We start from the raw sequence: 57,671 nt of genomic DNA on the forward strand, positions 1-57,671 counted from the left end.
ACACCAGATCCACCCGCAGATCTCACTCGACATCAACCCGACCTCCCGCGAGGTCCTCGCCGACCTCATCTCAGGCGGCTGGCTGACATCGCTGGTGAGCTCGGGGGCACGGATCCACCAGTCCGGCTGCATGGGCTGCATCGGCATGGGCCAGGCACCGGCCGTGGGACGCAACAGCCTGCGCACCATGCCGAGGAACTTCCCCGGCCGCTCCGGCACCGATGAGGACTCCGTCTGGCTGTGCTCTCCGGAGACCGCAGCCGCGGCGGCACTGACCGGTCGGATCACCGATCCCCGCGACCTCGACATGGACTACCCGAAAGTGCGGCTGCCGGAGAAGTTCTCGGCCAACCGCAAGATGCTCATGCCACCGCTCGAGCCCGAGGAGGCGCGGAAGGTCGAACTGGTCAAGGGTGAGAACATCTCGACCCTGCCGGAGTTCGAACCGCTGCCGGACGACATCGACCTCGAGGTCCTGCTCAAGGTCGGCGACAACGTCTCCACCGACGAGATCATGCCCGCCGGTTCGCGCGTCCTGCCGTACCGGTCGAACATTCCGAAGATCTCCGAGTTCGTCTACATCCAGGTCGACGACACCTACGCCACCCGCGCGGCAGAGCACGAGGGCGGTCATGCCATCGTCGGCGGCGAGAACTACGGTCAGGGTTCGTCGCGTGAGCACGCGGTCATCGCTCCCCGCTACCTCGGGCTGCGGGTGGTCGTGGCGAAGTCCCTGGCGAGAATCCATTGGCAGAACCTCGCGAACTTCGGTGTCCTCGCCCTCGAGTTCACCGATGAGTCAGGCTATGAGGACCTGTCCCAAGGGGATGTGCTGGTCTTCCTCGGACTGCGCGATGAGCTGGCCGAGGGCAAGACCGTCACCGCCGAGGTGGACGGCCGGACCTTCGAATTCCGCCACGGTCTCTCACCCCGCCAGGTCGAGATGGTCCTGGCCGGAGGACGCATCGCGCAGCGCGCCGAGCACGAGGCCCAGACTTCCTGAGTCTCAGACCGGCTGAGTCTCACAGCGACTGAGCCCCTGACCGACTGATGGCGGCCCTGCAACCATGTGGTTGCAGGGCCGCCATCACTGATGTGTGAGCTCAGCGCACCCCTGCCATGAGCTTGACGATGGGCTTGCGGAAGGCGAAGAGCAGGATTCCGACGACGATGGACACAGCCCCGATCGTGAGGAAGTAGGGAACCTCGTTGTCGGTGGAGTAGAAACCTGCCAAGGAACCGGAGGCTGCGGTGCCCAATGCCACCGAGAGGAAGAACAGGGCCACCATCTGCGAGTGGAAGGCCTGCGGCGCCAGCTTGGTCGCCAACGACTGGCCCACCGGTGAGAGGCAGAGCTCAGCCATCGTGAACAGGAAGTACACGAGGACCATCACGATGAATGGCACGGAGTTGGCACCCCCGCCGGCGAGCGGAATGAAGATGAAGAAGGCGATGCCCATGACGACAGTGCCCATCGCGAACTTCACCGGAGTCACCGGCTGCCGATCGCCGAGCTTGGTCCACATCGCAGCGAACACCGCTGCGAAGATGATGATGAAGGCCGGATTGATCGACTGGACGACGCTCGGAGGGAGTTCGAGTCCGAAGATCGTGCGGTCCAGACGCTGGTCCGCGTAGATCGCGAGCACGGTGAACTGCTGCTGGAACAGTGACCAGAACACGGCGGAGCCGATGAACAGCGGAATGAAGGAGATGACCCGGCTGCGTTCGGTGGCGCTGATCCGCTTCGAGATCCCGATCACGATGAACAGGACGACCGCCGCGATGAGCGTGACGATGACGACGACGTCCGAGAGGTTCTCGGCAGTGAGGATTCCCAACATGGTCGCCGCGATGATGATGAGGACGCCCAGGGCGCCGATGAGGGACCAGCGGGTCGCTTCACGCCGCGACAGCGGATTCGTCGGCTTGCTGCTCTCTTCGGTGACGGTGTGGCGGCGCATGAGCATGTACTGCACGAGCCCGATGGCCATGAGCACGGCAGCCAGTCCGAAGCCCCAGTGGAATCCCTTCCATCCCCAGACCGCTGAGGTCAGCAGGGGGCCGATGAGACCGCCGATGTTGACGCCCATGTAGTAGATGGAGAACGCGGCGTCCCGCCGGTTGTCCTTGAGATCGTAGAGGTCACCGAGGGTCGCCGACGTGGTGACCTTGAGCGAACCGGAGCCCACAGCGATGCAGACCAGCCCGATGCCGAGGCCGAGGCCTCCCGGCAGCAGCGACAGGGCCAGGTGGCCGATCATGACCACCGCGGCCGAGGTGATGACCGTCTTCTCCGAACCGAGGATGCGGTCGGCGACCCAGCCGCCGAGAACCGAGGAGAGATAGACCAGTCCGCCGTAGGCACCGACGATGGACGTTGCCACCGCTTCGGACATTCCCAGGCCGCCGTCCGTGGCGGAGTAGTAGATGTAGTAGGCGAGCAGGCCCTGCATCCCGTAGAAGCTGAACCGCTCCCACATCTCGACACCGGCGAGATTCGCCAGGCCCCACGGATGGCCGAAGAAACTGCGTGTCTTCGTGATGGACGTCTGTTCGCTCTTCAGTTCTGATTGTGGCACTCGCTCATCTTAGGACTGTCGAAGCGATCATGCATCTTCGCTCGTGAGCCCGGCAGAGAGGCGAAGTCCGAGTGTCCGAGCGCAGGGATCGACCTGCGCCGCTGAGACAACGCAGACTGCGGCCCGGGCACCTCGCAGGAGGTGTCCGGGCCGCAGTCTGGATATCGGCGCTTCAGGCGCCGGGCTCAGGACCGGGAGCGGTCGATCAGCCCTTCACCCTGGCCTCGATGGCCTGACCCACCTCTTCGTCGATGTTCTTCCAGTACTGGATCGCGTTGGACAGCACCGGTTCCTCGACACCATCGGACAGACCGCCTGCGACAGTGTCGATGAGACCCTGTCGCTCTTCCTCGGAGTAGACTTCGCGGACCAGCGTGTGCGCCTGACCGAAGTCGTCGTCCTCAGCATGCAGGCTGTAGGCGCTGCGGACGAGCTCGCCGTCGGACTCCCAGCTGTTGTCGATCGTGCCCTGCGTGTCCTGGTAGGCACGTCCATACGAGTTCGGGGCGTAGACCGGAGCATTGCCCGAGTGGTTGTACTGCATCTGGCCTTCCTTGTCATACGAATTCGTCTTCGTGACAGGGGCGTTGACCGGCAGCTGGTTGAAGTTCGTGCCGATCCGGTTGCGCTGGGCATCCGGGTAGGAGAACACACGTCCGAGCAGCATCTTGTCCGGCGAGATTCCGGTGCCGGGCACCATATTCGACGGGCTGAAGGCCGCCTGCTCGATCTGGGCGAAGTGGTTCGAGGGGTTCTCATTGAGCGTGAACTTGCCGACCTTGATCAGCGGGTAGTCCTTCTTCGACCAGGTCTTCGTCAGATCGAAGGGGTTGAACCGGTAGGTCTTGGCCTCTTCGTAGGGCATGATCTGAACGTAGAAGGTCCAGGACGGGTATTCACCACGCTCGATGGCCTCGAAAAGGTCACGACGGTGGATGTCCGCGTCCTCACCGGCGAGCTGACCGGCTTCCTCGTTCGTCATGTTCTCCACACCCTGATCGGTGTGGAAGTGGTACTGGACCCAGAACTTCTCGCCCTCGGAGTTGATCCACATGTAGGTGTCCGAGGAGTAGCCGTTCATGTTCCGCCAGGTCTTGGGCAGACCGCGCGGTCCCATGAGGTAGGCGACCTGGTGGGCGGATTCGGGTGAGAGCGACCAGAAGTCCCACTGCATGTTGTTGCTGCGCAGACCCGAATCAGGAAGGCGCTTCTGCGAGTGGATGAAGTCCGGGAACTTCATCGGGTCGCGGACGAAGAAGATGGGCGTGTTGTTGCCCACCATGTCGAAGTTGCCCTCTTCGGTGTAGAACTTCAGCGCGAATCCGCGCACATCGCGCCACGAGTCGGGCGAACCGAGTTCACCGGCGACGGTGGAGAAGCGCGCGAGCATCGGGGTCTTCTTGCCCGGCTGCAGGAAGTCGGCCTTCGTGTAGGCGGAGACGTCCTCGGTGACCTCGAGCTGACCGAAAGCACCCGATCCCTTGGCATGCGGGCTGCGCTCGGGCACACGCTCGCGGTCGAACCGGGCGAGCTTCTCGACCAGGGCCACATCGTGGAGCATCAGCGGGCCGTCGGCGCCCACGCTCAGCGAGTGGGCATCGGACTCCCTGGGCGCACCGGACTCGGTCGTCGATGGCTTGGTGCTGTCGTGCCCGGGGTACTCATGATCTGTATGTTGCGTCATCACATCTCCTAACCACTTGGCATCGGGCGCTGTGCCACCGCAGCCGCGCTTCCACGTAGGATGCGGCACCACTTGCCCGATTGATTCGCTTCACCGACTTCGGCAGAGCGCTGTCGGCATTGGTTTCAAACTAACCCTATTCTTGAATCATTACAACCAAGGCCACACTGCATTGATTCCCGAGCAGCGTGTTGATCGGCTCACCCCTGCGCCGAGGAGGCTCCCGAACCGCTGCTGCCGCCGACGCTCGAATCGCCTCCCGAGCCGGACCCGCCCCCGGCGCCTCCGTCGGAACTCGAACCGCTGCCTGATGCGTCGGACCCGCCCTGGCCCTGACTTCCGGAGCCGTTCGAGGTGCTCGACGCGTCGGAGGTGTCCGTTCCGTCCGAAGAAGTCGATGAGCTCGCATCGCTGCCCGTGCTCGACGAGGCGTCTGAGCCCTGATCGGTCTGCGCTCCGGTCGTGCCTTCGGTCTCACCCTCACCCGCCGAGGTGGCCCCGCCCTCGTTCGACCCATCGTTCACGGTTCCCGTGTTCGAGTCGGTGCCTGACTGGGAACCGGCCCCGGAGCCGGAGGAACCTGAATCCGAGGATCCCTCGCTGCCGCCGTCCGTTCCCGTCTCTTCAGCGGATCCGGTGTTCCCGGAGACCGCGCGTGAGATCTGGGACGTGCCCGGGGAGATGTCGGCCCCAGTGACGGACTCGGCCATGACCACGGCGCCGAGTCCGATCCCGAAGGCGGCCACACCGATCGTGACGGGGTAGAGCACGCGCTTGCGCCGCAGCTTCTGCCACCACGTCTGCGAGGTCTCTGCCGCGGTGCCGGTGGACCCATCGGCTGCGGCCGGGGCCGTCGCGGCCTCCGCCGCTGCGGTGTCATCGGTCGCCGGTGCGGAGGCGAAGACGGATTCGCTGCGCACGCCTTGAGCGGTGCCGGCCCTGGCGGCCGGGCCGCCTTTGGTCATCTGAGCCTTCACTGCGGGAGCCAGTTTCGAACCGACTTCCTTGATCTTCTCCTTGCCCTTGTCCAGGCTGCGTCCGTAGATCGTCACGGCCAGGCCGGTGATGATGCTGGCGACACCGGCACCGACGACGGTTCCGGCGACTCCGAGCTGACCGCCGATGACCGACGAGGTCGCTGCGGCTCCGGCGCCGGCGAGCAGTTGGGTCGCCGAGATCCGCCCCTCTGACTTCTTCTCGTCCTCGGGAGCCGGGCCGTGCGCGGCTGCGGGAGCGACGCGTGTGTCGGTCTGGTGTGCGGCCGCGGCGGTGGTCGATGCTCCCTGCACGCCCGGTGTCCCCTGCACAGCGGTGTCCTGCTGGCGCACAGCGGTGTCTTGCAAAGGCGTGTCACGGCGAATCGGATTCGGCGGCATCACCGGTGTGGTCGCATGCTGGCTCGGTGCCTGGCACCGTTCTGTCTCCGTCGCACAGCGAGAGGCGGCGAGTTCCTCGGTGATCAGCGGAAGGGTCTGCGAATGCTGCTGTGGGGTCGTTCTGTCCTCGTGGTCAGCTGCGTTCTGCTGCTTGTCCAACTCTCCGTGTTTCGACGTCAATGTTCCTCCCAAAACCAGTGCTTCGAATCAGTATCGTCCGCCAAGGTTCGGGCAGCCTGACCCGCCCGGCCCCAGCCTGGGAGAACGCTGATGGACACCGTCATCGGCAATGCCCTGACCAGGTGTTTCATCGCCCAATGTGACCTCGGGGACAATCGGCTCTCACCATTCCCACAGGAGCGGAGAGAACGGCCGCTCGTGAGACTCCTCCGGCTGGGACGATCGGCGCATCGGCATCGACCAGGACGGGCGCTGGGCTTGCCATGAGAGCTGAGAGGACTAACCTGAGTTCGTGCTGTCCGACGGTCCTTCCGCCGAGGAGCACCGAACTTTCGCATAACAGAGAGGGACGTGCACAGATCTTCTGCGTGTGATTCCAGAGCACGGCGGTCTCGCGTCTCTCATGCCCGCTAACGGAAGGTGAAGACGTGTTCGGACCGGACAATGTCCGTCGGCGGTGGCGCCCGGACGAGATCACAGTGACCAAACCCGATGTCACGAAGCGAGCGATCGGGGCCGCAGCCATCGGCAACATCACAGAATGGTACGACTTCGGCGTCTACGGCTATCTCGCGGTCGTCATCGAGGGGATTTTCCTGCCGAAGGATTCGGGCCCGATCGGCCATGTCATCGTCGCGGGACTCTTCGCCGTGGCATTCCTCGTCAGGCCGCTCGGGGGCCTGTTCTTCGGCCCCCTGGCCGATAAGATCGGGCGCAACAAGGTGCTCGCGATGACGATGATCCTCATGGCCTCGGGCACCTTCCTCATCGGCGTTCTGCCCGATTACGCGACCGTGGGACTGTGGGCGCCGTTCCTGTTGCTGGGCTGTCGCCTGCTGCAGGGCTTCTCCACCGGCGGCGAGTACAGCAATGCGATGACCTTCATCGCCGAATACGCCCCGGATCGTCGGCGCGGCTTCCTCGGCAGCCTGCTCGAGGTCGGAACCTTCTCCGGCTATGTGCTCGGCGCCCTGTTCGCGACGATCGTCCAGACCGCCTCGACACCGGAGTTCCTCGCCGCCTGGGGGTGGAGAATCCCCTTCTTCATCGCCCTGCCGCTGGGCTTCGTCGGCGTCTATCTGCGCACGAAGCTCGCCGACACCCCCGCCTACAAGGAGATGGAGAAGCTCGCCGAACAGGATGAGGCGGACCACCGCACGAAGGGTGAGTTCAAGAACATCTTCCGGCTGTGGCCGAACCTGCTGGCCTGCTGCGGACTCGTGCTGGCGTGGAACGTCACGAACTACATGCTCACCTCGTTCATCCCGCTCTACTTCCCGATGGTCGAGGACATCCAGGGCAGCGGCGGGGTCTCGGAGCTGACCTCTCAGATCCTGCAGATCCTCGTCATGGCCTGCTGCCTGGCGCTCATCCCGCTCATCGGCAGGCTCTCGGACAAGGTCGGGCGGAAGGCCGTCGTGCGGGCCGGGTCGATCTCTCTCATCGTGCTGTCGTTCCCGTCCCTGTGGCTCATCCGCGGTCACAACGACGTCGTGGTGTTCCTGGGCCTGCTGATCATGGGTCTCAGCCTCATCTGCTTCAGCGCGACGATGCCCTCGACCCTGCCGTCCCTGTTTCCGACGATGGTGCGCGCCGGTGCTCTGGCGATCGCATTCAACGTCTCGATCTCACTGTTCGGCGGCACCACCTCGGTGGCGATGACATCGCTGATCAACGCCACCGGATTCCTCATGTGGCCGGCGATCTACCTCATCGCCGCCGGAATCATCGGACTCGTCGCGATCCACTTCGTGCCGGAGAGCAACCGGCGACCGCTGTGGGGATCGACTCCGTCAGCGGCCTCGAAGGAAGAGGCGAAGGACCACGCCGAGGAGCTCAACAGTCAGGTCGAACCCGCCTGAGCGACAGGCTCGGGCGGGTTCCGCCGATTTCGGGCTCGGCCCCGGGCTCAGGCTCGGCAGAGGCAGAACGGGTGGCCGGCCGGGTCGAGGAAGACCCGGAACGTCTCTCCGGGCTGTTCGGCGGCCTTGCCCGCACCGATCTCGATCACGGCCGCCTCGGCGGCATCGAGGTCCTCGACGATCACGTCGAGGTGCATCTGCTGCGGGTGATCCTGGCTCGGCCAACTGGGCGCGTGGTAGTCCTCGACCTGTTGGATGCAGATCGGGGGCCAGGAATCGGAGGTGACCTCGGCCCATGTGCCGTCTTCGTCGACGGCGACCTTCCAGTCGAGGAGCTTTCCGTAGAACTGCCCGAGTTCGGCCGCGTCGGGAGCGTCGAGCACGACAACGGGCTGCTTTGCGATAGCCATGCACCCGAGTCTACGCCGTGAGACGCACAGAGCGAAGGAGACTGCGGAAGCGGCGTAGAATTGTTGAGCAGATCCACCGATGCCGTCGAGCGCAGCCGCACCGGTACCCCACCAGCGAAGGTTCGCAATGAGTTCTCACGTCCTGCCCACCGTCGACGATCCGGCGGTTTACATCATTCATGACAATCCCGACTGGATCTCCCCATTCACGGACGCCCTCGACCGCCTCGGCGTGCGTCATGTCGAATGGCTGCTGCCCGAGACGAGGATCGACCTCACCGACGCACCGCCTGCCGGGCTCTTCTGGTCGCGCCTGTCGGCCTCGGCGCACACGCGCACGGACCCGCATGTGAAGGACTTCGGCCGGGCGGTCCTCGACTGGCTGGCCGCGGCCGGACGTCGCGTCATCAACGGTCGTGGGGTCTTCGAACTCGAGGTGAGCAAGATCCGTCAGCACGGTGCGCTGACCGGGCACGGCTTCGACGCACCGCGGACCGCGGCGGCGTTCGGCAGCCGGGCTCTGGTCGAGGCGGCTCGGGGCTTCACTCCGCCATTCATCACCAAGCACAATCAGGGCGGCAAGGGCCTCGGTGTGCGTCGCTTCGACTCCCATACCGAGCTCGAGGCTGCGGCCGAGGACTTCGCACCCGGCGGCGCGAACGAATCGATCGACGGCATCAGCCTCGTCCAGGAGTACGTGCAGCCGGCCCAGCCATTCATCACCCGCGCCGAGTTCATCGGCGGCCGCTTCCACTATGCGGTCCGCGTCGACGTCTCCGACGGCTCCTTCGAGCTGTGCCCGGCCGATGCCTGCGAGATCCCACGCGGCGAGGCCGGATCCGGTGCCGCAGCCCCGTTCAGCCGGCGGGAGGAGATCACCGCCTCGACCCCGCTCATCGGCCACCTCGAGGAGCTGTTGGACGATCTGGGGATCGCCATCGCCGGTGTCGAGTTCATCGACACCGGCGACGGCCGCCGGGTCGTCTACGACATCAACACGAACACGAACTACAATCCCGCCGTCGAATCCGCCGAACAGCTGGCCGGACGGTCACCGGCCGTCGACCGGATCGCTGCGTATGTGGCCGGACAGCTCGCCGAGGTGGCCCCACAGACCTCTCCCCTGGCCGGATCCGCTTCCCGGTGAGCACCGGCGGCGGGGCGCACTCCCCTAGACTGACCACATGAGCACTGAGGTTGATGCAGTCGTCGTCGGAACTGGTCCCAACGGCTTGGCTGCCGCGGTGACCCTGGCCCGCGCCGGGCTCTCGGTGCAGGTCTTCGAGGCTCAGTCCACCATCGGCGGGGGTGCTCGCACCCTCGACCTGGGTGTGGCGTCGGGCATCACCCACGACGTCTGCTCAGCCGTCCACCCACTGGCCATCGCCAGCCCCTTCTTCGTCGACTTCGATCTGCGTGCTCGCGGAATGGAACTGACCACCCCCGAGATCTCCTACGCCCAGCCCCTCGACGGGAAGCCGGCCGCGCTGGCATTCCGCGATCTCGACACCACGGTCGACCGCCTCGGTGAGGCCGGACCGGAGTGGCGGCGGTTCTTCGCCCCTCTGCTCGACCGGATCGACGATTCCGTGTGGTTGTCCCTGGGCGACAAGCGCTCCGTGCCCGAGACTCTGCGCGACGCACCCGGAATCGCGAACGTCGTGAAGTTCGGTCTGCGTCTGCTGAGCCAAGCCGGCCCCGCGTGGAACGTCCCCCTGTCCCACGAATCGACCCAGGCCCTGTTCACCGGCGTCGCCGCACACGCGATCGGCGGACTGCCGGCCATGGGAACCTCGGCCACGGCGACGATGCTGTCCACGCTCGCCCATGCCGTGGGCTGGCCGTCCCCTGTCGGCGGTTCCCAGGCCATCATCGACGAACTCGTCGCCGACCTCGAGGCCCACGGCGGATCCGTGACCGCGAATGCGCGCATCGATCATGTCTCGGACCTTCCCGCCGCCGGAGCCTATCTGCTCGACACCTCGGCACTGAACGCCGCGCAGATCTTCTCCGGGCTCCTGCCGTCCCAGGTCGACCGCTCGCTGCGGCGGTTCAAACACGGCAATGCCGCGGCCAAGGTCGACTTCGTCCTCGACGGTCCCGTGCCCTGGGCCGATCCCGACGTCCGGCGCGCCGGCACGATCCACGTCGGCGGAACACGCGCCCAGATGGCCGCGGCAGAGTCTCAGGTGATGGCCGGACGCATGCCCGCCGACCCCGTGTGCCTCGTCTCCGACCCGACCGTCTTCGACCCCTCACGTGAGGTGGGCGGGCTGCGGCCGCTGTGGGCGTATGCGCATGTGCCCTTCGACTGCCCGCTCGACCCGACCGAGTACATCACCGGGCAGATCGAACGCTTCGCCCCCGGATTCCGCGACACCATCGTGGCCTCGAGCTCCATTCCGGCCTCGGAGATGGCCGCGCACAATCAGAACTACATCGGCGGGGACATCGCCACCGGCGTCGTCTCCTTCTACCGCATGCTGGCCCGACCGCGTCTGAGCTGGGACAACTACAGCCTCGGCGTGCCCGGCGCGTTCCTGTGCTCGGCGGCGACCCCGCCGGCGCCCGGCGTCCACGGGATGAACGGCTGGTTCGCCGCCCGCCGCGCGCTCAAGACCCGATTCGGCATCGACCGGGCGCCGAGCCTGGCCCCGGGCGACTGAGTCCGCTGGGGCTCCAGTGCCCGAACCCGCTCCTGCGACCCCGCCCGCCGTGTGACTGCACATGATCGAATCGGGCACAGATTGTCGGGCGGTGGGCGCGTCGGGGACGGAAACATGGTTGAGCGAAGGGAGACACCGTGATCGCCGAACTCAACGCGCTCATCGACATCATCGAATCGCGCCTGTCCGGGCAGGCGAACCCCGCCCACCCGATGGCTGGCTGGTGCCTCGATGTCGGTGAACTGGCACGAGAGCTCGGCACCACCGAATACCACCTGCGTCGGATGTTCTCGTCGCTGGCGGGGATGCCGCTGTCCGATTACGTCCGCCGACGCCGCATGAGCGTCGCCGCCGGCGATGTCATCGGCGGTGAGGATCTGCTGAGCGTGGCCGTGCGGTACGGCTACGGTTCGACCGAGGCCTTCGGCCGAGCCTTCCGCTCGGTCCACGGGGTAGGCCCGTCCCAGGTGCGGCGAAACGGCGGTCCCCTTCGCAGTCAACCGAAGCTCAGGCTGCGCCTGACGATCGAAGGGAGTTCGTCCATGGACACTCGCATCACCGACCGACCGGCCTTCTCACTCATCGGTCACGCCATACGCGTGCCTCTCATCTACGAGGGAGAGAACCCGCATATCCGCGAACTCGTGGACTCTCTGCCGGCGGGCGAGCACACCCGTCTCAAGTCGCTGTCGGCCACCGATCCTGCCGGGCTCCTGCAGGTCACCGCCGATGTCGACCCGGACTATCGGGAAGGGACCGAACTGACGTACCTGCACGGCGTCGCGGTCTCGACCACCGCCCAGGTGCCGGACGACCTCGACGTCATCGCGGTCGACGCGGGCCCTTGGGCGGTCTTCACGGCCTCGGGCCCGTACCCGGAAGCGCTGCAGGAGACATGGGCCGCCACCGCGGCCGAATGGTTCCCAGCGAACCCCTGGAGGCTGCGACCCGGCCCGTCGATCGTGTCGATCATCGACCGGGCCGAGGACTTCAGCACTGCGACGACGGAGCTGTGGCTGCCCGTCGAGCGCGAGTGACAGTCGCTGCGGCCGGCGTCCCCGCGGGGACGTCGGCCGGCCCGTCCGCGGGGCGGTCGGCGGCCAGCAGCCTGGCCCCCTTCGCCGCCGTCAATCCCGCGCCCAGGACCCCGATGATGACGAGGGCGGCTCCGCACAGCTCGCCCGGAGAGACAGTCTCGCCGAGGAAGACGAACGCCGCGCTCATCCCGACGACGGGCACGAGCATGGAGAACGGCGCCACGACCCCGGCCGGGTTGCGCGACATCAGCCAGGACCAGATGCCCGAGCCGAGGATCGTCGCGATCACCACCGTGTAGAGCAGCCCGGCCACTGCCAGCAGACCCGAGGGGCTCGTCAGTCCGAGGAACGACGTTCCCACCCGGTCGGGGCCTTCGACGAGGAGTGAGAGCACGAGCATCGGCACCGGGGGCACGACCGACATCCACATCGTCAGCTTGATCGGCTCCACGCTGTGGGACTGTCGGTTGCAGATATTGCCGATCGCCCAGCCGAGGGCACCGGCCAGGGTCAGGAGGAACGGCAGGATCGCATTCGAATCGAAGCGCTGCCACCCGACGACCGCCAGACCGGCCATCGCCACGAGCAGGAAGACCATCTGCGAACCACGGACCCGTTCGCGCAGGAACGCCATTCCCAACAGCACCGTGAATGGCCCCGAGGCCTGGAGAACCAGGGAGGCGAGACCAGCGGGCATCCCGATGGCCATCGCCCAGTAGAGGAACAGGAACTGCAGCAGGCCGAAGCCGAGCCCGTAGCCGATGATCCACCTGATGCGCACCCGCGGCAGCGGCACGAAGAGCACGGCCGGGATCGCCAGCATCGCGAACCGCAGCGCGACGAGGAGGAACGGTGGGAACTGTTCGAGGGAGAGGTCGATGGCGAGGAAGTTCAATCCCCACATCGCAGCCACCGAGGCGGCCAGCAGACAGTGTTTGAAAGACATGCTCCCATTGTCGATTCCGGAATCGTTGAACACCATCGATAGCTTCTTACACAACCATGAAGCCTCACTTCACAGTGGATGTGCACCCCTCGTATCCTGGGCGGATGGATCCCCGTCATCTCGAGCTGCTCCGCCAGCTCGACGAACGCGGCAGCGTCACGGCCGTCGCGCAGGCCACGTTCCGCACTCCGTCCGCGGTGTCCCAGCAGCTCAAGGCCGCGACCCGGGAGTTCGGCCGGGCCCTCGTCGAACCTGCGGGCCGAGGTGTGCGGCTGACCGCCGCGGGACGGCTGACCGCCGCGGGACGGCTGCTCGCCGCCGGCGGTCGGCAGGTGGCCTCGGCGATCGCCGAGGTGCAGGCGGATTGGGAGGACTACCTCGGCGAGGCCACCGGCGAGGTCCGCATCGCGGGTCTGCCCAGCGCCCTGACCTACCTCATCCCGACGGCGCTGACGACGCTGCGGGCCACGAGTCCGCAGATCATCGTGCACACCCTCGACATGGACCTGGCCGAACACGAGTTCGCCGGTCTGCTCGCCGATGTCGATCTCGTCATCGCCCACAGCCTGATCTCGGCCCGGCCGGTCGGCACAGACGGACTCATGGTCGAACCGCTGGCCACGGAACCGATCGACGTGGCCGTCGCGAAAGACCATCCGCTGGCCGGGCGGACTCGGCTGCGACCGAACGATCTCGTCGATGCGCAGTGGATCGGTGTGCCTCACGGCTACCCCTTCGACACGATCCTCGGTTCGATCGAACACGTCACCGAGACACCGCTGACGATCACTCAGCGCATCCGCGACAACCGCCTCGTCGAGGCCATCGTCGCCGCCGGCGACCACATCGCACTGCTGCCCCGGTTCACCACCGCGACCGAGGGTCTGGAGCTGATCCCGCTGACCGGAGTCGCCACCACCCGCTGGGTCGTGGCGGTGATGCGGCCGGACACCGCCGGGCGCATGGCCGTCACCCGCGTGCTCGAGGCGCTGCGAAGCGCTTCGGCACAAGCTTCTCCAGAGGCAGGAACGCCGCCCAGCAGATGACCGTCGGCAGGAAGTGGATGCCCAGCGCCAGGTAGGTCATGAGGTGGAAGAGGCAGAAGAAGGCCACGACCCCGTAGAGCCACTTGCCCTTGAGGAACAGCGCGATCGGCGAGAGGAATTCGAAGACCAGCGTCGCCCATTGGGCGGCGATGAGCAGTCCCGGCATCTCGAGGAAGGGTTTCGACCATTCGGCACCGCGGCGCATGAGCGCCCAGATGATCACGGCGCCGTTGCCCCAGTGGGCGATGTTGCCCGAGGCGATCCACTTCATCAGCACCAAGTAGAAGTAGGTGAGCACGACCGAGATCTGGACGACCCTGAGCGCCCAACCCGCCCGCGCCGAGGTGGTCGCGACATCTCGGAAGCGTGCGGGCCCGATCGTCGGCAGAACGAAGGCGGCAATGACCAGCGCCATGTGATCGTGGGCGACGTAGCCGTAGCCCTGGGTGTAGAACATCCACGCGCCGAAGCTGATTGCCACCGCCCAACCGCTGATTCTCTGGACGATCCCGGCCGCGGCCAGCAGGGAGAAGACGATGATAGCGGCCAGCAGGAGCTGCGCACCGAGGACGCCGACGGCGGGAATGTGGAGGACGCGTGCCAGCCACAGTGGTTGGTAGAACTCGGGCGTCCACCCGTGGGCGATGACGTCACCGGAGATGGTGAGCACATCGATGATGATGAAGACGTAGACGAACACGCGGAACACGGCCGCTCGGGCGAGGGGGACCTCGGGCATGAACCAGCGCAGGAACGGGTTGCGCGGTCCCGCCTCGGCGGGGGTGGTCGCCAATGTCGGGGTGCGACTCATCGGACCTCCCAGGTCGCCAGCGTCGTCTCTTCGGGTTCGCCGACGCTCAGGCCGTTCTTCAGCTGCGTGGTGGTCCGGCAGAGGATCATCGTCTCCGGCTTCGGCTCAAGCGGGTGCAGCCGCACGTACGAATCGGCCATCGACTGCATGAGTTCGGGGTGGGCGATGACCCGGTCGAGCTGGGATTCGACGTCACCGCGTTCGATGCCGACGGTCGCCGCGTTGAAGCCGAGGCGGCGCGGTTCGTCCTCGCCGGGGAACTGGGCTTCGATGCACGTGGAGTTCACGGTGCCGTTAAGGTCTTTGGCGGTGGCGTACTGGGTGAGCGATCCGAGTGGGAAGAAGTCATTCGTGTTGAGGATCTGTCCGCACGTGAGGACGACGAGGGCCGCAGCCGGGACGATGACGCGCCAGCCGATGCCGAGCTTCGACAGCGGTTTCACCCGGGTGGGCGGCTTGGGGCTGCCCGCGCCCGAGCTCTCGGAGAGCGTCCGACCGCCCACGGACCGGCCCGCCGTCGACCTCTCGGCGGCAGGGTCCTGTCTCGTCAGGAGGCGACGCTTCTTCTCGTCCATACGCTGCGGGCTCGTCCTCTCGGGTGCGGATCGTTCGCAGACAATCCTATCCGCCCAGAACTACTGTGAGTATTGATAGTGGCTGGTCTGGGACTGGCTGGCAGAGTAGGAACTGACCGTCCCATCGATCATCATGACCCGCAGAACTACTGACTCGAACGATGTCCTCGTCGGGATCTGTCTGATGATCGGTGGGCGGTCGGCACCGGCTCGGCCCACATCGATAACTTGATCAGAAGGTTGTCCGTTCCTGACCGAACGTGACTCATCACAGTAGTGTTTCGACGTGACTATCTCCCGGACCGGAGCCGACCGTTCGACGGTCGGACCTCATCCGTTCTGACACAGGAGAATCACGAACCGTCATGACTATCATCTCGCATTTATACGCGTTTGTCGTTGGCGTCGACACCCACGCGAAGAACCACGTCTACAGTGTCCTCACCAACACTGGTGAGCACGTCGACACTGCTGCATTCCCGACCACGAAAGCTGGCCTGAAACGGGCGCTGCTGTGGGCCGGTCGCCGTACCGGCGGGGACCTCGACACCCTGTGGGTGATCGAGGGTATCGGCACTTACGGGGCGATCCTTGCCGACCATGTTGCCGACAACGGGTACACAGTCGCCGAGGCCGCCAGCATGAATGCTCGTGACCGGCATGCCACGGGCAAGGATGACCGGATCGATGCCCGACGGATCGCTGGCACGGTCCTGTCGATGGATGAGTCGCGGCTGCGGTTCCCCCGGCAGGCTGATGGGCCGCGTCAGGGACTGCAGATCCTGGTCAAGGCGCGGGAGTCCATGACCCGGGAGAAGACCCGGACTGTCAATGCGCTCACCGCGCTGTTGCATACTCATGACCTCGGTATGGATGCGCGTCGGAAACTGTCGGTCGTCAAGATCCACGCGGTTGCGAAGTGGCGGATCAGGAACGAGTCTGTGGCACTTACCGAGGCTCGTCGGGAAGCGATTCGGTTAGCCAAACGCGTCGTCGAAGTCGATGCCGATATCAAGGACTACGCCACCCGGATCGAAGCTTTGGTCAAGGACAGCCCGGCTGCGGTGTTGCTGGCTGAGCCGGGGATTGGTCCGATCACCGCGGCTGTGTTCTACCTGGCGTGGTCGCATCCTGGGCGGGTGCGTTCAGAGGCTGCGTTTGCGAAGCTGGCGGGGGTCAGCCCGATACCGGCGTCGTCGGGGAATGTGGTGAGGTTCCGGCTTAATCGCAGTGGTGATCGTCGGTTGAATTCTGCGTTGTACATGGTGGCCATCACGCGGCTTTCTCACCAGAAGAGGTCCCAGGCATACATGGCTAAACGGCTTGGCGAGGGGAAGACGAAGAAGGAGACCATCCGGTGCATGAAGCGTCACTTGGCCCGTTCTGTGTATCGCATTCTCGAGGCCACGAACTCGATCGGCCAAGCCGCTTGACAGACATAGAAGGATCCCGACGGCGGCCCAGCAACTTGGCGCGACGTTGCTGGGCCGCCGTCAGGTAGTAAGGGAGGTCAGGAGCTGCGGGCGTAGAGGTTGAGCTGCTCCCAGCTGGCCGCGTACTTCTGGAAGGCGGTGACAGCGGACTCGTGATCGTCGTTGCTCAGCGCGGTGACCCAGGAGTCGACGAGTTCGGGGGCCTCGGTCGGCCACAGCACATCGGACATTCCGCCGAGATCGAGCTCGAGGATCGAGTTCATGTCGAAGGTGTCGACCCACTCGGCCAGGGCCGAGGTCTGTTCGACCATGTCGACGACCTTCGAATTGTCCGCAATCGTCTCCGCGGCCCATTCCATGCGCGCCGAGGCGGCCAGGATGTCCGTGCGGATGTACACACGCAGTCCTGCTTCGGTTTCATCGGCGATGATCTGGTCTTCGCTCAGGGAGAAGAACAGCCACCAGGCCGGGGGCACATCCCACGCCGAGACGCGGGTGAAGATGCGGGTGTCCTTCGCGTCCTGCAGCCATTCGGCACGGCGACTGGCCGCCCGCCGCCGCACCGACTTCGGGGCGATGATATCCAGGGTCGCCTTCGAGGTGTGTTCGGCCAGCGATTCGAGGGCCTCCCACCCGCGGATGTCCTCCTGCGCGGGGCAGAAGCGATCGACTCCGTCCGATGACTGAGACGCCGGGAGGAAGACGGGAGTGCGGCGGAAAGAATCGGCCACGGGGCTCGGCGGCAGGGAGATCAGGCGCTTGTCGGCGTCTCGGGAGATCTGTTCTTCGACCCGCTGCCGATTGCTTTCTACCTGCCTGTCTTGCAATTCGGAATGCACGACAAGAGGTTCGAAGATCCGCAGGGTGACGACATAATCGCGACGGTAGGCCATGGACTCAGCCTATCCAAGGTCGGTTCGCAAAATGGAACTTCCCAGTACGAACAGGTAGGATTTAAGCGCATAGCAGAGATCTAGTCCGGGGCCAGAGCCCCAATGACGACGGAGGGGGTCACGCCAGTGGGTCGCGGCCGCGCAAAGGCAAAGCAGATCAAGGTAGCTCGGAAGCTGAAGTACTACAGCCCGGATACCGACCTTAATAGACTCCAGCAGGAGCTGGGCGCCGACTCGCGCAAGTCTGGGTCGTCCGATCCGTACGACGACGAACCCGACTACTCCGCTTACGCCGATAAGTACAACGTCGACGATGATGACGAGTACGAAGACGATGACGACTGAGTGCGGATGACTCCAGTCGCGAGCGGCTGAAACGACTTCGTTGAGGGCGGGGACTTCGGTTCCCGCCCTCTGTCGTACGCGCACGCACTTCCGCGCTGGGGCAGTCCCTCGCCGAGGAGGCGGCCCGCCCCGTCATCGCCCGCCGAATCCGGCAGACGCCCGTCGAGGCATCCTTCACCGTTGCCCTCATCGCCTACAGTTCCGGCCACCACCCACCGTTGGCCTCACACCGGCGTGGAGGAACACGCGGGTGTGAGGCCACCGGTGAGGGATGCTCCGTACAGGCGGCCGGCGGCGCCGCACCAGTCGGCCGCGACAGTCGGCGGACCACCGACGGCTGCGTCGACCTACTGCAGGATCGCGGCGCCGCCGTCGACGCCCTTCGCACCCTGGACGTAGTCGGGCTCGGAGGCCAGTGCGCCGTCATCGGCGGTGACATCACCGAGCACCCAGGCACCGGGACTTGCGGCCAGCACACCATCGACCGCGGACGGGTCGACGACGAGGACCATGCCGACGCCGAGGTTCCACGTGCGTTCGCGATCGGCCTGCGGCACTCCGCCCAGGTCCCCGAGCACGGAGAACACGGCTGGGAACTCCCACGAGGCACGCGACATCTTCGCCACCAGTCCCTGCGGGAGCACACGGGCGACATTGGCAGACAGTCCCCCGCCGGTGACGTGGGAGACCGAGTGCACGGCACCGGGCAGAGCGTCGAAGAGGGCGGCGAGTTCACCAGTGTAGACATGGGTGGGAACGAGCAGTTCCTCACCGAGGCTGCGGCCGAATTCCTCGACCTGTCGGTCCAGTCCCCAGCCCGCCTCGGCGATGATGTGGCGCACGAGGGAGTAGCCGTTGGAGTGGATGCCCGAGGACGGCAGTCCGATGAGGACATCCCCGTCACGGACCTTCTCGGGCCCCAGCAGGTCGGCGGCTTCGACGACGCCGGTGGCGGCACCGGCGACATCGTATTCGTCGACGCCGAGCAGACCCGGGTGTTCGGCGGTCTCGCCGCCGACGAGGGCGACTCCGGCCGAAGCGCAGGCATCGGCGATTCCGCGGACGATGTCGGCGATGCGTTCGGCCACGACCTTGCCGCAGGCGATGTAGTCGGTCATGAACAGCGGCCGTGCCCCGCAGACGATGATGTCGTCGACAACCATGCCCACGAGGTCATAGCCGATGGTGTCGTGCTTATCGAGGGCCTGTGCGATGGCGACCTTCGTTCCGACTCCGTCGGTCGACGAGGCCATGAGCGGACGGTCGAAGTCTTTGAGCACGGAGACGTCGAAGAGGCCGGCGAATCCGCCCATTCCGCCCACGACATTGGCATTGTGGGTCGCCGAGACGGCGGCTTTCATGAGTTCGACGGCGCGGTCTCCGGCCTCGACGTCGACGCCGGCGGCGGCATAGGTGGTGGACTTCGGCGCGGTGGCCTGCGGGTTCGCGTCGGAACTCAACTCAGCATCCTTTGTCGGCAGTGGTGTTGTTGACGGGAATCGGGTATTCGCCCGAGAAGCACGCGGTGCACAGCTGGCTGCGCTCCTGCTGGGTGGCGGCGATCATGCCGTCCAAGGAGATGTAGCCCAGTGAGTCCGCGCCGAGGTTCTCGCAGATCTCATTCGTCGTCAGCCCGTTGGCGATGAGCTCGGCCCGGGTGGCGAAGTCGATGCCGTAGAAGCACGGCCACTTCACCGGCGGGGAGGAGATGCGGACGTGGATCTCCTTCGCACCGGCCTCCCGCAGCATCCGCACCAGCGCCCGCTGGGTGTTGCCGCGCACGATCGAATCGTCGACGACGACGAGGCGTCTGCCTTCGATGTTCTCCCGCAGCGGGTTGAGCTTGAGCCGGATGCCCAGCTGCCGCAGGGTCTGCGAGGGCTGGATGAAGGTGCGTCCGACATAGGCGTTCTTCATCAGCCCCTGACCGAACGGAATGCCCGAGGCTTCGGCATAGCCGACGGCCGCGGGCGTGCCCGATTCGGGGGTGGCGATGACGAGGTCGGCATCGACCGGGTACTCCTCGGCCAGCTGCCGGCCCATCTGGGTCCGAGCGGCGTGGACGTTCTTGCCGGCCAGGAGGCTGTCCGGACGGGCGAGGTAGACGTATTCGAAGACGCAGCGTGCCTGATCGGGTTCGGCGAAGCGGTGGGAGCGCAGCCCGTCCTCGTCGATGGCGATGAGTTCACCGGGTTCGACGTCGCGGACGAACTTCGCCCCGACGATGTCGAGTGCCGCGGTCTCCGAGGCCACGACCCACCCGTTCTCCAGCCGGCCCAACGACAGGGGCCTGACCCCGTGCCGGTCGCGGGCGGCGTAGAGGGTGTGCTCGTCCATGTAGACCAGCGAGAACGCTCCTTCGACGTGCGGCAGCAGACTCAGCGCCGCCTCGGTGAGGTTCTCTCCCTGCTCGGTCGCAAAGAGTTCGGTGACCAGGGAGGTGTCGTTCGAGGAGTCGCGGAAGGGACGAGTGCGCGAGGTCTTCTTCGTCGCCTCTTCGACGACCTTCGTCGCGTGGTCGCGACGGGAATCGGCCATGGCTTCGAGGGTGTCGAAGTTCGTCAGATTGCCGTTGTGGGCCAGCGCCACGGTGCCGAACGGGGTCGGTCCCAGCGTGGGCTGAGCATTCTCGAATGAGGGCGCTCCGGTCGTCGAGTACCGGGTGTGCCCGACGGCGATGTGTCCCTGCAGGAGTTCGAGATCGCGTTCGTGGAACACCTGCGAGACCAGACCCATATCGCGGTAGATGAGGATCTGCTTGCCGTTGCTGGCAGCGATGCCGGCGGACTCCTGTCCGCGGTGCTGCAGGGCGTAGAGCCCGAAGTAGGTGAGTTTGGCGGTTTCCTCGCCGGGGGCCCAGACTCCGAACACACCGCATTCGTCCTGCGGTCCGCGGTCCTGGGGGTCGATTTCGTGTGTCAGCTGCCCGTCTCGTCTTGCCACGAGTGAAATTGTCTCACACCCGCGACCGAGCTCCGCCTCCGACTCAGACTGTGGAATCGGGGGCGGGTCCGCGCCCGGCTCCCCCGTTGTCGGTCGTGTCCTCGACCTCGAGTGCGCCATCCGCATTCGCCGAGGCGGCTCCGCCCTCGACCGCGACCGTGCCGTCCGCATCCGCTGCGGCTTCGACCGCCGGTGCGGCTGCGGCATCCGGATCCTCACCGCGGGCTTCGGCGATGCGACGGCGAGCGATCTCCTTCGGGTCATCGACCATGTCGATCTGCGCGTCGACCCGGAACTCCTTCGCCCGCTTCCTGCCGGCCCAGTCGAGGATGAGAGCGATGAGCCCGCCGATGAACAGCCCGCCCACGCCGAGGACGAGCAGCAGGAGTCCCACCCCCTTGGCCACGGTGTAGCCCATCGGCATGTCCGCCGGGTCGACGAACATCGCGAGGACTCCCGCGACGATGACGCCGAGCACCGCACCGATGCCCATGAACACCGAATACTTGGGGCTGCGGCGGACGGCGACGTCGATCTGGTCCTTCATGATCTCCTTGGGCGAGGGGGCCGCTCACGGCCGATGGTTCACCGGAGAGGGCCCCGGCACAACAGGTCGCGAACATTCTAGTCGAGTCACCCTGAGCCTCCTCCCAGGCAGTCTCATGCCGGTTCCCATAAACTGAACACATCCAGTTGGACGGTCACAGCAGACAGGGGTTCAGACATGGCACACACGATCATCGTCGGCATCGACGGTTCCGATAACGCGGACTGCGCACTGCAGTGGGCAATCGCTCACGCGCAGAAGACCTCCGCCGAGATCCGACTCGTCTCCGCCTACGCCGTCCCCGGCGTCAACATGAGCCAGGCCGATATCGTCTATCCCGCCGACTTCGATGCGGCCGTGAAGAAGACCGTTGAGACCATCGCCGAGGCGGCCGCCTCCACGGTCACCGAATCCGGAGTCCCCGTGTCGACGACGATCGTTCCCGGCGACGCCTCAGGGGTCATGGTCGAGCATTCGAAGAACGCCGACCTCGCCGTCGTCGGCGCCCGCGGTCGCGGCGGGTTCGCCGGGCGCCTGCTCGGGTCCGTGGCACTGGCGATGCCCGCGCATTCGCACTGCCCCACCGTCGTCGTCCCGAGCACTTGGCCGACTCGGGTCATGCCGTCGACTCCCCTGCCGGTCGACGATCCCGTCCGGGTGAAGAATCATCGAACCGCCGCGGAGGACATCCGTGCGCGGCCGGACTTCTCCGGTGAGATCGTCGCCGCCGTCGACCCCTTCGAAACCGACACTCCGGTGCTGCGGGCGGCCGCTTCGCAGGCGGCGGTCTACCAGCTTCCGCTGCGGCTCGTCGGCGTCACCGCCACGCACATCCTCTCGCCCGAATGGATGCCGAGCGAGAAGCACCTGATCAGGATGTACGACGAGGCGGCGAAGGCCTACGAAGCCGCCGCCGAGTCCCTGCGGGGAGACTTCCCCGACCTCGAGGTCCGCTATTCGATCTTCGACGCCCCCGCCACCGAGGTGCTCGTGTCCGCCACGTACACCGCCGAACTCGTGGTCATCGGTTCCCGTGGTCGCGGCGGATTCGTCTCGACCGTCCTCGGCTCGACCTCGCAGGGAGTGCTCTCGCACGCCGTGTGCCCGGTTCGGGTTGTGCGGGTGACGAGACGACAGCCCGCCCGCCGCCGCTGAACGGCACTGTGCCGGACGCTCCGGCGCTCCGCCGTCCGCCCACCTGCCGGGCAGGTGGGTGCCGGGTCGTCAGCCGAGGGCGATGAGCCCGATGCCGGAGACGACGATGAGCGCTCCGAGGAGCTTGAGGACGACGTTCTTCTCGCCGAAGAACCACCAGGCCAGCAGCGTGCCGACGATGATCGAGGTCTCTCGCACGGGAGCCACGAGCGCCACAGGGGCCTGCTGCATCGCGTAGAGGACGAGCACATACGCCAGCGGTGAGAGGATCGCGACGGTCACCAGGGCACGCTTGTGCTCACGGAGGATGCTGCGGAAGTCGGCACGTCGGCTCGCACCTCCCGGCAGGCCGACGATGCCGGCGGTCATGAGGAGCCCGACGCAGGCTTCGGAGACGGCGAAGTAGAGCAGCGGGGAGTCGCTGATGTGATTGACCGCGAAGTCATCCCACAGCGTGTAGGACGCGATGAACACCCCGATCAGCCCGCCCCAGGCGAGCCCGCGGCGCCGCCCGGATCCGCTCGTGGGGGCCTTGCCTCCGCCGCGGGGACGGATGGTCACCACAGCGATGCCGGCGATGACGGTGAAGGCTCCGAGCGCCTCGGCGAGGGTGGGACGTTCGCCGAGGAAGGCCACGGCGATGATGATCGTCACCACCGGCCCGGTGCCCCTGGCCGTCGGGTAGACGACGCCCAAGGGCGCGTGATCGTAGCCGGACTGCAGGGCCACCGAATAGGCAATGTGGAACACCGCGCTCAGCCCGGCAGCGCCCACCAGCGTCCAGTTCAGCGGCTGACTCCCGGAGGCGATGATGATGATCGCGATCGGGACGAGGAGGATCGCCGAGAGCCCATGGTAGGCGAGCACGAAAGCGTAGCCCTTGCCGGTGACGGACTTCGCCGCGAGGTTCCACAGGGCGTGGGCGACCGAGGCGAGGAGGACGAGGCCGAGCACGGGGAAGGTCATCGACGCACCCCGTTCCCGCCCCGGTCGGCCGGCGGTCTCCGGTCAGCGGGCACCCACACCGTCACAGCTTGATGGCGACGGTCTTCGTCTGCGTGTATTCGTCAAGGGCTTCGATGGACTTCTCGCGCCCGTACCCGGACTTCTTGAACCCGCCGAAGGGAAGCTCCACTCCCCCGCCGGCTCCGTAGGTGTTGACGAAGATCTGTCCGGCGTCGACCTCGGCGGCCACACGGTGGGCGCGGGAGATGTTCTGCGTCCACAGTGCGGTGACGAGGCCGTAGTCGGTGCCGTTGGCCAACTGCACGGCTTCGTCCTCGTCGGAGAACGGCATCGTCACGACGACGGGGCCGAAGACCTCTTCTTGAGCGATCCGCGACTGCGGGTCGACGGAATCGATGAGGGTCGGGGTGATGAACGCCCCCTCGGCGAGGTCATCGGCCAGGCCCTCGGGACGAACACCGCCGGTGACGATCTCACCCGACCCCGCAGACCCGGCACCTGCCGTCCCGGATCCGGTACCCACCTCGGCGAGGAATCCGAGGACCCGCTCGTGCTGGTCGGCCGAGATCAGGGGCCCGAGCATCGGGTCGTCGAGGCCGTAGCCGATGGTCACCGACGACATGGCCGCAGTCATCTTCTCCACCACCTCGGCGTGGACGTCGCGGTGGACGAGCAGTCGGGAGCCGGCCGAGCAGGTCTGCCCGGCGTTCTGGATGATCGAGCGCAGCAGGGACGGGACGGCCGCGTCGATGTCGGCGTCGGGGAAGACGATGTTCGCGGATTTCCCGCCGAGTTCGAGCACAGTCGGCACGACCCGATCTGCCGCGGCGTGGGCGATCGCCGATCCGGTCTGCGTCGACCCGACGAATCCGAGGTGCGCCACGTCCGGGTGCGAGCTCAGGGCCGCCCCGGCCTCGGCGCCGAGGCCGGTGACGACGTTGAAGGCTCCGGCCGGGAAGCCGACGGAGTGGATGAGTTCGGCCAGCCGGACCGTCGACCGCGGTGTCTCATCGGCGGGTTTGGCCACGGCGGCATTGCCTGTGGCCAACGAGGTTGCGGCTGCTCGGCCGATGAGCTGCAGCGGGTAGTTCCAGGCGACGATGTGCCCGGTGACGCCGAAGGGTTCGCGCCTGGTGTAGACGTGCATGTCATCGGCCATGGGGATCTGGCGCCCGTAGTAGGACTCGATCGTGTGGCCGTAGAACTCGAAGTAGCGGGCGCAGACGTCGACGTCGGCGTAGGCCTGGGTGAGCGGTTTGCCGGTGTCTTCGGACTCGAGGCGCGCGAGTTCGTCGCGGTGGTCCCCGATCACGGCCGCGGTCGCCACGAGCAGCCGGGACCGCTGCCCCGGACTCGACTTCTTCCATTCCTTCTGCGCCTTCGCCGCCGCTCGGACGGCCCGGTCGACTTCGTCGGCACCGGCGCGGGAGACATCGCCCAGGTGCCCGCCGGTGGCCGGATCGCTGTTCGGATACGTGATCAGCGAGGGCACGTGCCGTCCGCCGATGAAGGAGGTCGTCTGGGTGATCTGCGCGCTCATCGTCGATCCTCGAGATCTGCCGGAGTGAAGAGGGGAAGGTGATCGCCGAGATCCGCTCGTGTGCCGGAGGCGTCGATGCCGCCGGCGGCGAGCGCGGACGCGAAGTCCGTGCGACCGGTCACAAGGTCCAGCCACACCTCGGCGGAGGTTTCGACGACGTTCGGCGGGGTCCCGCGAGTGTGACGGGGCCCGGCGATGCATTGGGTGACCCCGAACGGCGGAACCCGGACTTCGACGCTGTTGCCTTCGGCGCGGGCGGCGAGCTCCTCGAGCGCGAATCGCACGGCGGTCGCCAGGGTCGTCCTGTCCACCGTGCCGGCGTCGAGCGTCGTCTGCTTCGACCACATCTCCAGTGCGCTGCGTCCCTGATCCGGGTCGATCCTTCTGCGAATCGCCATCAGTCCCTCTTCCTCTCACCGATCTCGGCAACATCTTCCCCGAGCTCCAGCCGTCCGACAACGCTCGTCCGCCCCTCGGAATCCGTTCCGCCCGTGACCGGGTCCGTGATCGCGGCGACCGTCGCGGCGAACTCCTCTTCGCTGACCGAGGCGGCGCCGTCGTCCCCGTCGAATGCGCCGGCCCGCTGCAGCAGGGTGAGAGCGACGAGGCCGGTGGCGCGGGAGGACCCGTCGAGGCACTTCACCGCCACCGAGTGCCCGGACTTCGCGGCCATGACGATCACGCCTTCGGCTCCGCCCTTGGCGAAGACTCCAAGACGCTCGATGACCGTGGTATTCGGTCGTCCGTGGCCTTCGATGGCCCACGGGTCGGCGAAGACCGCGCCCATGAGGGTGCGCGCTTCGCGTTCGTAGGCGGTCCAGCCCTCCGCCCTCGCCGAGGCGACGCCTTCGTCGGCACCTGCATGGCCGGTGCGCACCGCTCGGCCGATGGCCCGAGCCAGGCCGGTGAGGCTGAGCGCGAATACGGGTGCCCCGCAGCCGTCGACGCCGACGGCGGCCGGCGTCTCCGAAGCGAAGGCTTCGACGACCTCGGCAACTCTCTGCTGCACCGGATGGTCGGGGTGCAGGTAGGTGGCCGTATCGGCACCGATGGCGCGGGCCGCGGCGAGGAACGCCGTGTGCTTGCCCGAGCAGTTGAAGTACAGCGGCGAGCGGGGATCGGTGTCCGCAGCCCCGGCAGCCCGAGCGTCGTCCTGGAGCTGACGCCGAAAGGCACCGTCTGCGGGATGGGCGAAAGGGCACTGCAGGTCGGCGACGCTCAGCCCGGCAGTCGTGAGCATGTTCGACACCACCTCGACATGCCCGGCTTCGGACTTGTGCGAGGCCGTGGCCAGGGCCGCCGCGGGCCCGGGCAGTTCGGCCCCGAGGCTCATCGCCGCGATCGCCTGCAGCGGTTTGAGGCTCGAGCGGGTGAACACGGGGATCTCGGGGGCGCCGACCCCGAGCACCGGCGATCCGTGCGGGTCGAGGACCACGGCGGAGCCGATGTGCCGGGATTCGATGAAATCGGAACGGATGACGACGGCGAGCTCGGCCGCCTCGGTGGGGGTGAAAGTCGAACTGGTCACGCACTCCAGCCTACGACCCTTTAGGCTGGTGGCGTGAAGGTTCTTGTCATCGGTTCGGGCGCCCGTGAACACGCCCTCGTCCTCGCTCTCTCGCGCGACCCCCAGGTCGACGCCGTCATCGCTGCGCCCGGCAATCCCGGGATCGCGCAGATCGCCCACACCGAGGCGGTCGATGCCTCGGATTCCGCGGCCGTGACCGCCCTGGCCGAGTCCCTCGACGTCGATCTCGTCGTCATCGGCCCCGAGGCTCCGCTGGTCGCCGGTGTCGCCGATGCTCTGCGCGAAGCCTCGTTCCCGGTCTTCGGCCCCAGTGCCGAAGCCGCCGTGCTCGAAGGCTCGAAGGCGTTCGCGAAGGAGATCATGGAGTCCGCGAACGTGCCGACGGCGCGCACCGTGGTCGCGTATTCGACCGCTGAGGCCTCTGCGGCGCTGCGCGAGTTCGGCGCCCCGCACGTGGTCAAGGCCGATGGGCTGGCCGCCGGCAAGGGCGTCGTCGTCACCGACGACTTCGATGCGGCGATCGCTCACGCCTCGTCGTGTCTCGAGGTCTCCGACCGGGTCGTCATCGAGGACTTCCTCGACGGTCCCGAGGTCTCCCTCTTCGTCCTCTGCGACGGTCAGCGCACCGTTCCGCTGGCACCGGCGCAGGACTTCAAACGCATCGGCAACGGCGACACCGGCCCGAACACCGGCGGTATGGGCGCCTATTCGCCGCTGCCGTGGCTGCCGGCCGGCACCGTCGAGGAGATCATCGACACCGTCGCCCAGCCCGTCGTCGACGAGATGGCCCGCCGCGGCACCCCGTTCACCGGCCTCCTCTACTGCGGACTGGCGATGACGTCGAAGGGTCTGCGCGTCGTCGAGTTCAACGTCCGCTTCGGCGACCCGGAGACCCAGTCCGTACTCGCCCGCCTGCGCAGCCCCTTGGGCCAGACCCTGCTCGCCGCCGCAGAGGGCCGCCTCGACGAGGTCGGTGATCTCGAATGGGATCCGCGCGCCTCGGTGACCGTGGTCATGGCCGCGGAGAACTACCCGGGCGCCCCGAGCACCGGTGACATCATCCGCGGGCTCGGCACCGCGGAAACGCTCGAGGACATCAGCGTGCAGCACGCGGGCACGAAGATTGCGACCGGCTCCAGCGGCGGTTTCGCTCCCGAAGACGCTGTGATCACGAAGGACATCGCCGAGGCCGGTGACATCGTCACCGCCGGCGGACGCGTGCTCTCCGTCGTCTCGCTCGGGTCCGATCTCGACGATGCGCGGGCGCGGGCGTACTCAGCGATCGAGGAGATCAAATGGCCCGGTGAGCAGCACCGCACCGATATCGCCGAGGCGGCCGCCGCCGGCCGCATCTCCCTCGCCGACATCTACCCCGCTCCCGAGCAGTCCGCCCCCTCCTCGGCCCCGCAGCTGCCGGGTTGGACGCACGTGTATTCGGGCAAGGTCCGTGACCTCTACATTCCTGCAGACGCCGCCGATGCGGCCACCGCCGAATCGCTGCTCATGGTCGCCTCGGACCGGATCTCCGCCTATGACTGGGTGCTCGATTCGGAGATCCCGGACAAGGGCAAGGTGCTCACGGGCCTGAGCCTGTGGTGGTTCGATCAGCTGGCCGAGATCATCGGCAACCATGTCATCAGCTCCGATGTGCCTGAGCCCGTGCGAGGTCGCGGCCTCATCGTGAAGAACCTGTCGATGTTCCCCGTCGAATGCGTCGCCCGCGGCTATCTCACCGGTTCGGGCATGGCCGACTATCGGGCCACCGGATCCGTGTGCGGCATCCGCCTGCCGGCCGGGCTCGTCGAGGCCGATCGCCTCGAACCCCCGATCTTCACTCCGGCGACGAAGGCCGAGCTGGGCGATCATGATGAGAACGTCAGCTTCGATGCCGTCGCGAAGACCGTCGGTGAGGACACCGCCGAGCGGCTGCGGGAGCTGGCCGTGGAGATCTATCAGCGCGCCGAGGCGATCGCTCGCGAACGCGGGATCATCCTCGCCGACACGAAGTTCGAGTTCGGCACACTGCCCGATGGCACGCTCGTCCTCGGCGATGAGGTGCTCACTCCGGACTCCTCGCGCTTCTGGGACGCCGAGGGCTACGAGGCCGGGCAGACGCAGTCGAGCTTCGACAAGCAGTTCGTCCGCGACTGGCTGACCCACGAGTCCGGATGGGACAAGTCCTCGGACACTCCACCCCCGGCGCTGCCCGCCGAAGTGGTCGAGAAGACCCGCGCCCGCTACATCGAAGCCTTCGAGAAGCTCACCGGGCAGACCTTCCCCGGCTGATCTCGCAGCGCACACCGCCTGTGGTCACAGTGCCGAAGGGGACCGGACGAATTCGTTCGGTCCTCTTCGGGACTGTGACCACTCGTGCATTCATCCCCGCGCCCGCCCGGCGACAAGCGCGCTCAGCGACCGTCCCGCGCGGCACCACGCGCTTTTCGAAAAACGCACGCGTTCACACTGATTCAGCGGTCATCAGCATATCGAAGAAAGAAACAATCAGCTTGAACTGTCTCACGCAACGGAATCAGTGGATTCCGGCATGAACTTCCGCTATCGTTTCTCATCAGTGACTCAGACCACACGCTGGGCTCGGTCACCGACAGTGAAACGAACAGGTAACGGCTGGACGCGGGCTCTTGCGGCCCTCGTGCCGCCGGACCGAAAATGACACTCGGCGGGCGCGGACTCCGCGGCCCCGCCGAAGCTTCGACAATGCAGTCGGGAGGCAGCAGTGGACCTCGACATCCTCGATGTCACGATCTTCGACGGGCGCACGATCCGGCCCGAGAATCGCGTGAGCATCCGCGACGGCATCATCACCGAGATCGCCACGGGACCGGCACAGGTGCCGGCGGACCGGACCATCACCGCCACCGGCGGGCTCCTCACCCCCGGTTTCGTCGACGCTCACGTACACACGACCTTCGGCGGGCAGGAGTCGCTGTCCTGCGATCTCAGCAGCGCCGACGGCCTCGCCGAAACCCTCGACCTCATCCGCGGCTACATCGCCGCGACACACGCCGACTCCGACTCTGCACACGACTGGGTCATCGGCGGCGGATGGTCGATGGCCGACTTCCCCGGAGGAGCTCCGACCGCGGACATCCTCGACGCAGTCTGCCCGGATCGGCCCGCCCTCCTGCTCAGTGCCGACCACCACTCGGCGTGGGTGAACACAGCGGCGTTGACCGTGGCCGGGATCGACGCCGCGACCGAGTCACCGGCCGGCGGCATCATCGTCGCCGATGACTACGGCACTCCGACCGGGTGTCTTCACGAATCGGCGATCGACCTCGTCTCCGCCCACGTTCCCGAGGCCACCGATGCCGAGGTCCACGCAGGCCTGCTCGCCGGGCAGAACTACCTCAATTCCCTCGGCGTCACCGCGTGGATGGATGCCATCGTCGGTGACTACGGCGGGCACCGCGACCCCTATGACACCTATGTCCGCGCCGCCTCCTCCGAGGAACTGCACTCCGAGGTCGTCGGCAGCCTGTGGTGGCCGCGCGAGGTCACGGACATCGACGCCGAGGTGGCCGAACTCACCGCCCGAGCCCGCAGCGAGGGCCGCTTCCGCGCCACCTCGGTGAAGTTCATGCTCGACGGCATCGTCGAATCCCGCACCGCGGCGATGAACACGGAATACACGTGCACCTGCGGCGGGTTCGGCACGAGCTACTTCACCCGCGAGCACCTCGAAGCCTCATTCGCCGCCCTCGACGCGGCCGGTTTCGACATCCACTGCCACGCGATCGGCGATGCCGCGGTCAGAGCGGCCCTCGACGCCTTCGCGGCGATCGCCTCGCCCCGCGCCGAGGCCCGCCACCACATCGCCCATGTCCAGGTCGTCGATCCCGTCGACGTCCCGCGCTTCGCGCAGCTGGGGATCACCGCGAACCTGCAGGCGCTGTGGGCCTGCTATGACGAGCAGATGATCGACCTCAACATCCCGATCCTCGGCGAGGAACGTACCGGATGGCTCTACCCCTTCGGCTCCTTCGCCTCGGCCGGCACCCACTTGGCGATGGGCTCGGACTGGCCGGTGTCGACCGCGAATCCGTGGGAGGCCATCCACGTCGCCGTCAACCGGTCCCACCCCACCGCCGCGGACACCTCGCCCCTGCTGCCCGAGGAGGCCCTCGACGTGGAGACGGCGCTGCGGGCCTACACCTCCGGGTCGGCCCACCTGCTGCGCTCACGGACCAATGGCGTCATCCGCCTCGGCGAGCGGGCGAACCTCGCCCTGGCGAGCGCGAACCCCTTCGATCTCCCGGCCGACGAAATCGCGCACATCACGAACGATCTGACCATCAGCAACGGCCGCCTCATCCACGACGCCCTGTCATCGCAGACCGCGCCGCAGACATCGCAGCCGCCCGCAACGACCAGCTCCGCTTCCGCCTGAGACGAAAGGCCATCATGACCAGCACAGCCACCGCCGAAACAACGCCCGACACCGGACTCGACCACCTCGAGATCCAGGGCGTGAAGAAGGTCTTCGGCGAGAACACCGCCATCGCCCGCCTCGACCTGAGCGTCCGCCGGGGAGAGTTCCTCTCACTGCTCGGCCCCTCCGGCTGCGGCAAGACCACCCTGCTGCGGATGATCGCCGGCTTCGAGCATCCCACCAACGGCCACATCTACCTCGACGGCAAGGACATCGTCGGGCTGCCGCCGCACCGGCGCCCCGTCAACACGGTGTTCCAGTCGTATCTGCTGTTCCCGCACATGAACATCGCCGACAACATCGCCTACGGGCTCAAGCAGGCGAAGGTGCCCAAGCCCGAGATCGCTCAGCGTGTCCGCGACGTCCTCGCCCTCGTGCAGATGGAGGACTTCGCCGGGCGCAAACCCGAGCAGCTCTCCGGCGGACAGCAGCAGCGCATCGCCTTGGCCCGTGCCCTGGTCAACCGGCCCCAGGTCCTCCTCCTCGACGAACCGATGTCCGCCTTGGACCGGAAGCTGCGCGAGGAGATGCAGCTCGAACTCAAACGTCTGCACACGAAGCTCGACACGACCTTCGTCTTCGTCACCCACGACCAGGACGAGGCGCTGGCGATGAGCGACCGCATCGTCGTCATGTACGACGGTGTGATCCAGCAGATCGGTTCCGGTGAGGACATCTACGCGAATCCCCACAACGGCTTCGTCGCCGGCTTCATCGGCAAACAGAACTTCATCCCCGCCGAGGTGACCTCCACCGACGGAGGCACCGCGCAGATGGTCTCGGCCAACAGCACGGTCATGGAGACCCCGTCGCTGGACCTGCGCCCCGCTTCGGCGGCGGGGGAAGCCGGCACGCTCAGCGTCGGAGACAGGGTGCGGGCGGCCATCCGCCCCGAGCGGATGCGCGTGGCCCCGGCCGGAGAGGAGACCGGCCGACCGAACACCGCTCGCGGGAAGGTGATTTCGACGTCCTTCCTCGGCGATGTCATCCAGTACATGATCGTCGTCGGCGACAACGATGAGCTCCTCGCCCGTGTCCCCGCCGCCGGCAACGAACTCCTCGCCGCCGACGCCGAAGTCGACCTGAGCTGGGACGCCGATGCGGTCGCCGTCTACGGTTTCGAAGGCGGTGCCTGAGATGACGCGAACGATTCCCGATGTGACCTTCCTGGCTCCCCGGGCCGCCTCGGCGAGGCTGACTCGGCGAGCGCTGCTGGCCGGATTCGGAGTCGTCGGCCTGGGTGCGCTCAGTGCCTGCGGGAAGACGACGAAGATGGCGGCGTCACCGCCGACCGACGGCAAGCTCGAACCGAAGCTCAACCTCTACTCGTGGGGTGACTACGACAATCCGGAACTCCTCGAAGCCTTCAAATCGCAGAACGACATCCTCGTCCAGGTCGATTCCTACGGGTCGAACGAGGAGCTCGTGGCGAAGCTGTCGACCTCACGCGGCACCTCCGGCTATGACGTGGTCGTGCCGACAGGGGCGAACATCCCGCAGATGCTCAATCACAATCTCCTCCAGGAACTCGACCTCAGTCTGATCCCGAACTTCGAGCACATGGACCCGAACTTCACGCATCAGTACTTCGACCCCGACAACAAGTACTCGATCTGCAAGGCCTGGGGCACCACGGGGTTCGTCTACAACACGAAGAAGATCGACCGGGAGCTCACGAGCTGGCAGGACTTCCTCGACACTGCACAGAAGGAAGCCGCCGGCACGACCGCGCTGCTCGAGGATCCCTGGGAGGTCGCGGCGATCGCCTTGGCAGCTTCGGGCCACAGCCTCAACACCGAAGACGAGGGCGAACTCGACAAGGCTCGCGATATCATCGTCGACCAGCTGGCCCCGAACGTGAAGGCCTATGTCGGCAGCGCCGCCACCAGCATGATCCAAGGCAGCTTCACCCTCCTGCACTCCTACAACGGCGATGCCCGGCAGGGACTGACCGAGATCAAGGATCCGGAGAACTGGAAGTTCGTATTCCCGACCCCCTCGGCGAATCTGTGGATGGACTGCTGGGCGATCGCCACCGGCGCCCCGCACCCGGATTCGGCACACGCCTTCATCAACCACATGCTGTCCCCGGACACCGCGGTCGAGCAGCTCGACTACATCGGCTACCCGATCGGCACGAAGGGGCTTGAGGAACAGGCGAAGAAGGCCGACCTCGACGAACCGGACCTCATCTTCCCCCCGCAGAAGGTCCTCGACCGTCTCGAACCCAGCAAGCAGACCCCGGCCGATCAGATCCGGACGAAGATTCTCACCGATGCCCAGGCCAGGAGTGGAGCATGAGCACGACCGCGCGACCGAAACAGCAGCCGCCCGCAGAGACACGGGAGACCGCGCCCACGAAGCAACCGCTCGCCTCACGGCTCTTCGGAGCCTCGGCGCTGTCGTTTCCCACCTGGGCCTATGTCGTCTTCTTCTTCATCATTCCCCTGGCCCTGGTGATCTTCTACAGCTTCGGATACAAACCCGATGAGTTCACCGCCATCGCCACCGACAAATTGTCCTTCGACCGCTACCCGGAGGCGATGTCGGCCAGCTTCGTATCGACGTTCTTCGCGACTCTGCGGATCTCGATCCTCGGCACGATCCTGTGTCTGCTCATCGCCCTGCCCTTCTCCTATTGGCTGGCGGTGAAGGTCTCGCCGGCCCGCAGGTCCCTGGCACTGGCTCTGGTGATGGTGCCATTCTGGACGAACTTCCTGGTCCGGACCCTCGGGTGGCAGATCATGCTCTCTCCCGACGGCTTCCTCTCGAACTGGATGCAGAGCATCGGGATGCTCGACGGGCCCCTCGACATCCTCTACACGCGCACAGCGGTGCAGATCGGTGTCGTCTACAACTATCTGCCGCTGATGATCCTGCCCCTCTTCGTGGCCATCGATGCCTCGGGCAAGAGGCTGCGGGAGGCCAGCTACGACCTCGGCGCGGGAAAGGTGAAGACCTTCATGCGCGTGACCCTGCCGATGGCGATGCCCGGCGTCGTCTCCGGCTGCCTGCTCGTGTTCATCCCCCTCAACGGTGACTATGTGACGGCCACCGTGCTCGGCGGAGCGAGCGGGTCGATGGTCGGCCAGCTCATCGCCAACCAGTTCAACACCGCCCAGAACTGGGCGGTCGGCGCGGCCATGGCGATGATCCTCATCATCTCCACCCTGGTCGTCGTCGGTGTCGGATTCGCGCTGCTCAAGCTCGGACAGACGATCACGGCCAGACTCAACAGTGTGCCGCTGCAGGATGGGAGGGCCTGAGATGCCGAAGAAGAACACATTCGCCCGCCGGACCCCGACCGATATCGGTCTGCACATCTGGGGCATCCTCGTCTTCGTCTACCTGTTCGTGCCGATCGCGGTGATCATCGCCTACTCGTTCAACAACGGCAAGGTGCTCGCGAACTTCCGCGGCTTCGGGCTGCACGCCTACATCAGCGGAATCAACAACGACATCATCATCTCCTCGATCGTCACGAGTCTTCAGGCGGCTGTGGGCACGGCGATCGTCTCGACGATCTTCGGCACCCTGGGCGGGGTGGCACTGGCACGGGCGCCGAGGGGCGCCTGGTGGGCGCTCGGCCTGACCGCCGTGCTCGGGCTGACACTGGTCACACCCGAGATCGTCGACGGCATCTCATTCCTGCCGTGGTTCGTCACCGTCGGCGTCGACTGGGGAATCACCCCGCTCAACAACGGCCTGGTCAGACTCATCATCTCCCATGCGATGTTCTCCATGGCGATCGTGACCTTCATCGTCCGGGCCCGGCTGGCCGGAATCGACACCCAGCTCGAGGATGCCGCCGCGGATCTCGGCGCCACCCCGTGGAACCGGTTCAAGGACATCACCCTGCCGATCGCGGCTCCCGGCATTCTCGCCGGGGCACTGATGTCGTTCACCGTCAGCCTCGACAACACGATCCTCTCCAGCTTCGTCCAGCAGCCCGGTTACACGCCCTGGCCGGTCTACATCTTCTCGGCCGTCCGCGTGGCCCTGCGCCCCGAGGTCGCGGCGATGTCGACGGTGATGTTCGTCCTCACCCTGGCCGCCCTGGGCTTCGTCGGCTTCGTGCTGCGCAAGGCCGGAGGCAATGCCACCGAGATCATCAAGACCATGGCCGCCTGAGACATGAGAGACCCGGACCCCGCCGAGGCGGCACCTCCGCTCGCCGAGGCGGGGTCCAGGCGCACGGCACCGCCGAACGCCTCAAGAATGCCGCAAGGCAGAAAGTGAAGTGACATGGACGTCAACGCCGCATTGGCCGACGCCTCAACCGTTCCGTTCTGGCTCGATACCGACCAGCGACCCGAGCCTCTGCCTCCTCTGGGCGAGGACATCGAAGCGGACCTCGTCATCGTCGGAGGCGGGTTCACCGGACTTTGGACCGCACTTCAGGCGAAGGAACGCGATCCCGAGCGGCACGTGGTCCTTCTCGAAGCGAACTCCATCGGGTGGGCCGCCTCCGGTCGCAACGGCGGATTCTGCGCTGCGAGCCTGACCCACGGCTATGACAACGGCGCGAATCATCTGCCCGATGAGAACGATCGCCTCGCTCAGCTGGGGCGAGAGAACCTCGACGAGATCGAGGCCGCCGTGGCCAGGTATTCGATGGACTGCGAATTCGAACGCACCGGAGAGCTCGACGTCGCGACCGAGGACTACCAGGTCGCCGACCTCCGGGAAGCCCATGATCCGGACGCGGGATTCATCTTCTACGACCAGCAGGAGCTTGCCCAGATGGTCAAGTCCCCGACCTACAAGGGTGCGCTGTGGGATTCCCGTGAAGTCGCGATGCTCAACCCGGCCAAGCTGTGCTGGGAGCTGCTGCGGGTCATCCGCGAACTCGGCGTCGAGGTCTATGAGGGCACGAAGGTCACCGCGGTCAGCGATGAGAAGTCCACCGTGCGGCTGACCACTCCGGAGGCGACCATCGCCGCCCGAAACGTGGCCTTGGCGACGAACGTCTTCCCGTCCCTGCTCAAACGGGTCAGCCTGCACACAGTTCCCGTCTACGACTACGCGCTCATGACCGAACCGCTGTCGGACGAGCAGCTGGCGGCGATCGGCTGGGACGGGCGGCAGGGAATCGGCGACTGCGCCAACCGCTTCCACTACTACCGGCTCAGCGCCGACAATCGGATCCTCTTCGGCGGCTGGGACGCCGTCTACCACTATGGGCGGCAGATCTCGTGGAAGTACGATCAGCGGCCCGAGACCTTCGAGACTCTGGCCGAGCACTTCTTCGAGACCTTCCCGCAGCTGGAGGGGCTGAAGTTCACGCACAAATGGGGCGGGGCGATCGACACCTGCTCACGCTTCTTCTCCTTCTTCACCACCGCCTACGGCAATAAGGTGGCGATGGCGGCCGGTTTCACCGGCCTCGGCGTCGGTGCCTCGCGGTTCGCCGGCACGGTCATGCTCGACCTGCTCAGCGGTGAGAGGACCGAACTGACCGAGCTCGAGATGGTCCGCAAGCTGCCGCTGCCGTTCCCTCCCGAGCCGATCGCCTGGCTGGGGATCACGATGACGACGAACGCGATGATCAAGGCCGACGAGAACGAAGGCCGACGCGGTCCGCTGCTCAAGGTCCTGGACGCCGTGGGCATGGGCTTCGACTCCTGAGCTCACCGGCGGTCTCGCTGCCGGACGGCCCGGCGGTCCTTCGACCGGACCGCGGGGCGGAGCACCGGCCATGCTTGATAGACTTTGGGCGAGCGCGGGAGGAACTCCCGAACACTTTCACAAAGGAGCAGAACACGCATGGCACGTGTCGTCGTTGAGGTGATGCCCAAACCCGAGATCCTTGACCCCCAGGGCAAGGCGATCTCCGGCGGACTGAATCGCCTCGGCTTCACCGGGTTCGGTGAGGTTCGTCAGGGCAAGAGGTTCGAACTCGAAGTCGAAGGCGAGGCCACCGAGGAAGTGCTCGCCCAGGCCCGTGAAGCCGCGGAGAAGCTCCTGTCGAACCCCGTCATCGAAAACGTCGTCGCAGTGCGCGTGGCCGAGGATGCCTCGTGACCGCTGTGGCCGATGATCCCACCCTCGCCGAGGCGGCGGCCGAGTCCGGAGCCTCCATCGGTGTCGTCACGTTCCCCGGAACGCTCGATGACCGCGACGCGGCCCGTGCCGTGCGTCTTGCGGGTGCGAACCCGGTGAACCTGTGGCATGCGGATTCGTCGCTGTCCGGTGTCGACGCCGTCATCCTGCCCGGCGGGTTCTCCTATGGTGACTACCTGCGCTGTGGCGCAATCGCCGGCTTCGCCCCGATCATGGAGTCCGTCGTGGCTGCTGCGAACGCGGGCATGCCCGTGCTCGGCATCTGCAACGGCTTCCAGATCCTCTGCGAATCCCACCTGCTGCCCGGTGCGCTCATCCGCAACGACCACCAGCATTTCATCTGCCGCGATCAGAACCTCGTGGTGGAGAACGCGAACACTGCATGGACGAGCGACTATGACCAGGGTCAGACGATCCGCATTCCGCTGAAGAACGGTGAGGGCGGATTCGTCGCCACCGACGAGGTGCTCGACGAGCTCGAGGCCACCGGCCGTGTGGTCTTCCGCTACCAGGGCTTCAACCCGAACGGTTCTCTGCGTGACATCGCGGGGATCACGAATGAAGCGGGCAATGTCGTCGGCCTCATGCCGCACCCCGAGCACGCCGTCGAAGCCGGGTTCGGTCCCGAAGACGGCAGTGGAACCGACGGTCAGGGATTCTTCTCCTCGGCCGTGCGGACGCTCATCAGCAAGGGCTGAATCTCTCACGAGGCTGGGCGCCTCACCGGGCTCTCTCGGGTATCCTCCCGGGCTCAGATCGGCCCCGGTTCCTCGACTCTGTGTCGAGGGACCGGGGCCGATCGCCTGTCTGCCGGGACCGGGGCGCGCCGTCGGACCGGGTATCGTCACCGACCCGACGGGTCACCGGTCACTGTCAGTTCAGGCTTCTGCGCCGGGCCAAGGCGATCGCCGCTCCCCCGCCGAGGATGAGCAGGCTGCCTGCCACCAGTCCGGTGAGTTCTGCACCGGTGCGCGGCATCGATGCTCCGCCGCCGGCATTGTCGGAATCTCCGCTCCCGCCCCCACCGGTCTCCGAACCGGTGACGACGAATTGCCCGTCCCGGGACGTATCGACACAGGTGGCGCGCACATTGTAGGTTCCGACGTAGTGCGCAGGATCGTCGCCGAGACCGTAGACCTGAATTCCGGCGGTGCCCTCTTCATCGGCCGCCGCCGTCTGCTCATAGAGCTTGTCCTCCATGCCTGCCGAATACACCTCGAACTGCACATCAGTGTCGGGAGCACACTCGGTGACCGTCAGTTCTACGCCTTTGTCCCGATCGATGAAGTCGGTTCCGGAGATCCGTTCAGGAGTGATCGAGAGCTTCGGGTCGATGGCGCTGCCGTCATCGGTGACGGTGAACGTCGTCTCGGCGCTCTTATCACCGCAGGTGGCCATGACGAGGAATTCGGTCGCCCATCCGCCACCTCCTTCTTCGGGAGTGAACCGGACGGATCCGGCGGCGTCCTCACCTGCCTTCTGCGTCTCCGACCAGATCTCGGTGTCGGGATCGTGCTTGGTGCTCACGCGGAAGGTGACATCGGAGTCGACGTGGCAGTTGACCAACGTGATGGTGACACCGCTGTCGAGGAAGTCGCGCAGCGACTGAGTCTTCGGAGTCACGGTGAGGTCCGCGTCGGCAGCATCGTCTGCTGTGACGGAGAACGTCGTCTCCTCGGTCGTGTCACCGCAGCTCGCGCTCACCGCGTAGTCGCCGACCAGCTCGTCTCCTCCGGCGTCCGGAATGAAGGTGGTGAAGCCGGCGGCGTCTTCCCCCGCCGCGAACTGAGTGTCTTCCCAGATGGGAGTGTCCTCTCCCTCGCGGGTGACCGTGAAGGTCACTTCTTCGTCCATGACACAGTTGCTCAGGGTGATGCCGACACCGTTCTTCTGGAAGGTGTCGAGGCCCTGAGTCTTCGGATCGACGCTGAGATCGCCATCGGAATCGTCATCGGCTGCGGTGATGGTCACGCTGCCGGTGAAGGTCTTCGACTCCTGCCCGTCCCTGTCGACCGTCACGGTGACGCTGAGGACATCGCCGACCTTCACTTCGGAGTTGCCGCGCAGCGATCCGTTGAACGTTCCATCGCTGTCGACGGTGATCGGACCGTCTTCGCCGGGCGAGGCGGTGACTCTGTCTCCGGCGGTGAGTCCGGTGATCGTATAGGGGATGGCCTCAGCCGCTTCGTCGACGGGCATCGTCTTCTGGTCGAGGGAGAAGGACGCGTCGATCGGAGTCGAATCCTCGCCTCCGCCGTCGGCACCGTCGTCGGGGTCGGCGGAGTCCTCGCCGTCGTTCGGGTCAGCTGAGTCCTCGCCCTCACCTGCATCGCTTCCGTGATCTCCCTCATCGGGATCGGTGGATTCACCGCCGCCACCGGGGTCCGTGGCGTCCTCACCATCGCCGGGATCCTCCGGTGCCGGATTCTCAGTCTCGGGAGCATCCGCAGCACCGTCTCCGGCATCACCTGCGGCATGGAGATCTGCCGATTGCGGGACCGTGTCGCTGTCTGCCTGTGCGGCCGCCGGGCTCCATCCGCCGAGGGAGAGAGCCAGGGCGAATGTCGCCGCCATTGCCAACCGTTTCATGATGGTCCTTCCAGAATGCTGACCGGCTGCCGTCGTCAGCTGTGGTACGGACCATACGCAGGTGGAGGAGAGCAGAGAACTTTAGGTCATTGTGGTCATGACAGAAGTGATAGAGCGGTATTGCCGAATATTTACCACTTCGCAACCCTGGCCCGAGCCGACCGTTTCGGTGCCCGGCGTGCGTCCGACAGACCTCGCTCTCTGACCTGCACGATCATCGCGAAACCGACCTCGTACTCGCCTGCATCGGACTTCGGAAGATTGTCTCGAATACATCGCTTTCGCCATTCCGGGCCCGAAAAACGTTATCCGGGTCAACCCATCACGTGTTCGTCGGCGACTCCGTATCCGCGATGTCAACGGCATCAGCATCGGTTTCGGCGAGCACCTCGGTGGTGAAATGCTCTTCAGCGTCCTCACCGCGGAACTGCGACATATAGAGGCGGTGGTAGGCGCCGCCGGCCGCGAGCAGCTCGTCGTGACTGCCGTGCTCGACGATCGCACCGTCTTCCATCACGAGGATGGTGTGGGCGTCGCGAATCGTCGAGAGCCTGTGCGCGATGACGAAGGAAGTCCGATCGGTTCGCAGGGCCGCCATCGCCTGCTGCACAAGCACCTCGGTACGGGTGTCGACAGAAGAGGTCGCCTCGTCGAGGATGAGCAGCGAAGGGTCGGCCAGGAAGGCTCGGGCGATGGTGATGAGCTGTCGCTCACCGGCGGAGACGCTGCCTCCGTCGGCGTCGATGACCGTGTCGTAGCCGTCGGGAAGCTGCCGGACGAATCGGTCGACCATCGTCGCCTGCGCCGCAGCGATGACTTCCTCATCGGTGGCGTCGAGACGACCGTAACGGATGTTCTCCGCGATCGTTCCTTCGAACAGCCACGCATCCTGGAGCACCATGCCCACATGCGACCGCAGATCGGCACGACTGAGCTCCCGGACATCGATGCCGTCGAGGATGATCCTGCCGCCGGTGATCTCGTAGAAGCGCATCACGAGGTTGACCAGGGTGGTCTTGCCGGCACCGGTCGGTCCCACGATCGCGACCGTGTGGCCGGGGTCCGCGGTGAAGGACACTTTCTCGATGAGCGGAGTCTGCGGGTCGTAGCGGAAGCTGACCTCGGAGAACGTGACCTTGCCTGGGGTCCGCGGAGGAAGCGTCTGTTCCACCTCATCGGGGTCCTCTTCATCGGCGTCGAGCAGTTCGAAGGTCCGCTCGGCCGACGCCACACCGGACTGGAGCATGTTCGCGACACCGGCCATCTCGGAGATGGGCTGCGAGAACTCACGAGAGTACTGGATGAAAGCGGTCGCATCACCGAGCGTCATCTGGCCTGTGGCGACCTTGAGGCCGCCGGCGACGGCGATGAGCACATAGCTGAGGTAGGACACGAACTGCATCGACGGCATGATCATGCCGGAGACGAACTGGGCTCCGGCCGACGCCGCATACAGCGATTCGTTGCGACGGTCGAACTCTTCGAGCATGACCTCGTCACGACCGAAGGCCCGAACGATGTCGAGTCCGGAGAAGGACTCTTCGACGTGCCCGTTGACCTCGCCGGTGTGCTTCCACTGCGCTTTGAACAGCTTCTGCGACCGGGTGCCGATGATCCCGGCGATGATCGCCGACAGAGGCAGGGCGATGAGCGCCAGCAGCGCGAGCTGCCAGGACACGATGAACATCATCACGCCGATGCCGATGATCGTCAGAGCCGATTGCACCAGTTGGGAGAACGCCTGCTGCAGCGCCTGTTGGATGTTGTCGACGTCGTTCGTCACTCGCGACATCACGTCTCCGCGCTGCCGAGTGTCGAAGTACCGCAGCGGCAGACGGTTGATCTTGCGTTCGATGTCCTCACGCAGTCGGTAGACCACGCGCATGACCAAAGCGTTGAGGATGTAGCCCTGCGCCCACATGAGCATCGAGGCCACGAGATACATGAGCAGGACGATGATGATGATCTGCCCGAGCGCTGTGAAGTCGATGCCTTCTCCGGGCACCACATCTGCGGTGGCGAGCATATCGGCGAAGTCGTCGCGGCCTTCGGCGCGGGCTCCGGAGATGATGTCATCGATGTTCGCGCCCGCCGGCAGCTGCGCGCCGATGATGCCGGAGTAGACGACGTCCATCGCTTTGCCGAGCACCTTGGGGGCGATGACGGTGAGGACGACGGAGCCGACGACGAGCGCGACGACGTTGATCAGCCCCATCTTCTCGCTGGCCATGAGCCCGAAGAGGCGTTTGACCGAGGGCCAGAAGTGCTTGGCCTTGCGCGGTGGGGTGCCTCCGCTCATTTCGAGTTCTTCGCCGCTGGGCATGTATTCATCGTCCGTGGACACGGCGTTTTCGGTCGAGGTGTCGTTCGTCATGTCAGTTCACCTCTTCCGCTGTCAGCTGGGATTCGACGATGGCGCGGTAGGTCGGGTTGGACTCTGCGAGTTCTTCGTGAGTGCCGCGTCCGACGATCTTGCCGGCTTCGAGGACGATGATCTGGTCGGCTTCGCGGATGGTGGACACGCGCTGGGCCACCACGATGACAGTGGCCTCTTCCGTCGATTCGGACAGTGCCGCCCGCAGTCGGGAGTCAGTGGCGACGTCGAGGGCGGAGAACGAGTCGTCGAAGACGTAGATCTGCGGTTTCACGGTCAGCGCCCGCGCGATGCACAGTCGCTGCCTTTGTCCGCCCGAGTAGTTCGTGCCGCCCTGTGCGACTCCCTGTTCGAGCTGGTCTTCCTTCTCGGACACGAAGTCGTCGGCTTGGGCGACGCGCAGGGCTTCCCACAGCTCCTCGTCGGTGGCGTCTTCGTTGCCGAAGCGCAGATTCGTCGCGATCGTGCCGGAGAACAGGTAGGGCTTCTGCGGGACGAGGCCGATCAGCCGCGCCAGCTGATGACGGTTGAAAGCGGACACGGGGATCCCGTCGATGAGGATCTCTCCGATCTGCGGGTCGATGAGCCGGGGGATGAGGTTGACGATCGTCGACTTTCCGGCTCCGGTGGAACCGATGATCGCCGTCGTGGTGCCGGGCTCCGCCGTGAAGTTCAGACCTTCGAGAACGGGCACCTCGGCGCCGGGGTAGCCGAAGGTGACATTGCGGAACTCGAGCTCGCCTCGGCGCGGGAGTTCGTCGACTCCTTCCGGAATGGTCATGGTGGTGCGGGCATCGAGGATCTCGGCGATGCGTTCGGCGCAGACGACGGCGCGAGGAATCATCATCATCATGAACACGCCCATCATCACGGCCACGAGGATCTGCAGCAGGTACTGCAGGAAAGCGGTCAGCGAACCGACTTCCATCTGACCGGCGTCGACACGGTGTCCGCCGAACCACAGCACTGCGGCGGTGGCGAGGTGGAGGATCATCATGATCGCGGGGAACATGAGCACGAAGAGGTTGCCGACCTTGACCGAGGTCTCGGTCAGGGCCCGGTTGGCGTCGGCGTAGCGGTCGGTCTCGAAGGGTTCGCGCACGAATGCACGGATGACGCGGATGCCGGTGATCTGCTCGCGCAGGACGCCGTTGATGTCGTCAACCTGGTCCTGCATGCGGCGGAACAGCGGCATGAGGAGGTAGACGAGGATCGCGACGACGACGAAGAGGACAGGCACGGCGACCCAGACGAGCCAGGACAGACCGACGTCCTCACGCAGCGCCATGATGATTCCGCCGATGCACATGATCGGGGTGGAGACCATGAAGTTCAAGGTCATGAGCACGAGCATCTGGACCTGCTGGACATCGTTGGTGTTGCGGGTGATGAGGGTCGCGGAGCCGAACTTCCCGACCTCGAGCATCGACAGCTCGTCGACCTGGCGGTAGATGGCGCGGCGGAGGTCCCGCCCGACGCCCATGCCGGTGCGCGCGCCGAAGTAGATCGCGGCGATCGCGGTGACGACTTGGACGAAGCAGACGAGCAGCATCGTCATGCCCGTCGACCAGATGAAGTCGGTGTCGCCCTTGGCCACGCCTTCATCGATGATCCGGGCGTTGAGGCTCGGCAGGTACAGCGCGGCGATGGTCGCCGCCAATTGGAGGATGACGACCAGAATGATGAACAGCCAATAGTCTTTGGCATATTTCAGGGACAGGCGGAGTAGGGCCACGTTGAACGTCCTGATTGAAGAGTGACTGACGAATGAGTCGTGAGAGATGCGAAGCGCAACAGACTATCTTACATACCTTCCCCTTTCAGCGGTAGACGGACAGGATCTCCTCTCGGTCCTGCCCCTTCCTCCAGTGCTCGTTTCTGCCTTCAGCACACCATGCGGCACTGACACGAGCGAATCACCGCGTGCCTCCTCGCTTCTCGGGCGCTCCGGCTTAGGCTGGAAATATGAGCTCAACTCTGCAGGATCTGGTCAATCGCGCCGTCTTCTACTCCACCGAGGTGCAGACGCATTTCGGTGGTCTCATCGCCGACGCCGAATGGGAAGTCGATTTCGGCGCCGACCCGCACCTGACGTTCAGCTCCTCCGAGGGTGTCGTGCTGCGTGCACGACCGCATCTGCTCGGGTCCGAATCGGGCCGGGACAAGACCTGGCTCTGGGGATGGGAGAACGTCAACGACTTCCCCGACGCCGTCGTCGGACTCTCTCACGACGTCCGCAAGTTCGGTGCCGCCGAGGAGGTCGCCGAGCTCACGACCGCAGAACTCGATCTTGATGAGGAGCTTGCGCTGCGGCTGACCCTGGCGGCGAAGGAGGCCACCGGCAGATGGACTCACTATCCGGCCGCTGCCGGTGCCGGCACGACCGTGTGGCTTCTCGTCGAAGCCGACGAGATCGTCTTGCCCGAGCCGCAGGTGAAGGTGTCCGTGCGCGCGCTCATGCAGGGTCTGACGCAGACGACGGTGAGCGATCATCGCGCAGCCATCGACGCGTACGTGGCCAAGCGCGGGATCCCCGTCCGTGAGCTGCCCGAGGGCGGTTTGCGGATGCTCTTCGCCGACGGTTCCGCTGACCTGTCCTTCGATTCCGAACGCCGTATCTCCAATTGCGATATGAATACCCCGCTGGAGGGCGAGGCCGCCGAACAGTTTGCTGCGGCCGGGCACACTTCCGCCGAAGCGGCCGCGAGCCCGACAACAGCGACCGCCGGTGGGGAAAGCGGTGGGACGGTTGCCGCGCAGCCTTCCCCAGCCGAACCGTCGACGTCGTCCGCCGAGGCGGCCCCCACCACCGCTGCGCCCGCCGACACCGGTGCTGGTTCCGCCGGAGCCGGACGCACCGAGCACCCAGGCGCCGGCCCCGGGTCGGCCGAACCGGTCCGCAACGAGCCTGCGGCCGCCTCGGCGGGGGCGGACTCCCCGATCGAGTCTTCCGTCGGCGAAGGCTCCGCGGCCGATGACTCGACCGGTTCCTGGACCGATGAGAAGCCGACAGATGTCTCCTCGCCGGAGACTCCTGCCGAGGATGCGGCAGAGGTCGAACAGCCTGCGGCGAAGGAAGACAAGCCGAAGAAGAAGGGACTGTTCTCCAAGCTCTTCGGACGCTGACTCGAGGGCGAGGGCCCGTGACGTTGCACGGGTCCTTGCGCGGAATGTGGGGCCTCCATCATGTGACTGGGCCTCAGCGATTGAGCGTCAGCGATTCACTGGTGCCTCGGGAGCCCAGCGAAAACCGCGGTCGAAGAGGAAGCGTCGTTCCTCATCGCTCTCGATTGTCAGCTCCGAGCCGTCGATGCGCAGTGAGAACGAATCGTCACCCTTCTTCTCGTAGTCGAACTCGAGGGTGCCGGACGAGTCGCGGATGAGCGTCTGAGCGCCTTTCCGGATGGGAAAGAGCTCGGCTGTGATCGAGGTGCCGTCGACGGTGTACAGGCCGTCCTGGAAGTCGCCGTCAGCGTAGCGGATGCTCAGTCGATTGCCGTTGCCGGAGTTGATCTGTCCGAAAGCGATCTGTGTGATGTCGTCTGTTGTGTGCTCGGTGCCGTCGATCTTCACCGGAGTACCGCCGGCTGCTGCCGTGTAGACGCCCGAGACCTCTTCGGAACCGGTCAGACGCCCCCAGCCGAAGCTCGCCCCGGAGGCGAGGCCGCCGCCGACGACGAGGAGCACGGCGAGGATCGGTGAGGCCCAGCGGGTGATGCGCACGAAGACTCTGTTGCGCCAGATCAGGCCGCTGACAGCCGGCCCGGTGTTCCGGCCGAGCAGGAACCTCACGACGCGGGGGACGTTGGGGACGAGGAGGATGATGCCGGCCACCGCCATTGCTCCCGACAGCTGTTTGACGGGGACGTCGAACGTCAGGTTGAGCAGGAACACGATGCTCATGTCGAGCACCGCGATGAGGGCACCGAGCCAGGCTGTACGACGGAAGAGCAGCAGGATGACGGCGATGAGTTCGGCGAGCCCGGCAAGGAGCTGCACGGTCGGGGAGAATGCCATGAATCGCCACAGCAGCCCCATCGGGCTCATCTCTCCGTACTGAACGAGTGCGTCGGCGTAGTCCGCGTATCCCATCTGAACGTGGAAGACCTTCGTCCAGGCGTAGGGCATGAGCGAGACGGCCAAGCCCATGCGCAGCAGCCAGTGGAGTGCCCAGAGCACTGCGGTCCACCGTGGACGCTCGCCGCCGGGCGCGGCTGGCTCTGAGGCGTGCTGAGCAGCGGTTCCGGTGGCGTCTGAACTGTCAGGGACGTCAGCGGCGTCCGAGGTAACCTGAGCATCCGATGGTCCGTGTGTATCAGGAGTCGTCATGGAGTCCACGTTACCGACAGCATTGCATGCTGGTATTGGGGTTTTCCAGAAAGCACGATCATGAACGCGGACCGAGTCCTGGACGGGAGTCTTCCGCGGCACCGACATCGGTCAGCAGATATCCCGGCGCCGTCACGACTCGTTCGGGGAATGCGAGGTTAGGATCGACGCATGGATCTCGCAGACATCTGGCCACCGTTCGGGCTGACGATTCGCACGGGTGATCTTGAGATGACTCCTGTGCGAGTGGGGTGTCATGATTTGAGTAGACAGCAGAACCCGATGAAAGGAAACTGCTGCACATGACTACCAACCAATCCCCGCGGCGGCCCCGCAGAGAGTTCACCTCGGAGTTCAAGGCCGACGCCGTCGCGATGGTCACCGACCTCGGGAAGTCCCGAGCCGAAGTCGCCCGCGACCTCGACATCAACGAGTCGACGCTGGGCCGGTGGGTCGCGAAGGCCACTGGCACTGAAGGAACCGGCTCCGGATCAGCTCGACGCGCTCCCGACGCCAACAGTGATGACCCGGCCGAGATGGCCAAGGAAATCGCTCGTTTGAAGCAGGAGAACGCGTTCTTGAAAAAAGCCGCGGCCTTCTTCGCGAAGGAACAGCCGTGAGCGCGAAGTACGAGCTGATCCACACCGAAGAAGGCGCCTTCCCCGTCACCTTGATGACCCAGATTCTGGGAATTGAGCGCACCGGCTACTATGCGTGGAAGAACCGGCAGGACACCGAACCGGACCCTGAGTCCAGGCGTGGTCGCCGCCAGATCGTCGCCGACCGGGTCTACGCCCTGTGGTTGGCGTCGAACAAGGTCTACGGCATTCGCCGGATCCACAAGGATCTCGCAGCCGAAGGGATCACCGTTTCGCTGGGGTTGGTCGCTGCGATCATGCGCGAGCTCGGGATCGCGGGTGTCCAACCCCGGGCAACGAAGCGAACCACGATCCCTGCCGCCGATGCCCAGGACAGGGCGGATCTGGTGCGGCGGGAGTTCAACCCGCCGGTACCCACGACGCATCTGGTCAGCGACATCACTTATCTGAAGACGGGTGAGGGGTGGTTGTTCCTGGCCACGGTCATCGATCTCACGACCCGGATGGTGGTGGGGTGGGCGACGGCGAAGCATATGCGCACGAGTCTGATCATCGATGCTCTTAAGGTCGCCTACCAGGGCGGATACGTTGCCGAGGGCGCAATAGCGCATTCGGATCGAGGCAGCCAGTACACCTCTGCGGAGTATGCGGAAGTCGCACGATTGATGCAGGTTCGCTTGTCAGTGGGCAGGACTGGGGTGTGTTGGGACAACGCGGTCGCGGAGGCGTTTTTCGCTTCGTTGAAGAATGAGATGTTCCATCGTCAGCGATTCGCTACTCGCGCAAGGGCACGGCTGGCGGTCGCGGAGTATATCGAGGTGTTCTACAACCGGAAGAGGCGTCACTCGGCGTTGGGCTATGAGATCCCTGCCCGGGCGATGGAGTCGTTCTTCGATCGCACCGAGACGGAATCATCGGCAGCCGACCGGGCTGCTTGAGGAAATAGTGTTCTCCTGTCGAAACAACTTGACACAGTCCAGAGAGACCGACTATCCGGAACTGGCTGAGACCGCCGGTGCAGGGGTCAGGCCGGATGGTGTGTTCGCGTTCCTCGTCGATTGGGACACGGGTTCCGCTGAGCAGGTAGCCCGTTCGCTGGCACAGTATCACTGGAGGACTCGGGGAGAGTTCAGCACGGAGGGTTGGACGATCGAGTTCGCCGTCCGGGCACAGGGACGGATCATCGGTGTCCAAGGCGTGAGCAGCACCAGTTTCCCGCGTACCCGGTCTGTCTCCACGGGTTCGTGGTTGGCCCGCTCCGAACACGGAAAGGGCTACGGCACCCGTATGCGAGCGGCGCTGGTGACTGCATTCGCCGATCACTTCGGAGCAGAGACGTTCCACACGGGCTATTTCATCGGCAACGACGCCAGCCGCCGGGTTTCGGAGAAAGTCGGCTACCGGCCCAATGGTGAGCACACCATCATCGCTCAGGACGGCAACGCTCACCTGGAATACCGCGCCGTGCTCAGTGCAGACAAGATCGTCCGTCCTCCGGATCCTGTCGAGGTCACCGGCGCCGAGGCGGTCCGTCGGTTCCTCGGAATCGACTGAACACCACCACGCCACACTGCCCACAAACCACCAAGAAACACGGTTGTGGTCAGCAGCAACACGACCCATGAATACGAGGAAGGCCCCGCCCAACCCCCACACAAACAGGAATCAGACGAGGCCACCCCCACCAAAAAATATTGCGGCAGTCACTTACTCTCCCACAACCACCAAGTTGCAGTACCATCAGCGCGCATGGGCTTAGCTACCGGGATCGGAACGGTTAACCGGGCGTTTCCCCACCACTATCACCACCGCAAAACCAACAGACCACCACCACACCCAACCCACAAACAGGTCAGGCGGTAATGGTCCAAGAACCGCACAGCGAACGCGAACACCAACAACAGTCACATAACATGCACCCCACAACAGGGTGACTTCTCAAGCCAACACCACGTGCAACCCAAAAAGACTCTCACGCACACACCAACCCCCACAAAAAGGGGAAATATTGATGAGTGATCGGTGTATTAGTACCAGTCAACTCCACACCTCACAGTGCTTCCATACCCGGCCTATCAACCCCATCATCTATAGGACACCTCTCCCACACAAAATGTATGGATGGAAATCTCATCTCGGAGCAGGCTTCCCGCTTAGATGCTTTCAGCGGTTATCCATCCCGAACGTAGCCAACCAGCCATGCTCCTGGCGGAACAACTGGCACACCAGAGGTTCGTCCGTCCCGGTCCTCTCGTACTAAGGACAGACCTCCACAAATTTCCTACGCACGCAGCGGATAGGGACCGAACTGTCTCACGACGTTCTAAACCCAGCTCGCGTACCGCTTTAATGGGCGAACAGCCCAACCCTTGGGACCGACTCCAGCCCCAGGATGCGACGAGCCGACATCGAGGTGCCAAACCATGCCGTCGATATGGACTCTTGGGCAAGATCAGCCTGTTATCCCCGAGGTACCTTTTATCCGTTGAGCGACCACGCTTCCACAAGCCATGGCCGGGTCACTAGTCCCAGCTTTCGCTCCTGCTCGACACGTCCGTCTCACAGTCAAGCTCCCTTGTGCACTTACACTCGACACCTGATTGCCAACCAGGCTGAGGGAACCTTTGGGCGCCTCCGTTACTCTTTAGGAGGCAACCGCCCCAGTTAAACTACCCATCAGGCACTGTCCCTGAACCCGATCAGGGTCCGAAGTTAAGGAATCCACTATGGTCAGAGTGGTATTTCACCGATCGACTCCACCTGATCTAGCGACCAAGCCTCATAGTCTCCCACCTATCCTACACAAACCACACCGAACACCAATACCAAACTATAGTGAAGGTCTCGGGGTCTTTCCGTCCTGCTGCGCGTAACGAGCATCTTTACTCGTAATGCAATTTCGCCGAGTTCGTGGTTGAGACAGCAGAGAAGTCGTTACGCCATTCGTGCAGGTCGGAACTTACCCGACAAGGAATTTCGCTACCTTAGGATGGTTATAGTTACCACCGCCGTTTACTGGGGCTTAAATTCTCCGCTTCACAGTAACCTGTTAACGAGTCCTCTTAACCTTCCAGCACCGGGCAGGCGTCAGTCCGTATACATCGACTTACATCTTCGCACGGACCTGTGTTTTTAATAAACAGTCGCTTCTCTCTGGCCTCTGCGACCACCACCAGCACATCCCGCAGTAAGTGCGGTTCACCAGGATGGTCCCCCTTCTCCCGAAGTTACGGGGGCATTTTGCCGAGTTCCTTAACCACGATTCTCTCGATCACCTTAGTATTCTCTACTCGACCACCTGTGTCGGTTATAGGGTACGGGCAACACACACCCTCACGTCGATGCTTTTCTCGGCAGCAGAGGATCACCAGATCACCCCACCACAGTGGGGCGCCCATCAGCTCTCACACACAAAGCGGGGACGGATTTACCTACCCCCGCGTGCTACAACCTTAGACCGTGACTACCATCGCACGGCCTGGCTACCTTTCTGCGTCACACCACACGCTTACCGACTCCACACTCAGGTCCCACATACCTCGCCAAACCCTCCTACCGAAGTACGAGAGGGCGAGGGACATGGTTAGTTTCATGTGTTTTGGTACTGTCGGTTGTGTGTCGGTACCAGAATATCAACTGGTTGTCCATCGACTACGCCTGTCGGCCTCGCCTTAGGTCCCGACTTACCCAGGGCGGATTAGCCTAGCCCTGGAACCCTTGGTCATCCGGTGGACGGGTTTCTCACCCGTCTTTCGCTACTCATGCCTGCATTCTCACTCGAACCGCTTCCACCACTCGTTCACACGGCAGCTTCACCAGCGACTCGACGCTCCCCTACCCAACACCACACCATTACGGATACACGTGGTGCTGCCACAACTTCGGCGGTGTACTTAGCCCCGCTACATTATCGGCGCTCAATCACTTGACCAGTGAGCTATTACGCACTCTTTCAAGGGTGGCTGCTTCTAAGCCAACCTCCTGGTTGTCTTCGCAACTGAACATCCTTTCCCACTGAGCACACGCTTAGGGGCCTTAGTTGATGGTCTGGGCTGTTTCCCTCTCGACAATGAAGCTTATCCCCCACTGTCTCACTGCCACGCTGAACCTTGACTGGCATTCGGAGTTTAGTTGACGTCAGTAACCCGGTGGGGCCCATCAGCCATCCAGTAGCTCTACCTCCAGCAAGAACCACGCAACGCTGCACCTAAATGCATTTCGGGGAGAACCAGCTATCACAGAGTTTGATTGGCCTTTCACCCCTAACCACAGGTCATCCCCTCCATTTTCAACTGAAGTGGGTGCGGGCCTCCACGCGCTCTTACACACGCTTCACCCTGCCCATGGCTAGATCACTCCGCTTCGGGTCTAGGACACGCGACTGACAACGCCCTGTTCGGACTCGCTTTCGCTACGGCTACCCCACACGGGTTAACCTCGCCACGCACCGCTAACTCGCAGGCTCATTCTTCAAAAGGCACGCCATCACAGTCATCTAGATACTGCTCTGACGGATTGTAAGCACATGGTTTCAGGTACTCTTTCACTCCCCTCCCGGGGTACTTTTCACCATTCCCTCACGGTACTTATCCGCTATCGGTCATCAGGAAGTATTTAGCCTTACCAGGTGGTCCTGGCAGATTCACACGAAATTCCACGAGTTCCGTGCTACTCGGGCACACGCACACTACGCCGGCGTCACTGTTTCGTCTACGGGACTCTCACCCACTCCGGTCCTGTTTCCCACCAGGTTCGACTACACCAACACCAACACAGACTGGCCATGCTGGACCAGACCGTACATACCCCACAACACCGTGCACGCAACACCAGCACGCTTGACACGCACACGGTTTAGGCTCATCCAGTTTCGCTCGCCACTACTCCCGGAATCATTGTTATTTTCTCTTCCTGCGGGTACTGAGATGTTTCACTTCCCCGCGTTCCCCCCACGTACCCTATATATTCAGGCACGGGTCACTACCCTCACAGGCAGCGGGGTTTCCCCATTCGGAGATCCTCGGATCAACGCCCGTTTATCGGCTCCCCGAGGCTTATCGCAGATTTCCACGTCCTTCATCGGCTCCTGATGCCAAGGCATCCACCATGCGCTCTTACACACTCACCACACCCCAAAAGGGTTGGCGGCGTGTACGCGAAATATTGTCTTTCAATCACACAAGATGATGACAAGAAAAATCACATTACATAACACCACAACCCCAAAAGGGCTGCAGCATTGATGCTCGCGTCCACTATACGATTCTCAAACCACTACCAAACACCACCCACAAACCAGACCACTGCTGTGGCTGCCCGTGAAGCGGGTCGGTCCTGTTGGTTGAAACCACACCCAACGACTGTTGGGGTTTGTGATTCCAGGACCCAATAACGTGTTCGTCCTAGCCCATCCTCATACCCATACATCGACGAGGCACTCACCCCGACAACGCTGAGTGGACGAGCGGAAGTTGTGATGTTCCACCCATGAGCAACCCACCCAGGAACACGAACGGTTCCTGACGGTGGGGATCTGAATGTGTGCTCCTTAGAAAGGAGGTGATCCAGCCGCACCTTCCGGTACGGCTACCTTGTTACGACTTAGTCCCAATTGCCAGTCCCACCTTAGACGGCCCCCTCCCCTAAGGGTTGGGCCACCGGCTTCGGGTGTTACCGACTTTCGTGACTTGACGGGCGGTGTGTACAAGGCCCGGGAACGTATTCACCGCAGCGTTGCTGATCTGCGATTACTAGCGACTCCGACTTCACGTAGTCGAATTGCAGACTACGATCCGAACTGAGACTGGCTTTAAGGGATTCGCTCACCCTCACAGGTTCGCCTCTCTCTGTACCAGCCATTGTAGCATGCGTGAAGCCCAAGACATAAAGGGCATGATGATTTGACGTCATCCCCACCTTCCTCCGAGTTGACCCCGGCAGTCTCCTATGAGTTCCCACCATCACGTGCTGGCAACATAGAACGAGGGTTGCGCTCGTTGCGGGACTTAACCCAACATCTCACGACACGAGCTGACGACAACCATGCACCACCTGTACACCAGCTCCAAAGAGAAGAACTGTTTCCAGAACGGTCCAGTGTATGTCAAGCCTTGGTAAGGTTCTTCGCGTTGCATCGAATTAATCCGCATGCTCCGCCGCTTGTGCGGGCCCCCGTCAATTCCTTTGAGTTTTAGCCTTGCGACCGTACTCCCCAGGCGGGGCACTTAATGCGTTAGCTACGGCGCGGAGAACGTGGAATGTCCCCCACACCTAGTGCCCAACGTTTACGGCATGGACTACCAGGGTATCTAATCCTGTTCGCTCCCCATGCTTTCGCTCCTCAGTGTCAGTTACAGCCCAGAGTCCCGCCTTCGCCACCGGTGTTCCTCCTGATATCTGCGCATTTCACCGCTACACCAGGAATTCCAGACTCCCCTACTGCACTCTAGTCAGCCCGTACCCACTGCCCGCGCAACGTTAAGCGTTGCGTTTCCACAGCAGACGTGACCAACCACCTACGAGCTCTTTACGCCCAATAATTCCGGACAACGCTCGTACCCTACGTATTACCGCGGCTGCTGGCACGTAGTTAGCCGGTACTTCTTCTGCAGGTACCGTCACTTTCGCTTCTTCCCTGCTGAAAGCGGTTTACAACCCGAAGGCCGTCATCCCGCACGCTGCGTCGCTGCATCAGGGTTTCCCCCATTGTGCAATATTCCCCACTGCTGCCTCCCGTAGGAGTCTGGGCCGTGTCTCAGTCCCAGTGTGGCCGGTCGCCCTCTCAGGCCGGCTACCCGTCGTCGCCTTGGTAGGCCATTACCCCACCAACAAGCTGATAGGCCGCGAGCCCATCCCCGATCGAAAAACTTTCCACCATCCCACATGCGTGGAACGGTCATATCCGGTATTAGACCCAGTTTCCCAGGCTTATCCCGAAATCAGGGGCAGGTTACTCACGTGTTACTCACCCGTTCGCCACTCATCCACCAGGTGCAAGCACCCGGCTTCAGCGTTCGACTTGCATGTGTTAAGCACGCAGCCAGCGTTCGTCCTGAGCCAGGATCAAACTCTCCATAAAAAAATTATGTTGCGTATGAATCCCAGCAAGACAGCCAAACCAGTCACGGGGTGACCAGCCGGCTTCAAAAAATACGATCAAACACCCCAACCGCCACCCCAGTGAACGATTCAACAAAGAACCACCCACCTCAAGGAGGCGAACCAGACTGTTCGACCGTGTGATTGTCTCACCAGAAAAATAATGTTTCTGGCATCACAACTTGTTCAAACAAACACGCTATTGGATTCTCAAACCACAAACACTCACCCATCACCACAACCCAACAAAAAGGGGCGTGTTCACTGGGGGCATCAGTTTCATTTATCGTCACCCACCCGATCCCCAACCACCGTGACAAACCGTGTTTGTCCTGGTCAGGCCCGGTGGAAACCCTGTCTTTCAGACTGTGTTTCCGGCGGGGCAACGAGATATAACTCTAGACCAGGCAAACCCGTCCACGCAAATCCAAACCCGCCATTCCCCACGTGACACCCACCACACGGACTGCCGGGGAACAGGCGCAGGAAAGTCTAGCGTCGGGGCAGAGAGCGTCGTGCGCCACGGAGGTCAGAAACCCGGCTCTGCTGCTGCCCGCAGGCGATCGCTTTGAGTCTCGATGACAGGACCCACCGCGTCGCGCTCCGAGCGGCGGATTCCTCTGCCGGCCGCCAGAGGGTTCCAATTGGCGACTGCGTCGACGACTTCGTGGATGATGGTCCGCGCGGCCGGTGCGGTCAGGTGACAGAGTGAAGCGAAGTCAAGAAGTGCTCCGGCCTCATCGTCTGCTGAGACCACTCCGTTGATCGCTGTCTGCCGTTCGACTGCCCGTTCAGGTTCGGTGTTGATGTCGAAGGCCGGGCTCAGCTGCCACCCTGCCTCTGACCGAACGAAGCCGTGGTTTCGCAGATGGTCGTCTGTATTGTGCACTGCGACGGAGAAGACCACTCGTCGGTACAGTTCCGCGCAATCGCGCTTCCAACGCCGGCTGTGGTCTTCGATTGCCTCAATGATGTCGAGGTAGTCGGCGGCTTCTCCATCGCGTCGGCCGGTCGCTGTCATTGCGCTGATGTATCCGATGCGTTGTTGGGCGTCCCGGTCGAACCTTTCCAGCAGGAGCACGGATCGACCGTCGATGGTGAGCGTTCTGCACCTTGGGACTTCGATCCCTGCCATTCGCGCGAGCTCGAGTGCCACCCCCTCCCACGCAATGACGTCCCACTCATCGGCAGGGCGCGTGAACTTTGCGATATGCAGCGCTCCCTCGTCGTCGGTCACGGACGCTTTCGGCCGAGCTCCACCCAGTGATCCGGTCCCAGCGTCGAGGAGGCGTTTCACAGCCCCAGCGGAGCCCTCTAGGACGCCATCCGCTGCGTGTTGCAGCTCGGGCAGGGCAAGGAGTTTCGGTACTCGACTGTTGTCGCTGAGAAGGGGACCATCGGGACCGCGACGAAACCGAAGAGAGCCTTGTCGGGTACAGTCGCTGACCCCGAGAAGGTAGTCGACATCTGTGAGTCGGCGGTCGCTGACGGCCTCTTCAGCCACTAATCGCCGGTGCTCCTTGGCAACAAGGTTACGTCCCCACCGGTCCGGGGCGCAGTCAGCGAAAGCGCCAGGCAGACCCGGGACGCTGAAAGGTGCCGTTGACAGAGGGAGTTGAGGATCTATCGAATACGCCCACCTGGCCGATGCATATTCATCGGAGTATTTGAAGGTGGTCGAGATCTGCCCTCGTCCGATGTGGAAATAGGCGGTCCCAACGTGAACAGGTCTGCCGTCATGGGTCATTTCCACACGCACCTGCTCACTCATCGGCGAACTCGCTCCGGAAGCGATTCGGACGAGCGCAGTCTTCCGACATCGGTGCTCAACGGGTCAAAGGAGTCGGCTACGTGATCAAGCTGTCCCAATGCCTGCATGACCGACATGACTGCGCCGAGGGAGACGCCGGCGTCTCCCCGTTCGATCTTCTGCAGAGTTGATCGCGAGATCCCGGCACGCTCAGCGACTTCAGCAGCTTTCAGTGACTGCATGAGTCGCCATCGTCGAATCGATGAACCGACTTCGCCGAGGCGGCGCTCCACCTGTCGGGTGACGGCCATCTTTGCTCCTAACGGCTCAGATAATAGTCACTATAGTCATTACTGACTAGGATACGCATCATTGCGAAAGCCGACAAGAGCTCACGGGGCACATAGGGACTCCGCGCGGCCAGGGACCGGCAATCGCATCCTCTCCCCCGCGAAGCCCTCCACCCCGGAGGTCGAACACGGAGATGATGGGGCCGGCGATCATTGACCCTCATGCGGCGCACCCAACGGGATCGAGGCGGCTGAGTGCCGGACGCGACGGAGTGCTGGGCACGTTTGTGGTCAGCAGCAACACGACCCATGAATACGAGGAAGGCCCCGCCCAACCCCCACACAAACAGGAATCAGACGAGGCCACCCCCACCAAAAAATATTGCGGCAGTCACTTACTCTCCCACAACCACCAAGTTGCAGTACCATCAGCGCGCATGGGCTTAGCTACCGGGATCGGAACGGTTAACCGGGCGTTTCCCCACCACTATCACCACCGCAAAACCAACAGACCACCACCACACCCAACCCACAAACAGGTCAGGCGGTAATGGTCCAAGAACCGCACAGCGAACGCGAACACCAACAACAGTCACATAACATGCACCCCACAACAGGGTGACTTCTCAAGCCAACACCACGTGCAACCCAAAAAGACTCTCACGCACACACCAACCCCAACAAAAGAGTTGATGAGTGATCGGTGTATTAGTACCAGTCAACTCCACACCTCACAGTGCTTCCATACCCGGCCTATCAACCCCATCATCTATAGGACACCTCTCCCACACAAAATGTATGGATGGAAATCTCATCTCGGAGCAGGCTTCCCGCTTAGATGCTTTCAGCGGTTATCCATCCCGAACGTAGCCAACCAGCCATGCTCCTGGCGGAACAACTGGCACACCAGAGGTTCGTCCGTCCCGGTCCTCTCGTACTAAGGACAGACCTCCACAAATTTCCTACGCACGCAGCGGATAGGGACCGAACTGTCTCACGACGTTCTAAACCCAGCTCGCGTACCGCTTTAATGGGCGAACAGCCCAACCCTTGGGACCGACTCCAGCCCCAGGATGCGACGAGCCGACATCGAGGTGCCAAACCATGCCGTCGATATGGACTCTTGGGCAAGATCAGCCTGTTATCCCCGAGGTACCTTTTATCCGTTGAGCGACCACGCTTCCACAAGCCATGGCCGGGTCACTAGTCCCAGCTTTCGCTCCTGCTCGACACGTCCGTCTCACAGTCAAGCTCCCTTGTGCACTTACACTCGACACCTGATTGCCAACCAGGCTGAGGGAACCTTTGGGCGCCTCCGTTACTCTTTAGGAGGCAACCGCCCCAGTTAAACTACCCATCAGGCACTGTCCCTGAACCCGATCAGGGTCCGAAGTTAAGGAATCCACTATGGTCAGAGTGGTATTTCACCGATCGACTCCACCTGATCTAGCGACCAAGCCTCATAGTCTCCCACCTATCCTACACAAACCACACCGAACACCAATACCAAACTATAGTGAAGGTCTCGGGGTCTTTCCGTCCTGCTGCGCGTAACGAGCATCTTTACTCGTAATGCAATTTCGCCGAGTTCGTGGTTGAGA

42 protein-coding genes, 5 rRNA genes and 1 pseudogene (2 of these 48 running past the window's edge) are annotated in these 57,671 nt (G+C 64.3%); 21 read left to right on the top strand and 27 right to left on the bottom strand.

Annotation, left to right across the window (positions count from 1 at the left end):
* A protein-coding gene (locus tag ACSE4D_RS05065) for an aconitate hydratase (protein WP_426936674.1) crosses the window boundary here: on the top strand, positions 1–1,003 show its 3' portion. 941 nt of this gene lie to the left of the window's left edge; only the last 1,003 of its 1,944 coding nucleotides appear in the window; its start codon lies off the left edge, out of view; the stop codon is at positions 1,001–1,003.
* A 100-nt stretch (positions 1,004–1,103) separates the two neighbouring features.
* Here the strand turns inward: ACSE4D_RS05065 and ACSE4D_RS05070 are convergent, their stop codons facing one another.
* The 3 genes from ACSE4D_RS05070 to ACSE4D_RS05080 all read right to left on the bottom strand — a co-directional run bounded on the left by ACSE4D_RS05070 (position 1,104) and on the right by ACSE4D_RS05080 (position 5,822).
* Positions 1,104–2,582, bottom strand: coding sequence for a peptide MFS transporter (locus ACSE4D_RS05070; RefSeq protein ID WP_426936675.1), 1,479 nt, complete (start codon positions 2,580–2,582; stop codon positions 1,104–1,106).
* A 205-nt stretch (positions 2,583–2,787) separates the two neighbouring features.
* Positions 2,788–4,266, bottom strand: coding sequence for a catalase (locus ACSE4D_RS05075; protein ID WP_426936676.1), 1,479 nt, complete (start codon positions 4,264–4,266; stop codon positions 2,788–2,790).
* Positions 4,267–4,466: 200 nt separating this feature from the next.
* Positions 4,467–5,822: a hypothetical protein gene (locus ACSE4D_RS05080; protein ID WP_426936677.1), complete on the bottom strand. Its 1,356-nt coding sequence runs from the start codon at positions 5,820–5,822 to the stop codon at positions 4,467–4,469.
* A gap of 428 nt (positions 5,823–6,250) precedes the next feature.
* Here ACSE4D_RS05080 and ACSE4D_RS05085 point away from each other — a divergent pair, with 428 nt between their 5' ends.
* Complete coding sequence (locus tag ACSE4D_RS05085; protein WP_426936678.1) at positions 6,251–7,684, top strand: MFS transporter; 1,434 nt, start codon at positions 6,251–6,253, stop codon at positions 7,682–7,684.
* A 47-nt stretch (positions 7,685–7,731) separates the two neighbouring features.
* Here ACSE4D_RS05085 and ACSE4D_RS05090 read toward each other — a convergent pair whose 3' ends face one another.
* The gene (locus ACSE4D_RS05090) at positions 7,732–8,094 is read right to left on the bottom strand and encodes a VOC family protein (protein WP_426936679.1); all 363 of its coding nucleotides are present in this window, start codon (positions 8,092–8,094) and stop codon (positions 7,732–7,734) included.
* Between the two features lie 127 nt (positions 8,095–8,221).
* On the opposite strand from ACSE4D_RS05090, the gene ACSE4D_RS05095 reads away from it, so the two are divergent.
* The 3 genes from ACSE4D_RS05095 to ACSE4D_RS05105 all read left to right on the top strand — a co-directional run bounded on the left by ACSE4D_RS05095 (position 8,222) and on the right by ACSE4D_RS05105 (position 11,797).
* Positions 8,222–9,241 carry an ATP-grasp domain-containing protein gene (locus tag ACSE4D_RS05095; protein ID WP_426936680.1) on the top strand — a complete coding sequence of 340 codons (1,020 nt, stop codon included), beginning with the start codon at positions 8,222–8,224 and terminating at the stop codon, positions 9,239–9,241.
* Positions 9,242–9,278: 37 nt separating this feature from the next.
* On the top strand, positions 9,279–10,760 hold the full coding sequence (locus ACSE4D_RS05100) for a phytoene desaturase family protein (RefSeq protein WP_426936681.1): 1,482 nt from the start codon (positions 9,279–9,281) through the stop codon (positions 10,758–10,760).
* A 137-nt stretch (positions 10,761–10,897) separates the two neighbouring features.
* Positions 10,898–11,797: an AraC family transcriptional regulator gene (locus ACSE4D_RS05105; protein ID WP_436326710.1), complete on the top strand. Its 900-nt coding sequence runs from the start codon at positions 10,898–10,900 to the stop codon at positions 11,795–11,797.
* Here the strand turns inward: ACSE4D_RS05105 and ACSE4D_RS05110 are convergent.
* The gene (locus tag ACSE4D_RS05110; protein ID WP_426936683.1) at positions 11,751–12,743 is read right to left on the bottom strand and encodes an EamA family transporter; all 993 of its coding nucleotides are present in this window, start codon (positions 12,741–12,743) and stop codon (positions 11,751–11,753) included. The two genes, ACSE4D_RS05105 and ACSE4D_RS05110, sit on opposite strands and share 47 nt — an antisense overlap.
* Before the next feature lie 104 nt (positions 12,744–12,847).
* Between ACSE4D_RS05110 and ACSE4D_RS05115 the strand changes: the two genes are divergently transcribed.
* Complete coding sequence (locus ACSE4D_RS05115; RefSeq protein ID WP_426936684.1) at positions 12,848–13,789, top strand: LysR family transcriptional regulator; 942 nt, start codon at positions 12,848–12,850, stop codon at positions 13,787–13,789.
* Here ACSE4D_RS05115 and ACSE4D_RS05120 read toward each other — a convergent pair.
* Entirely contained in the window at positions 13,713–14,600 is an 888-nt protein-coding gene (locus ACSE4D_RS05120) for a hypothetical protein (RefSeq protein ID WP_426936685.1), read from the bottom strand. The two genes, ACSE4D_RS05115 and ACSE4D_RS05120, sit on opposite strands and share 77 nt — an antisense overlap.
* A complete protein-coding gene (locus tag ACSE4D_RS05125; protein ID WP_426936686.1) occupies positions 14,597–15,175 on the bottom strand; it encodes a hypothetical protein in 579 nt (192 codons plus the stop codon). The genes ACSE4D_RS05120 and ACSE4D_RS05125 overlap by 4 nt, the downstream gene beginning before the upstream one ends.
* 365 nt (positions 15,176–15,540) lie before the next feature.
* On the opposite strand from ACSE4D_RS05125, the gene ACSE4D_RS05130 reads away from it, so the two are divergent.
* Positions 15,541–16,608 carry an IS110 family transposase gene (locus ACSE4D_RS05130; protein WP_426936687.1) on the top strand — a complete coding sequence of 356 codons (1,068 nt, stop codon included), beginning with the start codon at positions 15,541–15,543 and terminating at the stop codon, positions 16,606–16,608.
* Positions 16,609–16,685: 77 nt separating this feature from the next.
* Here ACSE4D_RS05130 and ACSE4D_RS05135 read toward each other — a convergent pair whose 3' ends face one another.
* Entirely contained in the window at positions 16,686–17,501 is an 816-nt protein-coding gene (locus ACSE4D_RS05135; RefSeq protein ID WP_135537452.1) for a hypothetical protein, read from the bottom strand.
* Between the two features lie 126 nt (positions 17,502–17,627).
* Between ACSE4D_RS05135 and ACSE4D_RS05140 the strand changes: the two genes are divergently transcribed.
* Entirely contained in the window at positions 17,628–17,846 is a 219-nt protein-coding gene (locus ACSE4D_RS05140; RefSeq protein ID WP_135537453.1) for a DUF3073 domain-containing protein, read from the top strand.
* 347 nt (positions 17,847–18,193) lie between these two features.
* On the opposite strand, the gene purM is transcribed toward ACSE4D_RS05140, so the two are convergent.
* Genes purM through ACSE4D_RS05155 form a run of 3 tightly spaced genes read right to left on the bottom strand, consistent with a single transcriptional unit; the run spans position 18,194 to position 21,336 of the window.
* Positions 18,194–19,306, bottom strand: a complete 1,113-nt coding sequence (gene purM / locus ACSE4D_RS05145; RefSeq protein ID WP_425120183.1) for a phosphoribosylformylglycinamidine cyclo-ligase — start codon at positions 19,304–19,306, stop codon at positions 18,194–18,196.
* 1 nt (position 19,307) lies between these two features.
* A complete protein-coding gene (gene purF / locus ACSE4D_RS05150) occupies positions 19,308–20,789 on the bottom strand; it encodes an amidophosphoribosyltransferase (RefSeq protein ID WP_425120184.1) in 1,482 nt (493 codons plus the stop codon).
* Positions 20,790–20,832: 43 nt separating this feature from the next.
* Positions 20,833–21,336, bottom strand: a complete 504-nt coding sequence (locus ACSE4D_RS05155) for a hypothetical protein (protein WP_425120185.1) — start codon at positions 21,334–21,336, stop codon at positions 20,833–20,835.
* 177 nt (positions 21,337–21,513) lie between these two features.
* On the opposite strand from ACSE4D_RS05155, the gene ACSE4D_RS05160 reads away from it, so the two are divergent.
* Entirely contained in the window at positions 21,514–22,491 is a 978-nt protein-coding gene (locus tag ACSE4D_RS05160) for a universal stress protein (RefSeq protein WP_135537456.1), read from the top strand.
* Between the two features lie 69 nt (positions 22,492–22,560).
* On the opposite strand, the gene ACSE4D_RS05165 is transcribed toward ACSE4D_RS05160, so the two are convergent.
* From ACSE4D_RS05165 to ACSE4D_RS05180, 4 genes are all read right to left on the bottom strand, one after another.
* Positions 22,561–23,457, bottom strand: coding sequence for an EamA family transporter (locus ACSE4D_RS05165; protein ID WP_135537457.1), 897 nt, complete (start codon positions 23,455–23,457; stop codon positions 22,561–22,563).
* 61 nt (positions 23,458–23,518) lie between these two features.
* Positions 23,519–24,997 (bottom strand): aldehyde dehydrogenase family protein, encoded by a 1,479-nt coding sequence (locus ACSE4D_RS05170; protein WP_135537458.1) that lies wholly within the window; start codon positions 24,995–24,997, stop codon positions 23,519–23,521.
* Entirely contained in the window at positions 24,994–25,395 is a 402-nt protein-coding gene (locus ACSE4D_RS05175) for a sterol carrier family protein (RefSeq protein WP_135537459.1), read from the bottom strand. The genes ACSE4D_RS05170 and ACSE4D_RS05175 overlap by 4 nt, the downstream gene beginning before the upstream one ends.
* Positions 25,395–26,525 (bottom strand): asparaginase, encoded by a 1,131-nt coding sequence (locus ACSE4D_RS05180; RefSeq protein ID WP_135537460.1) that lies wholly within the window; start codon positions 26,523–26,525, stop codon positions 25,395–25,397. The genes ACSE4D_RS05175 and ACSE4D_RS05180 overlap by 1 nt, the downstream gene beginning before the upstream one ends.
* A 33-nt stretch (positions 26,526–26,558) precedes the next feature.
* Here ACSE4D_RS05180 and purD point away from each other — a divergent pair, with 33 nt between their 5' ends.
* The 9 genes from purD (at position 26,559) to purQ (ending at position 37,739) form a co-directional block, all read left to right on the top strand.
* Positions 26,559–28,811 carry a phosphoribosylamine--glycine ligase gene (gene purD / locus ACSE4D_RS05185; protein WP_436326711.1) on the top strand — a complete coding sequence of 751 codons (2,253 nt, stop codon included), beginning with the start codon at positions 26,559–26,561 and terminating at the stop codon, positions 28,809–28,811.
* A 451-nt stretch (positions 28,812–29,262) separates the two neighbouring features.
* Positions 29,263–30,936 (top strand): amidohydrolase, encoded by a 1,674-nt coding sequence (locus ACSE4D_RS05190; protein WP_436326712.1) that lies wholly within the window; start codon positions 29,263–29,265, stop codon positions 30,934–30,936.
* A gap of 14 nt (positions 30,937–30,950) precedes the next feature.
* Positions 30,951–32,114 carry an ABC transporter ATP-binding protein gene (locus ACSE4D_RS05195; RefSeq protein WP_135537463.1) on the top strand — a complete coding sequence of 388 codons (1,164 nt, stop codon included), beginning with the start codon at positions 30,951–30,953 and terminating at the stop codon, positions 32,112–32,114.
* Between the two features lies 1 nt (position 32,115).
* Positions 32,116–33,279 (top strand): polyamine ABC transporter substrate-binding protein, encoded by a 1,164-nt coding sequence (locus ACSE4D_RS05200; protein ID WP_135537464.1) that lies wholly within the window; start codon positions 32,116–32,118, stop codon positions 33,277–33,279.
* Positions 33,276–34,244 carry an ABC transporter permease gene (locus ACSE4D_RS05205; protein WP_135537465.1) on the top strand — a complete coding sequence of 323 codons (969 nt, stop codon included), beginning with the start codon at positions 33,276–33,278 and terminating at the stop codon, positions 34,242–34,244. The genes ACSE4D_RS05200 and ACSE4D_RS05205 overlap by 4 nt, the downstream gene beginning before the upstream one ends.
* 1 nt (position 34,245) lies before the next feature.
* On the top strand, positions 34,246–35,109 hold the full coding sequence (locus ACSE4D_RS05210) for an ABC transporter permease (protein WP_135537466.1): 864 nt from the start codon (positions 34,246–34,248) through the stop codon (positions 35,107–35,109).
* A 114-nt stretch (positions 35,110–35,223) separates the two neighbouring features.
* On the top strand, positions 35,224–36,606 hold the full coding sequence (locus ACSE4D_RS05215; protein WP_135537467.1) for an NAD(P)/FAD-dependent oxidoreductase: 1,383 nt from the start codon (positions 35,224–35,226) through the stop codon (positions 36,604–36,606).
* A gap of 138 nt (positions 36,607–36,744) precedes the next feature.
* The gene (purS, locus tag ACSE4D_RS05220) at positions 36,745–37,002 is read left to right on the top strand and encodes a phosphoribosylformylglycinamidine synthase subunit PurS (RefSeq protein WP_135537468.1); all 258 of its coding nucleotides are present in this window, start codon (positions 36,745–36,747) and stop codon (positions 37,000–37,002) included.
* On the top strand, positions 36,999–37,739 hold the full coding sequence (gene purQ, locus ACSE4D_RS05225) for a phosphoribosylformylglycinamidine synthase subunit PurQ (RefSeq protein ID WP_135537469.1): 741 nt from the start codon (positions 36,999–37,001) through the stop codon (positions 37,737–37,739). Before purS ends, purQ begins: the two co-directional genes overlap by 4 nt.
* Positions 37,740–37,914: 175 nt before the next feature.
* On the opposite strand, the gene ACSE4D_RS05230 is transcribed toward purQ, so the two are convergent.
* The 3 genes from ACSE4D_RS05230 to ACSE4D_RS05240 all read right to left on the bottom strand — a co-directional run bounded on the left by ACSE4D_RS05230 (position 37,915) and on the right by ACSE4D_RS05240 (position 43,739).
* Positions 37,915–39,630: a hypothetical protein gene (locus ACSE4D_RS05230; RefSeq protein WP_135537470.1), complete on the bottom strand. Its 1,716-nt coding sequence runs from the start codon at positions 39,628–39,630 to the stop codon at positions 37,915–37,917.
* A 322-nt stretch (positions 39,631–39,952) separates the two neighbouring features.
* Complete coding sequence (locus ACSE4D_RS05235; protein WP_240689550.1) at positions 39,953–41,953, bottom strand: ABC transporter ATP-binding protein; 2,001 nt, start codon at positions 41,951–41,953, stop codon at positions 39,953–39,955.
* A gap of 52 nt (positions 41,954–42,005) precedes the next feature.
* Positions 42,006–43,739, bottom strand: coding sequence for an ABC transporter ATP-binding protein (locus ACSE4D_RS05240; protein WP_135537472.1), 1,734 nt, complete (start codon positions 43,737–43,739; stop codon positions 42,006–42,008).
* A gap of 230 nt (positions 43,740–43,969) precedes the next feature.
* Between ACSE4D_RS05240 and ACSE4D_RS05245 the strand changes: the two genes are divergently transcribed.
* Positions 43,970–45,130, top strand: a complete 1,161-nt coding sequence (locus tag ACSE4D_RS05245) for a DUF6882 domain-containing protein (protein ID WP_135537473.1) — start codon at positions 43,970–43,972, stop codon at positions 45,128–45,130.
* A gap of 87 nt (positions 45,131–45,217) precedes the next feature.
* Here ACSE4D_RS05245 and ACSE4D_RS05250 read toward each other — a convergent pair whose 3' ends face one another.
* The gene (locus ACSE4D_RS05250; RefSeq protein WP_240689545.1) at positions 45,218–46,333 is read right to left on the bottom strand and encodes a DoxX family protein; all 1,116 of its coding nucleotides are present in this window, start codon (positions 46,331–46,333) and stop codon (positions 45,218–45,220) included.
* A 302-nt stretch (positions 46,334–46,635) separates the two neighbouring features.
* Between ACSE4D_RS05250 and ACSE4D_RS05255 the strand changes: the two genes are divergently transcribed.
* Positions 46,636–47,870 (top strand): IS3 family transposase gene (locus ACSE4D_RS05255; protein ID WP_425120641.1). Its coding sequence is split into 2 segments (ribosomal slippage): positions 46,636–46,921 and positions 46,921–47,870, totalling 1,236 coding nucleotides; the frame shifts between segments, so codons are not numbered across the junction.
* Between the two features lie 28 nt (positions 47,871–47,898).
* Positions 47,899–48,486 carry a GNAT family N-acetyltransferase gene (locus tag ACSE4D_RS05260; RefSeq protein WP_240690181.1) on the top strand — a complete coding sequence of 196 codons (588 nt, stop codon included), beginning with the start codon at positions 47,899–47,901 and terminating at the stop codon, positions 48,484–48,486.
* A 140-nt stretch (positions 48,487–48,626) separates the two neighbouring features.
* Here ACSE4D_RS05260 and rrf (ACSE4D_RS05265) read toward each other — a convergent pair.
* The 8 genes and pseudogenes from rrf (ACSE4D_RS05265) to ACSE4D_RS05300 all read right to left on the bottom strand — a co-directional run.
* Positions 48,627–48,745 (bottom strand): 5S ribosomal RNA (gene rrf / locus ACSE4D_RS05265).
* A gap of 194 nt (positions 48,746–48,939) precedes the next feature.
* Positions 48,940–52,060 (bottom strand): 23S ribosomal RNA (locus tag ACSE4D_RS05270).
* A 424-nt stretch (positions 52,061–52,484) separates the two neighbouring features.
* A 16S ribosomal RNA gene (locus ACSE4D_RS05275) occupies positions 52,485–54,010 on the bottom strand.
* The 16S, 23S and 5S rRNA genes sit together here, the layout of an rRNA operon.
* A 549-nt stretch (positions 54,011–54,559) precedes the next feature.
* Entirely contained in the window at positions 54,560–55,534 is a 975-nt protein-coding gene (locus tag ACSE4D_RS05280; protein WP_425120630.1) for a type II toxin-antitoxin system HipA family toxin, read from the bottom strand.
* Between the two features lie 18 nt (positions 55,535–55,552).
* Positions 55,553–55,801 (bottom strand): annotated as a pseudogene (locus tag ACSE4D_RS05285) (HipA N-terminal domain-containing protein); the annotation flags it as partial.
* Positions 55,798–56,091 (bottom strand): helix-turn-helix domain-containing protein, encoded by a 294-nt coding sequence (locus ACSE4D_RS05290; RefSeq protein WP_135542797.1) that lies wholly within the window; start codon positions 56,089–56,091, stop codon positions 55,798–55,800. The pseudogene ACSE4D_RS05285 and the gene ACSE4D_RS05290, both read right to left, overlap by 4 nt.
* A gap of 361 nt (positions 56,092–56,452) precedes the next feature.
* Positions 56,453–56,571: ribosomal RNA gene (rrf, locus tag ACSE4D_RS05295) — 5S ribosomal RNA — on the bottom strand.
* A 187-nt stretch (positions 56,572–56,758) separates the two neighbouring features.
* Positions 56,759–57,671, bottom strand: a 23S ribosomal RNA gene (locus ACSE4D_RS05300); it runs 2,208 nt beyond the window's last position.

It is taken from the genome of Brevibacterium sp. FAM 27836 (genome assembly GCF_051351055.1).
Classification (GTDB): domain Bacteria; phylum Actinomycetota; class Actinomycetes; order Actinomycetales; family Brevibacteriaceae; genus Brevibacterium.

Excerpts from the sequence above, each read along its gene's own strand:
- ACSE4D_RS05230 (WP_135537470.1), bottom strand. The coding sequence starts at position 39,630 with ATGAAACGGTTGGCAATGGCGGCGACATTCGCCCTGGCTCTCTCCCTC.
- ACSE4D_RS05155 (WP_425120185.1), bottom strand. The coding sequence starts at position 21,336 with ATGAAGGACCAGATCGACGTCGCCGTCCGCCGCAGCCCCAAGTATTCG.
- ACSE4D_RS05110 (WP_426936683.1), bottom strand. The coding sequence starts at position 12,743 with ATGTCTTTCAAACACTGTCTGCTGGCCGCCTCGGTGGCTGCGATGTGG.
- ACSE4D_RS05130 (WP_426936687.1), top strand. The coding sequence starts at position 15,541 with ATGACTATCATCTCGCATTTATACGCGTTTGTCGTTGGCGTCGACACC.
- ACSE4D_RS05200 (WP_135537464.1), top strand. The coding sequence starts at position 32,116 with ATGACGCGAACGATTCCCGATGTGACCTTCCTGGCTCCCCGGGCCGCC.
- ACSE4D_RS05165 (WP_135537457.1), bottom strand. The coding sequence starts at position 23,457 with ATGACCTTCCCCGTGCTCGGCCTCGTCCTCCTCGCCTCGGTCGCCCAC.
- ACSE4D_RS05125 (WP_426936686.1), bottom strand. The coding sequence starts at position 15,175 with ATGGACGAGAAGAAGCGTCGCCTCCTGACGAGACAGGACCCTGCCGCC.
- ACSE4D_RS05100 (WP_426936681.1), top strand. The coding sequence starts at position 9,279 with ATGAGCACTGAGGTTGATGCAGTCGTCGTCGGAACTGGTCCCAACGGC.
- ACSE4D_RS05075 (WP_426936676.1), bottom strand. The coding sequence starts at position 4,266 with ATGACGCAACATACAGATCATGAGTACCCCGGGCACGACAGCACCAAG.
- ACSE4D_RS05095 (WP_426936680.1), top strand. The coding sequence starts at position 8,222 with ATGAGTTCTCACGTCCTGCCCACCGTCGACGATCCGGCGGTTTACATC.
- ACSE4D_RS05195 (WP_135537463.1), top strand. The coding sequence starts at position 30,951 with ATGACCAGCACAGCCACCGCCGAAACAACGCCCGACACCGGACTCGAC.
- ACSE4D_RS05245 (WP_135537473.1), top strand. The coding sequence starts at position 43,970 with ATGAGCTCAACTCTGCAGGATCTGGTCAATCGCGCCGTCTTCTACTCC.
- ACSE4D_RS05250 (WP_240689545.1), bottom strand. The coding sequence starts at position 46,333 with ATGACGACTCCTGATACACACGGACCATCGGATGCTCAGGTTACCTCG.
- ACSE4D_RS05115 (WP_426936684.1), top strand. The coding sequence starts at position 12,848 with ATGGATCCCCGTCATCTCGAGCTGCTCCGCCAGCTCGACGAACGCGGC.
- purS (WP_135537468.1), top strand. The coding sequence starts at position 36,745 with ATGGCACGTGTCGTCGTTGAGGTGATGCCCAAACCCGAGATCCTTGAC.
- ACSE4D_RS05175 (WP_135537459.1), bottom strand. The coding sequence starts at position 25,395 with ATGGCGATTCGCAGAAGGATCGACCCGGATCAGGGACGCAGCGCACTG.
- ACSE4D_RS05170 (WP_135537458.1), bottom strand. The coding sequence starts at position 24,997 with ATGAGCGCGCAGATCACCCAGACGACCTCCTTCATCGGCGGACGGCAC.
- ACSE4D_RS05210 (WP_135537466.1), top strand. The coding sequence starts at position 34,246 with ATGCCGAAGAAGAACACATTCGCCCGCCGGACCCCGACCGATATCGGT.
- ACSE4D_RS05235 (WP_240689550.1), bottom strand. The coding sequence starts at position 41,953 with ATGCCCAGCGGCGAAGAACTCGAAATGAGCGGAGGCACCCCACCGCGC.
- ACSE4D_RS05135 (WP_135537452.1), bottom strand. The coding sequence starts at position 17,501 with ATGGCCTACCGTCGCGATTATGTCGTCACCCTGCGGATCTTCGAACCT.
- ACSE4D_RS05205 (WP_135537465.1), top strand. The coding sequence starts at position 33,276 with ATGAGCACGACCGCGCGACCGAAACAGCAGCCGCCCGCAGAGACACGG.
- ACSE4D_RS05290 (WP_135542797.1), bottom strand. The coding sequence starts at position 56,091 with ATGGCCGTCACCCGACAGGTGGAGCGCCGCCTCGGCGAAGTCGGTTCA.
- ACSE4D_RS05120 (WP_426936685.1), bottom strand. The coding sequence starts at position 14,600 with ATGAGTCGCACCCCGACATTGGCGACCACCCCCGCCGAGGCGGGACCG.
- ACSE4D_RS05215 (WP_135537467.1), top strand. The coding sequence starts at position 35,224 with ATGGACGTCAACGCCGCATTGGCCGACGCCTCAACCGTTCCGTTCTGG.
- ACSE4D_RS05160 (WP_135537456.1), top strand. The coding sequence starts at position 21,514 with ATGGCACACACGATCATCGTCGGCATCGACGGTTCCGATAACGCGGAC.
- ACSE4D_RS05090 (WP_426936679.1), bottom strand. The coding sequence starts at position 8,094 with ATGGCTATCGCAAAGCAGCCCGTTGTCGTGCTCGACGCTCCCGACGCG.